A 57,671-nucleotide genomic window follows, 5' to 3' on the forward strand; every position below is an offset into this window, starting at 1 on the left:
TGCCCGGCTCGAGGACCCCGCTGTAGATCGCGGCTTCGATGCCCTGCACCACCTGGTGGTAAAGGGGCACGGGGGATGAACGGTCGATGCTGAGACCCAGGTTGTTCGCCACGTTTCGTTCCTGTTCTTGCTTGACGGCTCCAGCCCCGCCTGATGAGGCGTAAGCGGCCGCTTTGCCACCATATGTTCTCTTGATAGGACATACTTGCGCCTTCGATCGTAGCAGGCAGTGCTGCCGGGTCAAGGCTGATGCCTTCACTAAGCCATGAACCGGCCGGAAATTTATTTGTGCTGACATTAGGACTTTTCCTTGACGCGAATGATTAGAGCGCTCTAAAGTCAGTGTCACGCATCACATCTCAGGCCGGTTCGTCCCGGTCCCCAAGAGAATCTGAGAGGCAACAATGCAGTTGCAGAAACAAGCCCTGAACGCCCCCGGCAGCCAACGCCGCGGGTACCTGGCCCGCTTGACCGTGATCTCCACCCTCGGCGGCCTGCTCTTTGGCTACGACACCGGCGTCATCTCCGGTGCCCTGCTGTACATGAACGACTCCCTGAACATGAGCGCCGTCGAGGAAGCCACCGTCGTCAGCGCGCTGCTCTTTCCCGGCGCCGCAGTGGGCGCCCTGACCGGCGGTCGCATGGCGGACAAGCTGGGCCGCCGCGGATCCCTGCTGGTCTGCGCCCTGCTGTTCCTCTTCGGCGCCATCGGCTGCGCCATCGCCCCGAACGTTCCGTTCATGATCGCGGCCCGCATCCTGCTGGGCCTCGGTGTGGGAGCTGCCGCCGTCACCTGCCCGCTGTACCTCGCGGAAATGGCGCCGGCCCACCTGCGCGGCCGGATGGTCACCATCAACGAGCTCATGATCGTGACCGGCCAGATGCTGGCCTTTGCCATCAATGCCCTGCTGGATGCCCTCATTCACGACACCGAGGTCTGGCGCACCATGCTGGGCATTGCCTCGCTGCCCGCCCTCGCGCTGCTCGCCGGCATGCTGCTGCTGCCTGAGTCCCCGCGCTGGTACGCCGTCCGCGGCCGGCTGGAAGACAGCCGCCGTGTCCTGAACCTCAGCCGCAGCCCGCAGGAGGCAGCCGCCGAATTCGAAGAAATCGCCGAGGCTGCCCGGACGGCAAAGGAGGAGCGCGGCCACGCCTGGCGTGACCTCCGCAACAACCCCTGGATGCGCCGGCTTCTGTGGATCGGCATCGGCCTTGCCACCGTGCAGCAGGCCACCGGCATCAACACGGTGAACTACTACGCCCCCACCATCCTGGAAAAGAGCGGGCTGGGAGTGAGCGCGTCGCTGGTTGCCACCATCGGCGTCGGCGTCACCTCCGTGCTGATGACCATCCTGGGCATCTGGCTGCTGGGCTTCATCGGCCGCCGCAAGATGCTGGTCATCGGCTTCTCCGGCGTGGTGGGCTCGCAGGCGCTGCTGGCGATCGTCTTCCTGCTGCCCCAGTCCGACCTTGCCAGCTACACCATCCTCGCCGCCATGATGCTGTTCGTCGCCTTCGTCCAGTGCTTCATCGGCACCTGCGTCTGGCTGCTCCTCTCCGAAATGTTCCCGCTGGCCATCCGCGGCTTCGCCATGGGAATCGCGGTGTTCGCCCTCTGGACCGTCAACGCCGCCATCTCCTTCCTGTTCCCGATCGTCGTCGAGGCGCTGGGTTCCACCGGCACGTTCGGCCTGTTCGTCCTGGTGAACGTCGCGTCGCTCGCGTTCGTCATCAAGTTCGTTCCCGAAACCAAAGGCCATTCCCTCGAGGACCTGGAAGCGCACTTCCGCGAAGGCGCCGTCCCCGCGAAGCTGCCTGCCTGATCACCTACCTCTGAAAGCAACGCGGGGTCAGACCCAGCCCAATCCGGAGCTTCCGGAGGGCCGGATCTGACCCCGCGTTGCTTTTGCCGGTGGCTTACGCTGGGTGGATGAGCAGCAGAAGGGGGCAACAGCCATGAACCTGTCGGGGAACCTGGGCCCCAGCCCGCGCAGCCTGGAAGTGGAAGACCTGGAAAGCTTCGACCGCATGCTGGCGGCCGGCGCCGTGCACCTGCAGGGCTGGCACGCGCAGTCCCTGGACCTCCGCGGCAGGGCTTCCGCCCTGGCCGGCCTCGACGTGGAGGGCGCCATTTTCCTTGGCTGCACCTTTGACGAGGGAATGGAGGATGCCCTCCGCCGCCGCGGAGCGCTCATCTTTCCACGGCTCACGGGAGTCCCCTTCAACCCGTACCGCTCCACGCTCTACTCGCCCGGCGAACTCTATGACGGGCTCGCCGGCGCCCCCTACGAGGAGCTGCCAGACGCGCGGATCTACCAATGGAGCATCCAGCCGGGCCAGCGGCACCGGGTGGACGCCACCCTCGCCTCGGCCCTGCACGACCATGCAATCGGCGACGCGCTGGACGAGCTGACCCATTCCCACCCCTGGTCAGGGCAGCCCATGGTGGGAGTGATGGGCGGGCACGCCGCCCAGCGTGGCAGCGCGGACTACGCGCAGGCGGCCATGCTTGGCAGGCTGCTGGCAAGAAACGGCTATTCCGTTGCCACCGGCGGAGGGCCCGGCGCCATGGAGGCCGCGAACCTGGGTGCCTACCTGAGCCAGGCGGACGACGACGGCCTGCAGGCTGCGTTGGACATGCTCGCGGCCGTTCCCGGCTTCCGTCCCTCGGTGTCGGCGTGGGCGCGGGCCGCGGCGGCCGTCGTCGAACGCTTTCCCGGCGGGACGCCGTCGCTGGGAATCCCCACCTGGTTCTACGGCCATGAGCCGCCCAACTGCTTCGCCACCCACATCGCCAAATACTTCGCGAACGCCATCCGCGAAGCCATCCTGCTGGAGCTCTGCCAGGGAGGGATCGTGTTCCTGCCCGGAGCCGCCGGAACTGTCCAGGAGATTTTCCAGGACGCCTGCGAAAACTACTACGGAGCCCCGGAAAAGCTCACGCCCATGGTCCTGGTGGGCAGGCACCACTGGGAGCACCAATACCCCGCGTGGCCCATGCTCCGCAGCCTGGCGGCGGGCCGGCCCATGGCGGACCGGATCTTCCTGGTGGACACCGTGGAAGAAGCGGTGACCGTCCTGCTCCGGTAGTCAGCGGTCCTTCAGGCCAAAGGTCTATTCGGCTAGAGGTCTTTCCGGCACTGGGCTTTGCTCAGCTCGAACAACCCGTTGAGGTCGCCCGCGGACAGACCCGCAGGGGTGCCGATCTCCGGGTACATCAGCTGGGTGGGGTCTTCCACATGGTCCAGGCCCACCACATGGCTCAGCTCGTGCAGGATCACCGCGGTGGCGTAGAGATGGCCATCCGGGTTCAGCAGCTCGGTGGCGATCTGCGGCGCGTCCAGGTCCAGGTCGCCGGTCACGAACGTCTTGGGCCCGTCGTCGTAACTGAAATGGGTGCTGCCGCCGGTGCCGATCACTTTCCCCTCCAGCTGCGGTGCCACCTCGGGCGTGGTCCACGCAATGAGCAGCGGTGCCCAGCGCTCGCCGTACGCGTCCGGCTGGTAGGGCTGCCGTTGCGGCGAGGACTGTTCACGGGTGGTGCCGTCATCAATGAACCTGATACCTGTTGCTGCCGAGATGGTGGCAATGGCCGCCGGAACCAGGCGCTCTGCACCGGCCGGGGCGAGGTCGGCGTTCACCACGTAGTGGAGGGGCCGGCAGGGCGAATATCCCACGGGACTGCCGTCACCGTTGACCGCAAGGAACCGATACGAGTCGCTGCCCACGGCAGGCGGGGAAGGGGCGCCGAGGGGAGCGTCTTCCTCCTCGAAGCCCGGGGGAGGGGTGTCCAGGCTGGCCTCTGCCGCAGGCCGGGTGCCGGCTTCACCGGACGGCGCAGCACTGTCCTGTGCCACGCTGTCCTGTGTTGTACGGTCCGGGCCGCCACCCGGCTGCCGTTGCTGCCCGTTGCCCGGGCCAATTCGAAAATCCAGGAGCTGCTTTACCCTGGGATCGTCCAGCACCAGCGCACCGCCCAACACTCCGGCGACGCAGAGGGCGCTGACCAGGACCACCCTGAATCGTGGGCCCGCGCCTTCCCTCCGGGTTCGGTAGCCTCCATGGCGCGGGGGCCGCTCTTCTTCCACTAACCCACCACGGTGCCGAAGACCAGCCCCAGCAGGTAGGTCACCGCGGCGGCTCCGAGCCCGATGGCGAGCTGGCGCAGGCCTCGGGTCAGGGGCGAAGTGCCGGACAGCAGGCCCACGATGCCGCCGGTGGCAAGCAAGGCAATGCCCACCAGGACGCCGGCCACCACCAGGGCAGCCACACCGGTCATGCCAAAGAGGAACGGCAGGATGGGCACGATCGCGCCGGAGGCGAAGAAGCAGAAGCTGGACAGCGCCGCGCCCCATGCGGTGCCGACAGCTTCATGCTGGTCTTCGTCCTCCGGCAGCTCCGGCTGCAGGGACAGGCTGGGATCACAGTCGCAGGACAACAGGCCCATGCGCTCTGCCACCCGGTGCTCGGCCGCCTCATGGGACATGCCCCTGGCCAGGTAGACGAGAAGGAGTTCGTTGTGCTCGATGTCCAGCTTCGGGGCCGCGGCCAAGGTGATCTGCGTGGGGCGGGTGGCCGCCAGGAGTTCCCGTTGGGACCGGACGGAAATGAATTCACCGGCGCCCATGGACATGGCACCCGCCAACAGTCCCGCGATGCCGCTGAGCAGGACCACGGTGCTGGCCACCCCGGACGCGGCCATGCCCATCACCAGGGACAGGTTGCTGACCAGGCCGTCGTTGGCGCCGAAGACGGCGGCGCGGAACGTACCGGCCAGGCGGTTGCGGCCGCGTGTTGCCAGGCCACGGACTACTTCCTCGTGGATCTGTTCGTCGGCGGCCATCGCAGCGGTGGCGTTGGGGTCCTTGGCATAGGGGGAGCGGCCTTCTGCCCGCTGGGCCAGGGCCAGTACGAACACCGAGCCGAAGTGCCGTGCAAGGAAGCCAAGGAACCGGCTGCGGAACGAGGCCTGCCGTGCCTTGCCCGCCTGTTGTCCCAGCAGGGCCAGCCAGTGCGCTTCGTGCCGGCCCTCGGCTTCCGCCAGGGCCAGGAGGATGTCGCGTTCCTCGCCCTGCCGGTTCTGCGCCAGGTCGCGGTAGACGGCGGCTTCGGCACGCTCGTCGGCAAGGTACTGGCGCCACCGCTTGATGTCTGCCGCGGACGGTGCGGGCCTCTGGGGCTGGTTCGGCTGGGCCGGATTCGATGGGCCCGGATTCGATGGGGCATGGTCGGGCTGGGCGTGCTGTGACACGGAAACTCCTGGGCTGGATAGGGCATGTAGCGGCCCCATTGCAGTGCCCAGCTTACTGCGAAATTCCGGGGTTTTTTGGCTGGCAAACCTCGCTGGAAGGTTTCGGTCTGCCTCAATCCGGTGGCCCCGCAGCCCGACCGGCAGGGCTCCGCATCTGCTATTGACCCGCCTGCCGCGCGGTGTTGTGATGAAAGTGTGGCGCAGCCGGCGCCCTCACTGAAAGAGCACGTCAGGCGAACAAACGGAGGTTGAATCATGAGCACCACCGGACAGCACCCGGACATGCCGCACCTGGACGCCGTCGAAGCGGACCCCGCCTACGACTACGCCGAGGATGCACCGGTAAATGAGGACGACTGGGACACCGAGGATGAATTCCTGGACGAGGAGGAACCGGTGGTACAGCCCGCCCCGATAGTCATCGACGCCGAGGACCGCCCGGTCCCGCTGGACCCGGACGAGGTCCGCGACACCGAAACAGAGTAGGCATAGGACAGACGACGACGGCGCCTCCTTCCGCGGTTCAGCGAAAGGAGGCGCCGTCGTCGTGCGCTGGCCGTGGTGCGTTGGCCGTGGTGCGTTGGCCGTGGTGCATGGGCCCTCGTGGCGCTGGAAGCGGCCGTCAGGGAGCGGTGACTGCTTCTGCCGGGGTTTCCTCGGTGTCCTGGCCGGCGACGCGGCGCTGCCAGTTCCGCATGACCCGGGGGTCGGTGGGCGGGGTGATGAGGGAGACGGCTATGTAGACCACGGCCGAGGCGAGGAGGCCGTAGTAGATGGGCTCGTTGGCGTAGATGCCGTCCAGCGGCGCCTTGGCGTTGATTTCCAGGACGATCATGGTGCCCAGGGTGACCACGGAGCCCACCGCCATGGAGGCAGCGGCGGCGATTCCGGTGCCGCGCTTCCACACGAGGCCGCCCAGGATTGCCACCAGGAGGCCGCCCACCAGGATGTCGTAGGCGATGGTCAGGGCGGCCACAACGTCCTTGGTGATAATGGCGATGACGATGGCGATGATGCCCAGGGTGAGGACCCAGATGCGGTTGGCCTTGACGTCGTGCTCGGGGTTGTCCGTGTCCTCGGTGCTGATGTTCTTGCCGAACCAGCTGGCCACGAACGGCAGGACGTCCGCGCGGGCTACGGTGGCGGCGGCGATCAGGGCGCCGGAGGCAGTGGACATCATGGCCGCGACGGCGGCGGCCAGGACCAGTCCGCCGATGCCGATGGGCAGCAGGTTCTGGGCAACTTCGGCGTAGACATCATCCTTGGCGGCGATCTCGATGTTGGACAGCGCTACGCTCGCGGCCATGCCGATCAGGGCGCCGGCAACACCGTAGAGGATGCAGTAGATGCCGGCCGTGGCTCCGCCCCAGCGGGCTACTCCGGGCGTCTTGGCCGTGAAGACGCGCTGCCAGATGTCCTGGCCGATCAGCAGGCCCAGGGTGTAGACGACGAAGTAGGTGATGATCGTCTGGAGGCCGATGCCGTCGATCTGGAAGAAGCTCTCGTCAACGCGGCTGCGGATGCCGTCGATGCCACCGGCGGCGTTGAGGGTGAAGGGGAGCATCAGGAAGAAGATGCCGACGGTCTTGATGACGAACTGCACCTGGTCTGCCAGGGTGATGGACCACATGCCGCCTACCGTGGAGTAGACCAGCACGATGGCGCCGCCAATGGCGATGGCCAGGGCGCGGTCGAGGCCGAACAGCACCACGAAGATGGTGGCGTAGGCGCCCGTGGACGTGGCGCACAGCATCAGCGTGTAGGCGAGCATCACGATGCCGGAGGCTTCGGTTGCCCGGCTGCCGTAGCGCAGGGTCAGCATCTGGGAGACCGTGTAGATCTTCAGTTTCTGGATGGTCCCGGCGAAAAGCAGGCTCAGGAGCAGGACGCCGGCGCCGATGGCCACCACCAGCCACATTCCGGAGATGCCGAACTTGTAACCCAGGCCCACGCCGCCGACGGTTGAAGCCCCGCCCAGGACGACGGCGGCCATGGTGCCGGTGTAGAGGAAGGGGCCGAGCCGCCGGCCGGCGACCAGGAAGTCGCTGTTGTTCTTGGTGCGGGACTTGCCCCACCAGCCGAAGGCCAGCATTGCGAGCAGGTACACCACCACGATGGCGATGTTGATGACTTGTGCGTCCATGTTGGGCTCCTTGGAGCTGTTTGGCAGCCGGGGGTTGCATCCGGAGCGGGGGGACGGCCGGATGCCGCTGCGAAAATTGGGGTGAGAGGGGGCTCTCGATAATTGCCCTATAGGCAACATGTGTTTTCCAAAGGTTAGGCTGTGACGGCAGTAACAGTCAAGGGGGAATTAGGTAGCCCGGACCGCGCGCCATGGAGGCGTCACAGAAGAGGCTGGCCATTAGTATTGCTCCAGAGTGGGGCCGGACTGCCGGCCATGAAAGGTTCGTAGATGAAGGCACTGCCAGTTGAGCCGAGCAACGTTCCGGTTGCCATTGGTTCCCGGATCCGGGCCGCCCGGCAGTCCCAGCGGCTCACCATTGAGCAGGTTGCCGATGCCACCGGGCTCACTAAGGGCTTCCTGAGCCGGGTGGAGCGCGACCTGACGTCCCCGTCAGTGGCCTCGCTGGTGACGCTGTGCCAGGTCCTTTCCATCTCGATCGGCGACCTGTTCGCGGCCCCGGAAACGCACTTGACCAAGCGCAACGACGGGCCGCGGATCTCGCTGGGCGGCCAGGGCATTGTGGAGCGGCTGCTCACGGCCCGCTCAGAACGGCGCATCCAGATCATCCAAGCCTGCATCGAACCGCACGGCCGCGGCGAATCCGAACTCTACGCTGTGGACTGCGACGTGGACGTGCTTCACGTGATCAAAGGCAGCATCCGCCTCATCCTCACCAACGAGCAGTACGACCTTGAGGCGGGCGACACCGTCACCTTCCCCGGCCGGGAGCCCCACACCTGGGTCAATCCCACGGACAAGCCCGTCGAGGTGCTCTGGGTTCTGGTTCCGGCCGCCAGCCGGTAGCGCCCCCCGCGTTGCCGTACGGTCCTGCCCGGTTTGCGGCCGGCACACCCGTGTTCCTTCCCCAAGTTCCCCGGAATGTGGGGCCTCCCAACATGGCGGGCAGGGTCAAGCCGGGAAGGAACGCACCGGTCCGGCGTCCAGCACGGCCCTGATTTCCGTCAAGACTTGCTCCGGGTGGAACCAGATGTGTTCGGGCATATAGCGGAGGACGGCGTAGCCGGTGACCGTGGAGGTGTTGTTGCGTTGCCGGTCCCTGAGCATGTCTGCACGCTTTGAGTGAAAAGCGAAGCCGTCAATTTCCACAATCAGGAAGCCGGCAAGCAGGAAATCCACGCGCCCAATTCCGGGCAGGACCACCTGGGCCTCATATCCGATGCCGTTGGTTCTGAACAGATGGTGGGCATCCACCTCCACGATGGACTCCGCCCGGAGGTCGAGGTCCCGCAGTGCCCGCAGGACCGGGCGGGAGCGGTCCCCGCGCAGTTGGGCTTTGAGCAGCTCAAGGGGAACGCCGTGCAGCCGGATAGCCGACGTCGCCAAAGCCGTGGACGACGGCGGAGCAAGGCACCCCAGGGCGTGCAGGGCCACGTCCTCTACGGCGGCGAGTGGCAGTACGGGATGCCCGTCAAAGCGGAGGGTCCGGTGCCGGACGAAGCCGCTGCCGTGACCGTGGTTGCATGCCAAGGTGCAGTCGCGACGGTGGATTTCGGAGCCACAGCCCGTAGTAGGCTGCAGCGCTGGCGCAAGTCAGCCTGCCGACGCCCCCGTTGCTCTTGAGGTACTCAAAGATGTCCATTCATCAATTGCAGGTTGCCCTGATTGGGCTGCGGAATGGGACAGTGGCGGTATGTGGACAGCGCTTTTGCGTGAGGGCTGTTCATTCCTTCCCGGTTCGTTTGGACGTCAACGGCAGGAGGGTGCGGGAATCTTTGTGTTTTCAGCTGAAGGCCAGGGCTTGAGGGTGGAGAAGCCGGGCAGGAAACGGGCAGGATTGGACCGAACCCACGAAGGTAAACACTTGGTGCGCATTAGAAAACCAGGGTGTATGATGGCAGTCACATCAGTTACTCGACTCCTTGAAGGAGAGGCCTCCATTGGAAGAGCTGCGCATCGAAGCCAACGGCAACCTTGGCCCCATCGATTCATCCCGTATTCCCCGCTATGCCGGTGCTGCCACTTACGCCCGCCTCCCGAGGCTGGACCAGGTGGCCAAGGCCGACATCACGGTGGTGGGCGTTCCCTTCGACTCCGGCGTCTCCTACCGCCCCGGCGCCCGCTTCGGCGCCAACCACGTCCGGGAAGCCAGCCGCCTTCTGCGCCCCTACAACCCGGCCTGGGACGTCAGCCCATTCGAAAACGTCCAGGTGGCAGACGCCGGGGACATGGCGGTCAACCCCTTCAACATCAACGAGGCAATTGAAACCGTCCAGCAGAACGCCCTCGACCTCACCGCCGGCGGCAGCAAGCTGGTAACCCTTGGCGGCGACCACACCATCGCCCTGCCCCTGCTCCGTGCCGCCGCCGAGCGGGCAGGCGCGCCGGTCGCCATGCTGCACTTCGACGCCCACCTGGACACCTGGGACACCTACTTCGGCGCCGAATACACCCACGGCACGCCGTTCCGCCGCGCCGTCGAGGAAGGCATCCTCGATACCGAGGCGATCAGCCACATCGGCACCCGCGGCCCGCTCTACGGCAAGAAGGACCTCGACGACGACCATCGCTTCGGGTTCGGCATCGTCACCTCCGCCGACGTCTACTACCAGGGCGTCCTGGAGACTGTGGCCAAGGTCCGCGACCGGATCGGCAACCGCCCGCTGTATATCTCCGTGGACATCGACGTGCTGGATCCCGCGCACGCGCCCGGCACGGGCACGCCCGAAGCCGGCGGCATCACCAGCCGCGAACTCCTGGAAATCATCCGCGGCTTCCGCGGCATGAACCTGGTGGGCGCAGACATCGTCGAGGTCGCTCCGGCCTACGACCATGCGGAGATTACGGGTGTGGCCGCCAGCCACGTCGCCTACGAACTGGTGACCCTGATGGCGGATAACGCTGTGCCGGGCGACCGTTTCGGGGCTGCCAGTGGATACGCTGCGCAGGCCCTTGGCCAGGAGGTCCGGCGGCCGGCCGGTTTTGCGGCAGCCGGCAAGGAGTAGCGAAATGATCGATTTCGATCCGGGAACGGCCGCCCCCACAAAGGGGACCGGCGCCCGTAACGGCGGGGACCTCGTCGTCGAAACGCTGGAAGCCCTGGGCGCGAAGACCGTCTTTGGCATCCCCGGCCAGCATGCGTTGGGCCTCTTTGATGCGATGGGCCGGGGCAACCTGCAGTTCGTGTCCTCGCGGGTGGAGAACAACAGTGCCTTCGCGGCGGACGGGTACTCCCGCGCCACCGGCGAAGTGGGGGTCCTGTTCCTGTCCACCGGCCCGGGCGCTTTGACCTCCCTGGCAGGCCTGCAGGAGGCCTACGCCACGGGTGTTCCGATGGTGGTGGTGGCCAGCCAGATTCCGCTGGAAGGCCTGGGCGCAAGGCGCAAGGGCATGCTGCACCAGCTCGATGACCAGAAGGCGTCGGCGGCGAATGTCACCAAGAGCCAGCGGCTGATCCAGCACGCCTCAGGCATCCCGTCAGCTATCCAGGATGCCTGGACGGAGGCCATTTCCTCGCCCCAGGGTCCGGTGTGGATCGAGATTCCGCAAAACGTGCTGCTGGATCCCATCATGGTTCCGCCCGTGGAGGACGCCTTGGCCGAAGCCGCGGACAACCCGCCCCGGGTGGAACTGGTGCGCGAGGCCGTGAAGTGGCTGGCAGCTGCCGAACGGCCCGCGATCATCGCCGGCGGCGGCACGCGGCGGGGGAGGGCGGAGAAGTCCCTGCTGTCCATCGCGGAGAAGCTGCGCGCCCCGGTGATCTGCACCCCGGGCGGCAACGGCGCGTTCCCCTGGAACCATGAGTTGTCCCTGCAGTCCTGGATCGAGGACCGCCACATGACCGATCTGCTCGAGGACGCCGATGTCCTGGTGGTCATCGGCTCGTCCCTGGGCGAGGTCACCTCCAACTACTTCACCTTTGCGCCCCGGGGCAAAATCATCCAGATTGACGCCGAACCGCGGGTCCTGGAGTCCAACCGCCCCGGCCTGGGGATCCGCGCTGACGCCGGCCAGGCCCTGGCAGCTTTGGACGAGGCCCTGGAGGTTGACCCTTCAGGAGCCAAAGCCAACTGGCACGGCACTGCTCCGGAAGAGCTGGTCAAGGAGTCGGTGGCGAAGGTCAGGGCACGCCTGGAGTCCCAGGACCTCGGCAAGGAACTGAAGTTCATGGCCGACATCCGCCAGGCCGTCCCGGCGGACATGCAGACGTTCTGGGACATGACTATTGCCGCCTACTGGGGCTGGTCCTGCTGGGACGCCCGGCAAGGCCAGTTCCACTCGGCCCAGGGCGCAGGCGGGCTGGGCTACGGTTTCCCCGCGGCCATCGGCGGTGCCGTCGGCCTGGAAACCGTGGGCAAGCCAGGCCGGGTGCTGGCAGTATCCGGCGACGGCTCCTCGATGTACTCCATCTCCGAACTGGCCACAGCCAAGCAGCACAACGTCCCGGTCACTTGGCTGATCGTGGACGACGGCGGCTACGGGATCCTGCGCGAATACATGGTGGGCGCCTTCGGCAAGGCCACCGCGACCGAACTCGCCAGGCCCGATTTCGTGAAGCTCGCAGAAGCCTTCGGTGTTCCCGCCACCCGGGTATCGCCCGAGGGCGTGGGGGACGCGCTGAAGGCGGGATTCGCCGCTGACGGGCCCAACGTCGTCGTGGTTGAAACGCTCCTGAAGATGTTCGCCCCCACGCATCTGGAAGCCTGACCAGAACTAAACATACGAAAGGACCCCGCCTCCAGCAAGGAGGCGGGGTCCTTTCGTATACCCGGCCCTTCAAGCGTGCCCGCGGGGGATAGTTTCCTAAAGCAACCAATGTGGGATATAGTTGCTTCAGGCAAACAACTGAGGAGTCCTTGGAGCCATGGCAGTAGCCCCTGATACGGCAGCCGATCTCGTGTACCAGATCTTCGACCTCCAGCGCGCGGTGCGGTGTATCGCCACGGCCAGCGTGCGGGGCCAGGACACCGGGGTGGCGCTCCAGGGCGTCCTGCGGTTCGTGGGGGAGGGGGAGTCCCGGGCCACCAAACTTGCGGAGCGGCTGGGCGTCAGCGCTCCAGTCCTCAGCCGCCACATCGCGGACCTGGAGGAGCAGGGTTTCGTGGTCCGGAGGCAGGATCCCGACGACGGCCGGGCGCAGCTGGTGGCCCTCACTCCGTCGGGCGCGGAGAAGCTCCGGCACATCGAGGAGCAGCGTACAGCCGTCCTGCAGGACTACCTGCGCGACTGGAGCGAGGAAGACGTCGGAGCCACGGCGAAAACCCTGCACAAGCTCACCGAATCACTCAAGACATCAGCCCGGGCAACGGCGGCCGGATCCACTAAAACCAGCGTTTAGGAGCATTCTTATGGCAAGCCAGACCGCCGCGCCGAATATCTCAACCCAGGCCGGGCCAACAAACCCCGCCGCGCCACCAGAGATGTCCCACCGGCAGATCATGGAGGCCCTCACCGGTCTCCTGGCCGCATTCTTCACGGCCATCCTCAGCAGCACCATCGTGGCGAACGCGCTGCCCACCATCATGTCCGACCTGCACGGCACCCAAACCGACTTCGCCTGGGTCATCACCGCCGCGCTGCTGGCCAACGCCGCCACCACACCCATCTGGGGCAAGCTCGCCGACCTCTTTAACAAGAAGGTCCTGGTCCAGCTCAGCATCATCATCTTTGTGGCCGGTTCCGTCATGGCCGGCCTCTCCGAAACCATCCCGCTGCTGCTGGTGGCCCGCGTCATCCAGGGCGTGGCGATGGGCGGCCTCACGGCCCTGGCCCAGGCGATCATCGGCACCATGATCCCGCCGCGGAACCGCGGGAAATACTCCGGGTACATGGGCGCCGTCATGGCCGTGGGAACCGCCGGCGGCCCGCTGCTGGGCGGCTTCATCGTGGACAGCCCGCTCGGCTGGCGCTGGACGTTCTTCGTCTGCGTGCCGCTCGCCGTCGTCGCACTGGTCCTGCTGCAGGTCACGCTCAAGATCACCCATGTGCGGCGCCCGGCCAAGATCGACTGGCTCGGTTCCATCCTGCTGACCTCCGGCGTTAGCCTCCTCCTGATCTGGGTCTCCTTCGCCGGCAACCCCGCCTACTACGACTGGATCTCCTGGCAGTCCGCCCTGATGGTGGGCGGCGGCGTCCTCCTGCTGGCCCTGCTGGTGCTGGTGGAGTCCAAGGTGGAACAGCCCATCATCCCGCTCAAGATCATCTCGGAGCGGACCACCGCACTGGCCATCCTCGCCTCAGTGGCGGTGGGCGTCGCGATGTTCGGTTCCTCCACCTTCCTGGGCCAGTACTTCCAGGTTGCCCGCGGGGCCACGCCAACGGAGGCCGGCCTCCTCACGCTTCCCATGATCGCCGGCAACCTGGCCGGCTCGGTGGCCTCGGGACTCCTGATCACCCGGACCGGCAAGTGGAAGGGCTACCTGATTGCCGGTTCCATCCTGCTGATCGGCGGACTTGGGCTCGCAGGAACTATGGACCACACCACCGAACTCTGGCATACCGGCATCTTCACCGCCGTCCTGGGCCTTGGCCTGGGCATGCTGATGCAGAACCTCGTCCTGGCGGTCCAGAACACGGTCCGCGCCTCCGACATCGGCACGGCCAGCGCCTCGGTTGCATTCTTCCGGTCAGTAGGCGGCGCCATCGGCGTTTCCGTCCTCGGCGCCGTCCTGGCCAACCGCGTGAGCGGCCTTGCCACGCAGGGACTGGCCGCCGCCGGGATTCCCGTCCAGGGCGGCAGCGCAGGCAGCAGCATGGACCTGGCCCACATGCCCGAACCCGTGCGCGAGATCATGCGGGCCGCGTACGGCGACGCCACGGCCGAAGTATTCCTGATTTCCGCGGTAGTGGCTGTGGTGGCACTGGTGTCCGTGCTGTTCATCAAGGAAAAGCCGTTGCGCCGCACGGTTGACATCCAGCCTGCGCCGGCAGCAGAAAGTACGACGCCGGAGCTTGCCTCCGCAGGAAAGTGACCCGCCGGGGTACGCCCCTCGGATGATCTTTCCGCAGGCTGTTTGACGGGCGAAGGGAGTTTCGTAGAGTGGGAAGGCTAGGGATGTCAGCCCCGGCTGTTACTACTTAACCTTCCTGCTCCACTCACTCATCCCTAAGGATCCGCGGGCATGCTCCTCACCCTCATCAAGAGGTTTTCCAGGCCGTACATGCCGTATCTGGTGGCCGTCATCGTGTTCCAGCTGGCGTCCACCATTGCCGCGCTGTATCTCCCCAGCCTGAACGCACAGATCATTGACGAAGGGGTTTCCCGGGGAGACACCGACTTCATCTGGCGGACCGGTGCCGTGATGCTGCTCGTGGCGTTCGTCCAGGTGGGAACGGCCATTGCCGGCGTCTACTTCGGTTCAAAAACGGCCATGGCCCTGGGCCGGGACCTGCGGCGCGCGGTGTTCCGCAAGGTCACCAGCTTCTCCGCCAAGGACGTTAACGCCTTTGGTGCCCCAACCCTGATCACCCGCGGCACCAACGACGTCCAACAGGTCCAGATGCTGATGCTGATGGCCCTGAACTTCATGGTGGCCACGCCCATCATGTGCATCGGCGGCATCATCATGGCGCTGCGGGAGGACCTGAACCTCTCGTGGCTGGTGTGGGTTTCGGTCCCCCTCCTGACCGTTGTGGTGGGCTACCTGGTGGTCCGGCTGATGCCCCTGTTCCGGTCCATGCAGAAAAAGATCGACCGCATCAACGCGGTGCTGCGCGAACAGATTATCGGCATCAGGGTGGTCCGGGCCTTTGTCCGTGAACCGTACGAAACGGAGCGGTTTGGGGAAGCCAACGGGGAACTCACCGATGTGTCGCTGAAGATCGGCGCCCTGTTCGTACTGATGTTCCCGGCTATCAGCATGATCCTGCACCTGTCCACGGCAGCGGTGCTGTGGTTCGGCGGGCAGCGGGTGGATTCCGGCGAGATGCAGGTGGGCGCGCTGACGGCCTTCCTGCAATATCTGCTTCAGATCCTGGTGGCGGTCATGATGGGCACCTTTATGGCCATGATGATCCCGCGGGCTTCGGTCTGTGCCGACCGCATCGGCGAGGTGCTCGACGTCGAGCCCTCCATCCACGATCCCGAGGAGCCCCAGGCTCCGGCGTCCCTCACGGGCGTGGTCGAGTACCGCAACGTCACCTTCGCCTACCCGGGCGCCGAGTCACCGGTATTGAGCAACATCAGCTTCACCGCCAAGCCCGGCCAGACCATTGCCATCATCGGCTCCACCGGTGCGGGCAAGACCTCGCTGCTGTCCCTGCTACCCCGGCTGTACGACGCCGCCGAGGGCGAAGTGCTGCTGGACGGAGTGCCCGTGGGCCTGCTGGACCGCGCCGAGATCACCAAACGCGTGGCACTGGTACCGCAGCGGCCCTACCTCTTCTCCGGCACCATCGAGCACAACCTCCGCTTCGGGAAGACCGAGGCAACGGACCAGGAACTCTGGGACGCGCTCCGGGTCGCCCAGGGTGAGTCGTTTGTCCGGGAGAAGAAGAACGGCCTGAACGCCAGGATCGCGCAGGGCGGAACCAACGTCTCCGGCGGCCAGCGCCAGCGCCTGTGCATCGCCCGCGCGTTGGTGACCAAGCCCAGGGTCTACCTGTTCGACGACTCCTTCTCCGCACTGGACGTCGCCACCGACGCCCGGCTGCGCGCCGCGCTCAAGGGCACCACTGCGGACGCCACCGTCATCATCGTGGCCCAGCGGGTCTCCACCATCACCGAGGCGGACCAGATCCTGGTGCTGGACAACGGCCGGATCGTGGACCGCGGAACACACGAGGAACTCCTGGAAACCTCACCCACCTACCAGGAAATTGTTGAATCCCAGCTGAGCGTGGAGGAAATGGCATGAGCCCCCGTAAAAAGGACTCCACGCCCATCGCAGAAACCGGCCCCGGATCCACGGACCCTGCCGAGGCGGGGTTGGCCGACGAGGACGAATTCCTCGAAGAGGAGTACAAACCCTCCGAAGCGGACGGGGACATGTTCGGCGGGATGCCCGCCAAGAAAGCCGAGCACTTCTGGCCCTCCGCGAAGCGGCTGATGGGGCTGCTGAAGCCCGAGGCTCTGGGCATCTACGTGGTGGTGGCCATGGTGGTCGTCGCTGTCGTCCTGAACGTCATTGCGCCGAAGATCCTTGGCCAGGCCATGGACGTCATCTTCGCCGGAGTAGTGGGCAAACAGCTCCCGGCCGGCCTCAGCAAGGACCAGTTTGTCGACGGGCTGCGCCAGCAGGGGCAGGACAACTTCGCGGACATGGTCTCCCGGATGGAACTGGTACCCGGCACCGGCATCGACTTCCAAAAGCTGTCCTTCCTGATCGCCATCGTCCTGTTGATGTACTTCGTGGCCAACATTTTCCTGTGGCTGCAGGGCTACGTCCTGAACCGGATTGTCATGAAGGTGATCCGCCGGCTCCGCGACGACACCGAAAAGAAACTGAACCGCCTGCCCCTGAACTACTTCGACACCCGGCAGCGCGGCGACGTCCTCTCGCGGGTGACCAACGACGTCGACAACATCCAGCAGGCACTACAGCAGGCGTTCGCCCAGCTGATCAACTCCCTCCTGACCGTGGTGGGCATCGTGGTCATGATGTTCATTGTTTCCTGGCAGCTGGCCCTCATCGCACTGGTCGCGCTGCCGTTGTCCGGTGTGGCGGCGGGCATGATCGGCGTGCGGAGCCAGAAGCTCTTCGCAGCCCAGTGGAAGAACACCGGCGGGCTGAACGGCCAGATCGAGGAATCCTTCTCGGGCCACGACCTGGTCAGGGTCTTCGGCCGCGACGCCGACATGCTGGAACGGTTCGAGGAACGCAACGAAGCCCTCTACAAGGCAAGCTTCGGCGCCCAGTTCGTCTCCGGCATCATCTTCCCGGTGATGCAGTTCGTCTCCTACCTCAGTTATGTGGGCATCGCCGTGGTGGGCGGCCTCCGGGTTGCGTCGGGATCCATGTCGCTGGGCGATGCCACGGCGTTCATCCAGTACTCGCGTGAGTTCACCCAGCCGCTGGGCCAGATGGCGGGCATGGCCAACATGCTCCAGTCCGGCGTTGCCTCCGCTGAACGGGTGTTTGAGTTCCTGGATGCCGATGAACAGGACGCCGAGACGGCCACCGAGCACCTGCCACCTAAGACTGACGGTCACGTGGACTTCAAGGAAGTCACCTTCAGCTACACCGAGGACCGGAAACTCATCGAAAACCTGTCCTTCACCGCAGAACCCGGAAACACCGTGGCCATCGTCGGGCCCACCGGCGCCGGAAAGACAACCCTGGTGAACCTGGTGATGCGCTTCTACGAGCTCAACTCCGGCTCCATCACCCTGGACGGAGTGGACATTACCCACCTCAGCCGCTCCGAGCTCCGCTCCAAGGTGGGTATGGTGCTCCAGGACGCCTGGCTGTTTGGCGGATCCATCTACGACAACATCCGCTACGGGAACCTGGACGCCACCGAGGAACAGGTCATGGCCGCGGCCAAAGCCACCTTCGTGGACCGCTTCGTCCGGGCCCTGCCCGAGGGCTACAACACCATCATTGACGAAGAGGGCAACAACGTCAGCGCCGGCGAAAAACAGCTCATCACCATCGCCCGTGCCTTTGTGGCCAACCCGTCACTGCTGATCCTCGACGAAGCCACCAGCTCCGTTGACACCCGCACGGAGCTCTTGGTCCAAAAGGCCATGGCGGCGCTGCGGACGGACCGGACCAGCTTCGTGATCGCGCACCGGCTTTCCACCATCCGCGATGCTGACACCATCCTGGTCATGGAGGACGGCCGGATCGTCGAGCAGGGCAACCACAAGGTCCTCCTCGCCGCCCGCGGCGCCTACTACCGGCTCTACATGTCCCAGTTCGCCGGAGCCGACGCCGGGGACGTGCCGGTGGATGATGCGACGGCGGTACACAGTTGAGCGCGCAGGTGGACAATGTACAGTCCTTGGACAATGTGCGGCGCTGAGACGACGTAGCGAACTGAAACAACGTGGAGCAAGCAGACACAATGGAGCAAGTGGACACCGTGGATCAGGTAGACACAGCGGAGCAGGTAGACACAGTGGAGCAGGACAGGCACGCGCGGCAGGACCACGGGAAGCACGGACACCGGCGCATTGAGGTCCTGGTACCCATGCGCTGGGGCGACATGGATGCCTACGGCCACATCAACAACGTGCAGATCGTGCGGATGCTGGAGGAAGCCCGGATCGGGGCCTTCGGGCCTCCACGGGGAGCGGGACTTCCCGGCGTCGAGCCGCAGGTGTCACTCTTCAACGCCGTCCCGGACGGGACCATGGCGCTGGTGGTGGACCACAAGATCCGCTATGTCAGGACCCTTGAGTACCGCAACGTCCCGGCCGTGGTCCAGGTGTGGATCGGCGCCGTCAAGGGCGCCAGCTTTGACATCCACTACCTCGTCAAGGACCCCGTGACCGGGGAGGACTGCGTCAAGGCCAGCACCCACCTGGCCTTCGTGGACGAAGCCACCGGCCGCGTGCAGCGGCTGACTGCCGAACAGAAGGAACGGCTGGCTCCGTACACGCACTAAGCCACTGGACAAGACTCCAGCGGACAGACTGGACTGGAAGCACCCGAACGAAAGGAATCCCAGATGGCCAAGAACAAGACCAGCGCTGCCAGGAAGAAGAAGACCTGGAAGGAGATGTCGCCGTCGGCAAAGGCCGGCACCATTGTGGTGGGCATCGCCCAGATGTCGCTGCTGGTGGCTGCGCAACGGGACATCTCCCGGCGGCCCGAGGCTCAGATCAACGGGCCGAAAGCGGCGTGGCGGGCCGCCTCCTTCATCAACTTCATCGGCCCCATGGGCTACTTCATCTTTGGGCGGAAGCGGGGTACCCCCGGCGTCTAGCAACAGGAAACGGGCGGGCGGCCGGAGGTCAAAAGGTCCCCGCGGGACTGCCCGTCCAGCGACCGTTGAGCCGCCGCCCAGCTTGACCCTGTAAATTTGAATCCATGACCCCCGCCTCCACTGCTGCCATGACCCGCGCCCTCGGCATCTCACGAGAGATCGAAGATGCGGCGTGGTTCGTTCTGGGGCCAGGGCTGCAGGGCAAACCGTCGGCCCTGGACGGCAGGACGCTGACCTGGACGTCGGAGGCCGCCGCCGAACTCCTGGACCGGCTGGAACGCGGGACGCCGGACCCCAAAGCGCCCATGATGACCAACCTCCGGCAGAACCTGGACGGCGCGTCCCGCGAGGCGAAGCAACTGGCCGTCGAGCTGCTCTTCCTGCAGTCCCTGCCCCTGGCACACGAGGTGAAGTCCCTCAAGGTCAAGCGTGCCCGGGTAGCTGAGGCCGCTTCATGGCTTGAACCTCCGCTCGAGCTGCCTGACGAGCTTTACCAGGGCATGACGGACCACGGAGTGATCCGGGACCGCACTGCAGAGTTCAACTGGACCATCTGGGACCACCTGAAGTGGCTGTGCCGTTTTGTGCAGCACGTGGACCAGCAGCCGCCGGCACAGATCACCGGCGCCCTGCAGGACCCGCTGAAGTTCCACCGGCTTGCCTCGGCCACGCCGGGTGACCAGCCGGCCATCCGCCGCAGCATCGAGTTCCTGGCCTGGCCCAGCTACTTTGAGCCCGTCGTCGCGGATATTGAGCGGCAGGAAATCCGGGACGCTTTCGCCTCCCTGGTGGGCGGGGCCAAGGGGGACAGCGAAGACGACATCACCGCGGACATCCACCGCATCCGGCTGCACCTGGATGAACAGGCGGGCCAGCGCATCGACTGGTACGCCCGGCAGCTGGTCAGCCAGTGGCGCAAGGTGGGAGACCCCGGACACCGGGCCTGGCTGCTGCGGACGCACGGCGACAACACCGAACTGCTCACTGCCTGGCAGGGCGAGGAAAAGGTGACCCTCGACGTCGAGCACCTCCGGCTGCTCAACCCGGGCGTCACCGCGGGAGTGGTGCAGCACGCCGTGGACGAGGACTACAAACACCTCGGCTACGTGGAACGCGAGGACACCAAAACCGCCGTCTTCGCCTTCCTCACCGTCATGAAGCCCGGGGACCTGGTCCTGTACCAGCACGCCGGCACGGTGCGGCTGGGCGGTGTGCTCGGGGAACCCGACTACAACGATGACAACCGGCGCCTCCGCCGCAAGGTCCGCTGGTTCGATGAAGGACATCCCACCACAAGCCTGCCCCGGCACGTGCAGCGGCAGCTGGCCACCGCCGGCATCGTGGTGGACGTCACTCGGGTGGCGCAGGCGCTGCAGGCCCTCCTGCCGCCCGAAGCGGAAGCCGAGCCGGACAGTGATGCCGAAGCCGCCGTCGTCGTGCCTCCCGTCCAGGAGGGATTCCGCCCGCTGACCCCGGAATTCGCAGACTCACTGCACATGGAGCTGGAACCGCTGCAGGAGATCGCGGACCTGCTGGAGGAGAACCGGCAGTTGGTCCTCTACGGCCCTCCCGGTACCGGCAAGACCTACCTGGCGAAGCACCTGGCAGCCGAGCTGGCTGACGACACCACCGACGAGCGCGTCAAGCTGGTCCAGTTCCACCCGTCCTACGCCTACGAGGACTTCTTCGAGGGCTACCGGCCGGACAAAACGGACGAGGGCCAGGTGTCCTTCAAACTGGTGGCCGGGCCGCTGCGGCGCCTCGCAGAAGAGGCCGCCAAGCCCGGGAACGAGAAAAAGCCGTACTTCCTCATCATCGACGAGATGAACCGCGCCAACCTGGCCAAGGTGTTCGGCGAGCTGTACTTCCTGCTGGAATACCGCGACGACCGGATCTATCTGCAGTACAGCCCGAACGAGCCGTTCACCCTGCCGGACAACCTGTACATCATCGGCACCATGAACACCGCGGACCGGTCCATCGCCATGATGGACGCCGCCATCCGCCGCCGTTTTTCCTTCATCGAACTGCACCCGCAGACCGAACCGGTGAAGGGCTCATTGCTTCGGTTCCTGCAGGCCCGGGAGCTGGACACCACCCCGGCGCTGCTGCTGGATGCTTTGAACAGCGCCATCGACGAGTGGGACCGCGACCTGATGATCGGCCCGTCCTACTTCATGAAGCCGGCCGCCCAGACTCCGGCGGGGCTGCGCCGGATCTGGAGGTACGAGCTCATGCCGCTCCTGGAAGAGCACTACCACGGCCAGCTCACCCGGGCGCAGCTGGAGGAACGCTTCGGGCTGGACCAGTTGCTGGGACGCCTTGCAGCCGGGTAGCTCCGGCCCGTCCCTGCGGCACCTGGTCCTTGATGAGCTCTCCCGCGGAATGGTGGAACGGCTCGACCCCGCCAGCGCCTCCTTCCTGAACTCCAGCGGCCTGGCCAAAGCCTCGCCGATGGGCATGGGGCTGTACCGAATCGAGCCGGTGGGCAAGGTGGGTTCCGTCCGAACGCCCACCGTGCAGCTGGACGTCCGTCCCAAGGACCGGCTGGGCCTGAGCCGGCTCCTGTTCCTGCTCAGCTACGCCGGCGAGCAGGGCTTCAGGCCGGATACCGTGGCGGCCGTCGAGGACCGGGATTTGTGGAGCGCGCTGGCCGAATCCTTGGCGCAGCTTGCCGAACGCGCCCTGGGCCGCGGCGTGCTGCAGGGTTACCTCACCGTTGATGAGTCGCTGCGGACCGTCAAGGGGCGGATCCGGATTTCGGACCAGATCTCCCGGCGGCCGGGGATGCTGGTGCCGCTGGAAGTCTCGTATGACGAGTTCACCGAAGACATCGCCGAGAACAGGATCCTCCGCGCGGCACTGGAACGGATGGGCCAGATCCCGCGCGTGCGCCCCGAGGTGCTGAGTCGGCTTCGCCTGCTCAAGGGAAAGCTCGACGCCGTCACCCGCCTTCCAGCAGGCGCTCCGCTGCCGCCGTGGAAGCCCACCAGGATGAACCTCCGCTACCACGCGGTGCTCCGCCTGGCCGAGCTGATCCTGCGCAATGCGTCGGCGGAAGCGGGGGAGGGCAGGCAGCAGACAGCCTCGTTCGTGGTGGACATGAACCAGGTGTTCGAGGACTTCGTCGGCACCGCCCTGCGCGAGGCGATGGCGGCTTACCCTGGGGAGCTGCGGCTGCGGTACAACGCGCTGCTCAGTGAAGCGGTACGGGACACCGACAGGCTGTTGGTCCGCCCGGACGCGGTTCACCTGCTGGGCGGCCGTCCGGTGGTGGTGTACAACGCTAAGTACAAGGCAGCCACCGATGCCGGGGCTTCCATGACGGCTGACCACTACCAGATGCTGGCCCACAGCACCGCACTGGCAGTGCCCACCGCCTGGCTGGTCTACGCCGGAACGGGCGAGATGAAGCTCCGCCGCATCCTCAACACGGACATCGACATCGTGGAGTTTCCGCTGGACCTGTCCATGGCACCGGCCGACATCCTCGCCTCGGTCCGCGATCTTGCCCGGCAGTCCTGGGGCGAGGTGGTCCGGCAGGCCCGGTGATTGGGCGCACCGGTGATTGAGCCTGTCGAAATCCAGGTTCCAGCAGATGCGACACTGGAGATGGCTAGACCGGAACCCTGAAGGTGAACGTGGTGCCCTGGCCCAGTGCGCTGTCCACCTCGATGGTCCCGCCGTGCGCTTCGACGATCGCCTTGCTGATGGGCAGGCCCAGCCCCACTCCGGGGATGGCGGTGCGCCGGACGCTGCTGGTGCGGAAGAACTTGGCGAACACTTCAGAAGCGTCTTCGGGGCTCATCCCCATGCCGGTGTCCGTGACGCGGCATGCCAGGTGCCCGTTCTCCTGAGCCAGGGACACCACGACGTTTCCGCCGTCGGGGGAGTACTTGATCGCGTTGGACACAAGGTTGTCCAGGACCTGTGAAATCCGGGCGCCGTCAACATGGGCTTCCAGCCGCTCCGGCGTCTCTGCAGCCAGCACCACCCCGGACGCAACGGCTTTCGGCGTGGCCGACGAAACGCTTGCCCGCACAAGTTCCGCCACGTCCACCGCGTGGGGAGTGACGATCAGCTGGCCGTTGCGGCTGGCGAGCAGGTCGGAAACCAGGGTGAGGAGCCGTTCCGAATTCCGGCGGATGATCTCGAGCATCTGCCGCTGGGACTCCTCCGGCTCGTCGCCGAGCAGGATCTCCACGTAGCCCAGGATGGACGTCAGCGGGGTCCGGAATTCATGGGAGACGCTGGAGACGAAGTCGTCCTTGGCGGTCAATGCGTTCACCAGGTCCGTCACGTCGCTGAAGGCGATCACGGAACCGGCGAACTTCCCGTCGGCGTCCTTCATGGCCCGAGCGGTGGTCACAAAAGCCCGCTGCTCCTTTTCCGCGCCAAGCCACACCAGGTAGTCGGTGAAGGTTTCGCCCAGGACGGCACGGCGGACCGGGCGCTCCTGGACGGGAACCAGCGTCTTGCGGTCAGGCCCGAACACGAGCAGCTGGGACTCGTTGGGGTCCGCGATGTCCTTGGGCCGTGCCAGCTCGTGGTTGGCGCGCTGTTTCCGGTTCATCAGGATGTCATGGCCGTCGGCGTCCACGGCGAGCACGCCCAGGTGGACCGTGTCCAAAACTGTGTTGAGCAACGACTCCTGGCGCTGGCTGGTGAGCAGGTTGGCCTGCAGCTGGGCGTCCTTCTCCTCCAGTTCACGCTGCTGCCGCATCATGCTGAGCGTCAGGACACTGACGGACACACCGATGCCCAGCATCATCACCGGCAAGAGCAGGGAGCGGGCAAAGTCCTGCGCGGTGAAACTGCCTTTCAGGAGCAGCGGAACCCAGATGATGGCAAGCGGTGCAAGGAAGGAAAGCCACAGGGCCAGGCGGGGGTAGTAGCCGGAGGCGCACCACCAGATAACGGGAAACACTGCCAGGAGGCTGATGCCCGTGAGGCTCTCCTGCCCGCCTTCCCGGCCGAAGGCGATGGAGACGAAGTCGAGCAGGGGGATGACCAGGAAGCTTGTGTAGGGCAGGCGGTCCCAGGGGACCAGGTAGCACAGGGCCATGAGGACCGGCTGCGACACCAGGAACGTGAGAAAGAACGGGTTGTTCATGGTGGCCGGGAAGAACGCCCACATCAGGAAGGCTGTCAGCAGCGTGGTCACGAAGAGCGGCATCTGGCTCATCGCCACCCGGTCCTTCAGCCGGTATTCATGGAAGGGCCGGCGGAAAAACCGCAACTTGCCCGAGGACCATGCTGTGGGACTAGTCATGGCGTGACGACTTCGGGGACAGGGTGTGCAGGGCCATACCAGCAGGATATCCGCAGGCCGCTATACTTCTGACGTTGGCTGCTGAGGGGACGCTATGAGTGATGCACGTGTGGGACTGGTCATCGAGGATGACCATGACATCCGGGAACTGGTTCGCACGGTACTGACCCAGGCCGGCTTCGACGTGACGGTGGCCAGTACCGGCGCCGAAGGCGTACTGATCGCCAAGCACCTCAATCCGGACGTCATCACCCTTGATCTGGGGCTGCCGGACATCGACGGTTTTGAAGTGTCGCGGCAAATCCGCGAATTCTCCGACGCCTACATCGTGATGCTTACGGCCCGCACCGAGGAGCTGGACACCCTGATTGGGCTTGAGTCCGGCGCCGACGACTACCTCACCAAGCCGTTCCGCCCCAGGGAACTTCGCGCCCGCGTTGCCGCGATGATGCGCCGCCCCCGCTCCGTCCCGGATGCAACAGACACCTTCTCCGTGGAGGCAGCAGCCGAGGGCCACGGACATCCCGAGCGTGGGAACTTCAGCCACAACGGCCTGGAACTGAGCTACGCCTCCCGCACGGTGGTGGTTGACGGCAAAGAGATGAACCTGACCCGCACCGAGTTCGAACTTCTCCACGCCCTGCTCGAGGCGGGCCGGACCGTCCGTACCAAGGCAGACCTGGTGCGCCGGCTGCGGGACGAGGATTACGACGTCGGCAGTTACATCAGCGAGGCCGACGAACGGTCCGTCGAGGTCCACATGGGGAACCTCCGCAAGAAACTTGGGGATTCGCCGCAGCAGCCGCGCTGGCTGCAGACGGTCCGCGGCGTAGGCTACCGCCTGGCACCCGGAGAGCACTGAACCTGCAGCCGGTGCATGGTCAACCGGCTGCATTGGTTGATGGGCCGCAGGAACGTCGCCGCCAGCCTGGGCAGGACGACGGCGGCTTCCGCCTCACGTGCCTCGGTGCGGATTTCGCCTTCCAGGTCCGTGGCCAGGCCGGCAAGCCGCTCGGCGCCCACCATCTGGCTGGATGTCTTCAGGCTAAGCACCGCGTCCACCGCGCCCTCCAGGTCTCCGGTGGTCAGGGCAAGCCGCAGGCGGCCGATCCGTTGCGGCAGGCACTCGATGAAGTTCCCCACAAACACCATGGAGTACCCTTCGTCCTCCTCCAACTCTTCACGGAGACGGTTCAGGACGGACTGGTCCACCAACGGCCGGGAAGCATCATCTGAAGCGCTCATGAGGCTCCTTTCAGCCGGGGAATGCCACTCCGGGAACAGTGCGGGTGGGTGGGGCATGTGCTCTTTCAGGTTAGGTCTGCTGCCTCGCGGTGGCTGGTTTTCCGGCGAGAATTGTGGGTTTCTTGATAAGGCTGTGGGTTTCAGCGCCACCACGTAAGACAGGGTTTTTTGCACCCGGAAATTGGTTGCAGGCACCGGCCGTCAACACGGAGCGGGACACCTTGTGGCACGGTCCGGGGCGGTCTTGGCCCGGGAGCTGGCTGGCAGGAAGGGATCGCACTGCTCCGGACTGTCGGTGGGGAGGTCCGCCCTTTGGGACGACGGGTTCATCCTTCCGCTCCACTATCAAGAAGCCCGGCGGCAAAAGCCAAAGATTGCCTCAAGATGGCTGGCGGCCCTCCAGGAACTCCACCAAGTGGGCTTCCAGCGCCGAGCCGTCCTTGAGCTCGCACTCCCAAACGGTGAGGACTTCCCATCCGGCGTCTTCGAGCTGGCGGCGCTGGCCGGCGTCACGGTCCCTGGTCCGGGAGCGCTTGGCTTCCCAGAATTCCGCGTTGGCTTTGGGGGCGTGCTGGCCCACGTGGCAGTCGTGGAAGTGCCAAAAGCAGCCATTTACGAAGATCACCTTGCGCCGACCTGCGAACACCAGGTCCGGGTTGCCCGGCAGCCTGCTAGCCCCGGAACCGCCGTGCAGGCGATAGCGGTAACCCTTGGCATGAAGCAGCCGGCGCACCAGCAATTCCGGCTTCGTGTTCTTGCCCCGGATCCGGGACATGTTCCAGCTGCGCTGCTCCGGAGTGAGCTTGTCCGCCATGCCTTAAGTCTAGGAGCGGGAAAGTCCAGGAGCGTGAAGTCCAGGAGCGGCCAGTCCAGGAGGCAGGCGGCTCGCCGGAGTCAGCGCTCCGGCTCCTCGCCAAGCTGGAAGTGCCGGCCGCTCACGGACAGCGGCTCGATTTCCACATAGAAATCCTTCAGGGTCGGAACCCAGGACTTCAGCCCCAGCCCTTCCACCGCCGCAAGCTCCGCCGAATTGCTGAGCACCCGGGCCTTGCCGCGGAGCACCACGGACCAGGCTTCGTCAGAGGTGATGCCGTCCGTTTCGAAAAGCACTGTGGCGTTGATGGTCAGCTGGGCCAGCTTGTTGCCCGGTGCCGTCCGCAGGTACACCTTCCGGCCCGACGTCACGTAGTTCACCGGGAAGATGTCCGGCTCGCCGGCGACGGAAACCACCAGCCTGCCGTGCTGCGTGCCCTCAAGGAGGCGCCAGGAATGCTCATCATCGAGTTCCAGGACGGGATTGCCGTCTGCATGTTCAAACATCATGCCGCCATTCTTCTACGTAAGGTAGAAATATGCCAGAGGGTGTTGGACGCCGCGCGCTGGATGGACTGATGCTTCTTCCGAACGTGCCTTCCCCGGTGCCGGGTGGGCCCGTCAGGAGGTGGTGGCTCCATGCCGGGAGCACTGCGCCCACCAGTCCAACGGGGAGACCTGCACCTTGAGCCGCCTTCCGCAGCACACGCAGAAGCGTGGAGGTTCCAAGTGCAGCCGCGCCGCGCACTCCAGGTGGAGGTCCGACGGCGGTGCGCCCACGCCGTCGTACGCTTGCCTATTGAGGATCCCGCCGCAGAGGCCGCAATGCTGTGCTTCGGGGTCCGACGCTTGAGGGGCGGTGCTCATAAGGTCTTCTGGAGTTCCTTGATGGGCATGTTGAGGTCCACCAGGAGGTTGAGGTCGGCGGTGGCAGGGCGGCCGAGGGTGGTGAGGTAGTTGCCCACGATGACGGCGTTGATGCCGCCCAGGAGCCCTTCGCGCGTGCCCAAATCGCCGAGGGTCAGCTCGCGGCCACCGGCGTAGCGCAGGACCGTGCGGGGCATGGCCAGCCGGAAGGCGGCGATGGCGCGGAGGGCGTCCTTGCCGTCCATGATTTCCTGGTTTTCGAGCGGGGTTCCGGGGCGGGGGTTGAGGAAGTTCAGTGGAACCTCGTGCGGTTCCAGGGCCGCGAGCTGGGCGGCCAGCTCGGCCCGCTGCTCGAGGGTCTCGCCCATGCCGATCAGGGCTCCGCAGCACAGCTCCATGCCGGCGTCCTTGACCATGGCGCAGGTTTCCAGCCGTTCCTCGTAGGTGTGGGTGGTGACCACCTTGGGAAAGTAGCTGCGCGCGGTTTCGAGGTTGTGGTTGTAGCGGTGGACGCCCCAGCTGGCCAGCTGGTCCACCTGCCGCTGCGTGAGCATGCCCAGGGAGCACGCGATGTTGATGTCCACCTCCTCGTTGATGCGGTCGATGGCGAACTTGATCTGGTTCATGAGTTTGATATCGGGACCGCGGACGGCGGCAACGATGCAGAACTCGGTGGCTCCGGTGGCGGCAGTTTCCTTGGCCGCCTTCACCAGTTCGGGAATGTCCAGCCAGACGCCGCGGACAGGGCTGTCGAAGACGCCGGACTGGCTGCAGAAGTGGCAGTCCTCGGGGCAGCCCCCGGTTTTGATGGAGATGATGCCTTCCACCTCGACGTCCTCGCCGCAGTGGCGGAGGCGGACCTGGTGGGCCAGCTCCAGCGCAGCCGGGAGTGCCTCGTCCGGGAGGCGGAGGATGTCCACCAGTTGGGACTCGGAGAGCCCGATGCCCCCTTCGAGTACCTGCCGGCGGGCTGTCTCGAGGATCGGGTGGTCCACAAGTTCCGGGTGGGTCGTCATTGCTGGTCCTTTTCGCTGAAGTTCTCTTCCTGACGGTAGTTCCGTGGTCCGTGGCCGTTTTTGTGGAATGGCCACAACGCGCGGCTGATGGTTTTGTTGACAGGATCAGTCAACACTTAACGCCGTGGAAACAGTTCCGTGACCGGGCTGTCTTTCCGGCTGGATAGCGTCGCAGCAGACCAATCAAAGACGAAAGCGACGCACACAATGACCAATGACACAGAAACGACGCAACTGCTGGAGCCCACTTCACCGCCTGGTGCCGCCGTCGTCGGAAGCGCTTCGGCGACAACGACGGCGGGCAACGCCGCGGCACTCAACGCCACCAAGGAGAGCCTGGAGGACTATACGCTCCGGTTCGCTCCCCGCTCCTACCGGAAGTGGAGCGCGGGCGTGGTGGCAACCAGCGCTTTGGGCGGGATCGCATACCTGGCCGACTTCTCCATCGGGGCGAACATCGGGATTGCGTACGGGACGGTCAACGCGATCTTCGGGATCCTGGTGGCAGCGGTGATCATCTTTGCCACCGGATTTCCGCTCTCGTACTACGCAGCGCGCTACAACATCGACCTCGACCTGATCACGCGCGGCTCCGGCTTTGGCTACTACGGCTCGGTGGTCACCAACGTCATCTTCGCCACCTTCACGTTCATCTTCTTCGCGCTGGAGGGCTCCATCATGGCCCAGGGGCTGGAAGTTGGACTCGGGATCCCGCAGTGGCTGGGGTACGCCGCCTCCACCGTGATCATCATCCCGCTCGTCATTTACGGCATGAACACGCTGGCCAAGCTGCAGGTGTGGACTACTCCGTTATGGCTGCTCCTGATGGTGGTGCCTGTGGGCTATCTGCTGCTGTCCCATCCCGAGAGCATTAACACGTTCTTTGCCTACACCGGGGAATCGGGCGACGGCGGTCCCAACCTTGCCTCCGTGATGCTTGCCGCTGGCGTGTGCCTGTCCCTCATGGCGCAGATCGCCGAGCAGATTGACTACCTTCGCTTCATGCCGCCGCGCACGGACGCCAACCGCGGGGCCTGGTGGCGCGCGGTAATCCTGGCCGGGCCGGGCTGGGTGATCTTCGGTGCCATCAAACAGATCGTCGGCCTGTTCATTGCCATCTACCTGATCGCGACGCTGGATCCTGCTGCGTCTGCCACCGCAAACGAGCCGGTGCACCAGTTCCTTGGCGTCTACCGGGAGATGATGCCGGCGTGGCTGGCCATGACGCTCGCGGTGGTGCTGGTGGTCATTTCGCAGATCAAGATCAACGTCACCAATGCCTACTCCGGCTCGCTGGCGTGGACGAACAGCTTCACCCGCATCACCAAGACGTATCCGGGCCGCATGGTGTTCGTGGTGGTGAACCTGGCGATTGCGCTGGTGCTGATGGAAGCCAACATGTTCGACTTCCTCAACACCATCCTTGGCTTCTACGCGAACTGCGCCATGGCCTGGGTTGTCACTGTGGCGTCCGATATCGCCATCAACAAGTACCTCCTGAAGATCTCGCCCAAGGTGCCCGAATTCCGGCGGGGAATGCTCTACGCCGTGAACCCGGTGGGCTTCGTGTCCATGCTGGTGTCCGCGGGCATCTCGATCGCGGTGTTCTTCGGCGCGTTCGGTTCCGCAATCCAGCCGTATTCGCCGATCTTCGCGGTGGGGCTGGCTGTGGTTCTTCCGCCTCTGCTGGCTGTTGTGACTCAGGGGCGCTACTACCTGCGGCGTACCGACGACGGCATCGACCTGCCCATGTTCGACGCCGACGGGAACCCCAGCGACGCCAAGCTCCTGTGCCACGTCACGGGCATTGAGTTTGAGCGTCCGGACATGGTGCGCTCTGCCCAGGACGGGCCCGACGGCGGCCGGCAGTATGTTTCGTCTCTCGCCTTGTCGACGGACAAGACGGGGGAGTTGGTGCTGCCGCCGCAGAAGTAGCTTCTTCTGAGGGAGCCCTTTTTTCGGGATAGGGAAAGCCGGTGCCTGTTTGCCGCCGGCTTTTCCTGTGACTTTTCCTTGGCTTTGTCCGGGTGGTAGAACCGGAAGCGGGTGCCTGTGGATAAGTTTGATCGGTGGATTGTGACGTGGGCTACCCTTAAGGCACTGTCCGGAGTAAGCCGTCTTGAAACTACTGGGGGAATAGCGGCCCATGACATCACTCAACGTCTTTATGTCCCGTGGCTTTATGTCCCGCGGCTTGCGGTCCGGAGCAGTTGTGTTTGCTGCTGCTACTTGCCTCGCGTTGGCGGGTTGCGCGGGCGGAGCACCTGCAGATCCCGGTACCTCGTCCCCAGCGCCTACAACTACTGCCACCTCCGACCCAACTCCGTCCCCAACGCCCACACCCAGCGCGGTGTACAAACCCGCCGACGCGTCCGGCCCCGCCCAAAACGTCCCCGTTCCAGTCCTGCCCGAGGTCGCAAAGACGGAGACGAAGGAAGGGTTGGAGGCGTTCGCTAAGTATTGGTTTGAGCTCCTGAGCTACGGATATGAAACCGGTAAAACTGAGCAACTGTCAGCGGTTACGAGTCCGAGTTGCATCATGTGCGAGCGTGCCAAAGAGGTCCAAAAGGGTTGGAACGAGGGTGGCCGCTGGTTGAGCGGGGGCAAGGTGACGACACCCGCTATCAGCACGAATTTCCGAATAGCTCCAGATGGAAACTACCAAGTTGCCGTGCAGGTTTCTCAAGAACCTCTTTCCTATTACAACCCCGATGGCAGCTTGGACAGTGCTGATTCAAAAACTGCAAATTCCGGCAGCCTTATGCTCGCTGTGTTCAAGGATGGGGCTTGGTTTGTGAACACGATTGAGCCCATCGCCGGTTAACTATGTGCATTCCGCTGATTCGAGTTGGTGGACGTGTTCTGTTGGCTGCTGTGCTCGCAGTGACTATGGCTTTCTTTGCGCTAGGAGTATCTCCGAATGCAGTGGCCGAAGGAAATACGCCTCCAGTGAAAGGGCAATGGGGAACAGATACTGCAGATATTGATGCATGGGTTCTAGATCCCTCGAACGGGGGCTTTTCCCGGCCGGCGCCTGGTGCAGTTAGCACCGACCCCAATGAGTACAAATACGAACTTCAATGCCACCTTGGCGGGGGAGACTTCGACACTGAATGCCTTGGGCGCCAGGTGGAGTGCACTAACGGGCCGGACGGTGAAGAAGGCATACCCGTCATCTGGTACTCGAAGCCACGTAGTGTTCCTGGTGCAGTCTGGGTGATCCACTCCGGCCCAACGTGTCTCTATGACGCGCGGCCGGAGGACCTGCTGCCCCGAATTGCGGCCGACATCCAGCGGGAGTTCCAGAACCTTCCAATCAGTGCCGGGACGGTCGTGGCGCAACCCAGCCCGCACACGCTGCGAGGTGCTGAAACAAACTTCTACGCGGAAGCCATCGAGCAGCAGTTCGACATCACGATGTTCGGCCAGGCCGTGCATGTGGTGGCAACCCCGGTCCAGTACACCTGGAACTACGGCGACGGCACCGTGTTCGGCCCCCAACCCTCCATGGGTGGCCCGCTCCCGCAGGACCGGTGGGGTGAAAAGACGCGGACAAGCCACGCCTACGGCGAGACCGGTGACTTCCAAGTAGTACTGACTACGTCCTTCCAGGGAACGTACTCCGTCAATGCCGGCCCGCCCCTGCCCATTCCCGGCCAGGGACAGCTCAATGCTCCGCCGCAGACGGTCAGCGTCTGGCGTTCCCTGACCCGCAACTACGCTGACGACTGCAACGCCAACCCGCAAGGCCAGGGCTGCCCGGGAGTGGCAACACCGCCCTAGTAAGCGGATGGCCCGGTGTGATTCCGGTCGCACCCGGAATAGTTGCACGCGCGCCCCAGTTGGCATGAACAGTACGAACTTCAGCCTTCGAAAGGAACTGCGCATGCTGTTTTCCCCTCTCACCCTCGGCGAACTTGAGCTTCCCAACCGCTTGGTCATGGCGCCCTTGACCCGGCTCCGCGCGGGTGAGGAAGGTGTCCCCGGCCCCCTCCTCGTCGAGCATTACCGCCAGCGCGCCTCCTTGGGGCTTATCGTCAGCGAGGGCACCTACCCCAGCCCGGCAGGGCGCTCCTACCCGGGCCAGCCCGGCATTGTCACGGAGGAACAGGTAGCGGGGTGGAAGAAGGTCACCGACGCCGTCCATGCAGAGGGCGGCCGGATGTTCGCGCAAATCATGCACGGCGGCCGGGTCTCGCACCCGGACATCACCGGCGGCCACCCGCTTGTGGCGCCGAGCGCCGTCGCCATCGACGGTGAAGTCCGGACGCCTTCCGGGAAGCAGTCCTACCCCGTGCCCCACGCCCTCACCACCGACGAACTGCCCCTGCTGATCCAGGAAATCGTCAACGCCTCACTGAACGCCGTGGAAGCCGGCTTCGACGGCGTCGAGCTGCACTCGGCCAACGGCTATCTCCTGCATGAATTCCTGGCCCCCAACTCCAACGTCCGGACCGACAGCTACGGCGGCTCCCCGGAAAACCGGGCGCGCTTTGTCATCGAGACGGTCAACGCGGTGGTGGCCGCGCTGGGTGCAAACCGGGTGGGCATCCGGATCTCCCCGGAGCACAACGTCCAGGGCATCTCCGAGACCGACGCCGCCGACGTCCGCGCCACCTATGAAGTCCTGGTGGACAGCATCGCCCCGCTCAACCTTGCCTACCTGAGCATCCTGCACCATGAACCCACGGGTGAACTGGTCCAGGACCTCCGCGCCCGTTTCGGCGGCACGTTCCTGGTCAACACCGGATTCGGTGTCATCACCACGCGTGAGGAAGCAGTCAACCTTGTCGCTGACGGCCACGCCGATGCTGTGGTGGTGGGCCGTCCCGCCATCGCCAACCCGGACCTCGCCCGCCGCTGGAAGGAAAGCCTGCCGTTGAACCAGCCGGACCCGTCCACGTTCTACGCTGAGGGCGCCGAAGGCTACACGGACTACCCCGTCTACCAGGGCTAAGCAGCCCGAATTCGCGACAACGGCGGCACCCGGCTTTGGGTGCCGCCGTTGTTGGCTGCCGGTGTGCTGGGACCGGCAACGAGAGCCCAAGGCCATCCGACGACCTCCGGCTTTTATTCAATTTGGCCCGCCGGGCCCCTCTGGAAGCCGGCGGTGATCAGATGCTACTCCATCGAATGGACTTTTACTAGGCCTTAAGTGGGACAAGATGCAAGGGCGGAAATACTGGCTACAAAACCGCCTCCCGGCCCGTCCCTTCTGTCATGACCAGCCTGCCGTCCTCGATCGACACGAGCACGCTTTTGGGCTTGCCGCTGACCTTCGTGATCGCCTTCAGGCCACGGTTGGTCACCTCAACCCCCACGTGGGCGCCCTTCGCCGGCAGCTCCACGGAAACCTCGGACGCAATGCCGAGGATGGGGTTGGTGGAAACGCCGAGCTCCCGCCACGCCTGTTTACCGTTGACCGTCACGGTGACATTGGCTTCCTCGAACCCCTCCTGAAACACAACAAGCAGTTCGCGCATGGCGGCCTCTTCCCTGAGCAGTGGGTGCCTGTGACGGCACCTCCACTACAGCACTCTGCGGGCGGGAACGGAATACCCTTGCCCGGCACTATTCGGACTCCCTGCAACGGCTGCTAACGCGCCCCGCGGCGGAACCGGCAGTGGAGCCGGGCAGGCGGGTAGGGCAAGATGTTCTGGTGACTCAACTGCCGCAAGCTCCCTCTTCCGTTGCATCTGCTGCCTCAAAGCCGGACGACGCCATCTACGCCCAGATCGCTGAAGAGCTGGGCGTGAAGACCTGGCAGGTGAAGGCGGCTGTCGAGCTGCTCGACGGCGGGTCGACAGTCCCGTTCATCGCCCGGTACCGCAAGGAAGCCACCGGGACGCTCGATGACACCCAGCTCCGTGAACTCGACGACCGCCTGCGCTACCTCCGCGAACTGGCGGACCGCCGTCGTGCCGTCCTCGAAGCGATCGAAGCGCAAGGCCAGCTGACCCCCGAGCTAAAGCAGGCGGTCTTCGCTGCGGACACGAAGTCGCGGCTCGAGGACATCTACCTGCCCTTCAAATCCAAGCGGCGGACCAAAGCGCAGATTGCGCGGGAAGCAGGCCTGGAACCCCTCGCCGATGCCCTGCTGAAGCGGCCGGACCTCGACCCCGATCGTGAAGCCGCGAAGTACCTGAACACCGAACACGCCATTGGGGATGCCGCCGCAGCGCTCGCCGGTGCCCGCGCCATTTTGGTGGAGCGAGTGGCGCAGGACCCGGACCTCGCCGCCAACCTCCGCGAACGGCTGTGGACGCAGGGCCGGATGGTGTCCCGCGTGAAGAAGGGCAAGGAAACCGAGGGCCAGAAGTTCGCCGACTACTTCGACTTCGCCCAGGCACCCGCCGGCATGCCGTCCCACCGGGTCCTCGCACTGCTGCGCGGGGAAAAGGATGGCGTTCTTGAGCTCGACCTCGCTGAGGCAGATCCGGCGGACGACGACGCCCTGGCCGCCGCCCGCTCACGGTACGAGTCCGCGGTGGCAAGGTGCCTCGGGGTCGCCGACCGCGGCCGTCCCGCCGATGCGTGGCTGATGCAGACCGCGCAGCTGGCCTGGCGGTCCCGGGTTCTGGCCAGGCTCACGGCCGACCTCCGCGGCAGGATGTTCACCGCGGCCGAGGACGAAGCCGTCCGGGTGTTCGCAGCCAACCTGCGCGACGTCCTGCTGGCCGCCCCTGCGGGTAACCGCGCCACGCTTGGTTTGGATCCGGGCCTGCGCACGGGCGTAAAGGTCGCTGTGGTGGACGGCACCGGCAAGGTTGTGGCCACCGATACGGTGTACCCGCACGCCCCGGCCCGGAAGTGGGACGAAGCATTGGCGACGCTGGAGCGGTTGGCGCGGCAGTACGCCGTCGAACTCGTGGCGATCGGCAACGGCACGGCGTCGCGGGAGACGGACAAGCTCGCAGTCGAGCTGATCAAGCGGCTGCCCAACGTGGACCGGAAGCCACAGAAGCTTGTGGTGTCCGAAGCCGGGGCGTCCGTCTATTCCGCATCCGCGCTCGCAGCCGCCGAATTGCCGGGCATGGACGTTTCCCTGCGCGGCGCGGTGTCCATCGCCCGACGCCTGCAGGATCCGCTCGCTGAACTGGTGAAGATCGACCCGAAGTCCATCGGCGTGGGCCAGTACCAGCATGACGTAACGGCATCGAAACTCGACCGGAGCCTGGACGCCGTGGTGGAGGACTGCGTGAACGCGGTGGGGGTGGACGTCAACACCGCCTCACCCGCGCTCCTGAGCCGGGTGGCCGGCGTCGGGCCCTTGCTGAGCGAAAACATCGTGGCCTACCGGAACCAGAACGGCCCATTCGCGAAGCGTGCCGACCTCAAGAAGGTGCCGCGGCTGGGTGCCAAGGCGTTCGAGCAGTGTGCCGGCTTCCTACGGATCACCGGGGGAGCGGAGCCGCTGGACGCTTCCAGCGTTCACCCGGAGGCTTACGCTGTGGCGCGCAAGATCCTCGTTGCGGCCGGCTCAGCGCCGGCTTCTTCACTGGATCCGCGGGACTTCGTGGATGACACGTTCGGCCTGCCTACGGTCACCGACATCCTCACCGAACTGGACAAGCCGGGACGCGACCCGCGCCCTGCCTTTGCCGCGGCGACGTTCTCTGAGGGCATCGAGAAGATTTCCGACCTGAAGCCGGGGATGGTGCTGGAGGGAACGGTCACCAACGTTGCGGCTTTCGGCGCGTTTGTGGACGTGGGCGTGCACCAGGATGGGCTGGTCCACGTCTCGGCCCTGGCCAACCGATTCGTATCCGATCCCCGCGAGGTGGTGAAGTCCGGGCAGGTGGTCCGGGTGAAGGTTCTGGAGGCGGACCCCGAGCGTAAGAGGATTTCCCTGACGTTGAGGCTCGACGACGAACCTTCCGCGGGCGGGCAGGGCTCCAGGGGAGGCGGTGCTGGAAGGGCCGGGTCCGGGCGGGCGGGTTCGGGACAACCTGGATCGGGAAGAGCAGGTTCCGGACAGCCAGGTGCTGGAAGGTCTAAGGGACGGCAGGCCGCGGAGCGTGGTGGAGCACAGAAGTCCGGTGGTTCCGGCCGGCAGGATCCGCAGCGGTCCGGCGGCCAGAAGCCGCCTAATGCAGCAGGGGGACGTGGCCAGTCGCCCAAGCCCGCACCCGTGAATACGGCAATGGCTGAGGCCCTCCGCAAGGCAGGCCTCGGTAAGTAGCGGCTTCTCGCCCGCGAGGTTATCCCTCCTGGGTGGCGGCATGCTGGTGGGCGGTGTTTCGGCGTAGCGGGGCCGGTCAGGCCAGCGACAACACGAATGCCAGGACGAACCCGGCCGCGGTGCTGAGCGCGACGGCCGGGCCGCCGTGTTCGTAGGCCTCGGGCATCAGCGTGTCTGCCAGGGAAGCGATGACGGCGCCGGCAGCGAATGCCAACGGTATCGAGATGGCCTCCGGGTCCGTTCCTGACAGCGGCCCGGCGCCGACAACAACGGCGACGACCAGCAAGGCCGCACAGCCCAGCCAGAGAGCCAGGATACTGCCGGTTGAACGCCCTTGGCTTCGCATGGAAGCTGAGCCGACAAGGGCTTCCGGGAAGTTGGAGACAAAGATGGCCGCGAGTAGGGCCAACCCACCGGTGCCCTCCCCCAGGGCGATTCCCAGGGCAACGTTCTCCGGCACTCCGTCCAGGGTCACCGCGGCCAACAAAGCCAGCCCTGCCGCTCCCCGTGTTGAAGCAGAAGTGGGAGCTCTATCGGACGCGGCGGCATCCGTATCCAGTTTGGCGCTGCCTTGGAACTCGTCCGCAGGCGTGGCCTGCTCCTGCTTTCCGGGTTGCGCCCAACGGTCCAGCAAAGCGCTGAGGACCGTGAACACCACCGCGCCACCTATCAGCCCGATGGCTGCGCGGATGATCCCGCCACGTTCATAGGCGTCTTCGAACAGTTCGAAGGCCAGTGCTGTGATCAGCGCCCCGGCGGCGAACGCTAGAAGCATGGCAAGGAGTCGCTTCGGAAGTTCAAACCGGACACCAATGAAGGCACCCAGAACCAATGCACTGGATGCTATGACGCCGAACCACAGCGACATCAACATGCGGTCAGTATAGGAGTGCTGCGCTGACGTGGGAATACGCAATCGGTACCGGCTGGGAGAGGTGACTTTCGATGATGGTGCGTTTCTGCAAAGGTGGGTTCATGACTTACTTCCTGGAGTACACCATTCCTGCCGCGTCCCCCGATGCCGAGTTTGAGTTTCCCCATGATGAGATCAACTCCGGCACCACGATCCCTTTGACCCAGACGGACGCCGAGGTGGTGCACACCCCCGAGCTTCCCGCGCGGACGGGCATCATCGGAGCCACCGCCCCTGAGGCAAAGCTTGAAGCGGAACAGCTGGTCACCCACAGCCGCGCTTCCGAGGCGTCGCTGTACTTCGACCCTTCCAACTCGTTGCAGCCCGGGGTAGGCACGCTCGTGGCGACCTTCAGCGAAGGACAAGGCTGGCGGGACGCCTAAGCCCCAGACAGCTTGCCACGGTGTCTTACCACCCGGGGCCGGCCGAACCGGGTCCGCACTCCGGGTGAGTAGACGACAGAATCCGGCGGACCGCTCACACTGATGCCTGCCGACTGCACCAGGTCGTCCTGAAGGTCATGGAGTTGCGCCGTGTAAAGCGGCCACGGTTCATGGGTGTTCGGGATGTAGATTGTCCGGCCTCGGAATCTGCCGTGCATGCCGAACCTTGCAGTGAGGTGGATGGACAGCGGGTCATCGACCGGAGTCCCGAGGTCAGGAATGACGCTGAACGTGCTGTTTGCTCCGTGTCTGAATCGTCTGACGGAGTAGCCGGTGATTCCCTCCGGCGCGCGCCCGGACGTTTGCTTCCGGTAGCTTATCCGCGACCAGACGTAGGGTATTTCGGCTGCCCGTGCTGCGAGGACTACGGGCAGCCGGTTCGCGTCCAGACTCAGGAAAACGACGCCGCGGGTTCCGTCCGGTTCCCTTGAGTAGAGGCGCACGTTGACCTCATTGAAGCTCCCAAGATAAGGAACTCCGGGGCCGCGGCCGATGCCCGCCTCCTTCATGCGAAAGCCGATAAGGCCCACCCATGACGATCCATCAAAGAGATCCGGCCGTACTCCTGCCGGCATAAAGCGGGCAGCCACCGGTTCGGGTATCCGCCAGTGCAGGAAAATGGCGTCAGTCCAGCGCTGGTCCATGACGGCGGGCGGGGACAATTCAGGAGGGGCAGGCCACAAGGCTGCTGCGTCCACACGATCCGTCATGTGCAGGTTCCCTTCTTTGCGGCTCTTCACGGCTCTTTGCAGACCACCGCTCCGAACCCATTTGCTCATGATCCCTTGGAACCGCTCGTCCAGCATGAAACACCCGCTTTATTCCCTCGGGTGGGGTGGTGGTGGGGGTTTGAAGTAGTGGTTTTGTTGGGGTTTTTGGGTGGGGTCGATGTGGGGTGGGGGGATGAATGTTGGGGTGCCGTGGGTGGTGGTGATGGTCCATTGTTCTTTGTGGATGAGGTGGTGGTGGTGTGTGCAGAGGAGCGCGCCGTTGGTGGTGGTGGTTGGTCCGCCGTGCGACCAGTAGGTGATGTGGTGGGCTTCGCACCAGGGTGCGGGGATGGTGCAGTTGGGGAAGGTGCAGCCTTGGTCGCGGGCGGTGAGGGCGAGGCGTTGGGCGGGGGTGAAGAGGCGTGTTTTGCGGCCGAGGTCGAGGATTTCGCCGTTGGTGCCCAGGAGGGCGGGGATGATGTCCGCGTCGCAGGCGATTTTGCGCAGGGTGGCGGCGGCGACGGGTCCGGTGAACACGAACGCCCCGGTCCCGGCCCGGGCGCTGGTGTAAGCGCCCGTTTCACTTCCGGCCCCGGTTGCGTTGCTGGTGTTTGTCGTCGTGCTGGTGGCCCTTGCGCCGGTGTCTGTGGGTGTTCCGGGGCGTGGGGTGGTGCGGGGTCCGGTGGCTGTGTCTGTGGTTGGCCAGGGGTTGTTGGTGGGGTTGGGGAGGTGGGGGAGGAGGTCTTGGTAGTTGATGGTCGCGATGATTTGGGGGCGGTTGCCGCCGGTGATGGGCAGCAGGTTGGTGGTGAGGGCTGCTTTGACGGCGGAGACGAGCCCGTCGAGTTGTTGCTGGGCCCGGGTGCGCCGTTCCAGGTCCACGCCGGCCTCCCGCCCCGGGTCCACGCTGGCCTCCCGCCCGGGGTTGGCGCGTCCGTCCGGGTCCGGGGCGGGGTCGGGGTTTGTGGTGCTGGTGTTGGGGGTGGCGGTGCGGGGGTTGGTGGCGGTGTTCATCACGGTGAGGAGGTGTTCGTATTGGTCGGTGGTGGCGAAGATCTCGAGGCGGTGCAGGCCGTGACGGGGTTTGCGGATGAACGCGCCTTGGGTGTGGCGGAGGGCTTCTTCGGTGGGTTCGGTGCCGTCGGCGTCGATGGTGTCGTTCCAGCGTTGGGCCAGGCGGGTGAGGAAGTCCGGGTCGGCGGTGATGGCGGTGGTGGTGAGGTGCTGTTCGATCCGGTCGAGGGTGTCGGCGGTGGTGTGGTGCTGGAGCCGGTCCAGGGTGGCGGTGATGATGGTCGCGGCGTGTGAGGAGAGCACCGGCCCCGCGATCAGGCCCGGATCAGTGGTGGTCTGGGCGGGTTCGCCGGTGGTGGTGTTGGTGGGGGTGAGGGCTGTGGTGAGGTGTTCGCGTGCCGGCGGGAGGGGTTCGCCGGTGAGGCTGGTGCCGGGCAGGGCCTGGTGGGCGAGGGTGAGGCGGCGGCGGGCTTCGCGGAGGGGGATCCGGAGCCGGAGCCTGAGGAACTCGGCGGTGTTCCTGCACCCGTCATCAGCCGGCGACGTCACCACCGGCGACGTCACCACAGGCGCTGTCACCACCGACGAGGTCAGCACGGGGCGATCGATCCCGGCTGCGGGCCAGTTCGCGTCGGTCTCGTTCAGGGTCTCGACGCCGTTGGCATCCCAGCCGGTTACCCAGCCCCGGCCCGCTCGCCCAAGTCGACCCGCCCTGGCCTGGCTGGTGCGGGCGGCGTCCGCGGCGGTAATGGCCTGAGTCCGGGTGCGGTCCACGGCAGAGGCGGCGAGCAGTTGCAGATACTCCACTGTCCGGGAAAGGTCCTCGACCTGCCCGGCGAAATTGGCCGCTGAAACATAGTCCGCCCTGGCCAGCTCATCTTGGGCGGCAACAGCAGCCGCCACCAGCAGGGCTCCGATCCCACCCAGGCCAACCCGATCCTCAACGAGGGGTGCAGGGGTGGGATCGGGGGCAATCGGTGAACTGTCTGTCCCAGTGCCAGCGGATACCCAACAAGGGGCGGTTTTGGATTCAGTCGCAGCGTTACCGCGATCAGTTTCGGATGCAGTGGGGCCGGCGCCGAGGCAGGGTGGTGGGTCAGGAACGGGAATGTCAGGGGCCGTCTTGGCCGGGACGGCGTGAAGGCGCCCGGACAGCCTCAGCGGGGCGTCGCCGTCGTACCCGTCATGCCGGGAACCACCGGCAGGCCGGAGAACCCGCGGGAGCGCGGCGGCGGGACTGCCGAACTCCGCAAGCTGCTCCCCAATGGCCTCCATGGGACAACTCTGCCAGTTACCACTGACAAAACATCCCACCCGAAGCCGCTATGTGGAAAACGGGGAGGAGTGAAAAGTTGGAAGCGGAAAAGACCCTGCTTACCCCGGTTATCCCGCCGTCGCTTCGGCAGAATCGCGGGAATCGCGTGAGTCGCGGGGCTCCTTCTGCCATGGCCACTTTCCGGTGATTTCAAGCTCAAGCGAAAAGCTGAGGAATGTCCGGATCAGCACAATAATCGCCAGAACTCCAACGCTTTCGAAGGTGGGCGTGACAGCGACGGTTCGGATGATGTCGGCGGCCACCAGCAGTTCAAGCCCCAACAGGATGGACCTGCCCAACAGCTGCCGGTACAGCCGGTAAAAGGTCAGCTTCTCCCCGCCGGCGCGCACCTTCCGCGGCTGATATCCCCGGAAAGCAAGCGGAATGGACACCAGGGCACCGATCACCATGACAGCGACTCCGGCGAAATCAACAAACTCCCCGACCGTCTCGATGATGTGCCGAAAATCCATGGTTTTCTTGCCTCACATTTCGCTAAACCCTGACCGAACCACTGAGCAGTCAGCTTAAACGGTGGAACCGTCCCGGCGATGTTGGCTACGGGTGGCGGACGCCGTTTCCCGCAAGGATGTCCCGGTAGCCTTCCCTGAACGACGGGAAGGTGAGGCTGAGACCGGTGCTCCGAAGGAGGTCGTTTCGGCAGCGCTTGTTGCCGCCGCGCGCGGGTCCCGCATCACCCACGGGCGGGGCGGCGAGGCCCATCTCAGCGGCCAGGAAGCGCAGCACCGTGCCAAGGTCAGCCGGATCGTTGTCCACTCCCACGTAAACCGGCGAGGGTTCAGCGGCCATGGTGGCCAGGTGGACGATAGCGGCCGCGGCGTCGTCACGGTGGATGCGGTTGGTGTAGCGCACGTCCTCCGGAACAACGGCTGAACCGCTGCGAACCTGGTCGATCAGGCGGGTCCGGCCGGGACCATAGATGCCGCCCAGCCGGAGGGACACGGCCGTGGTGCCAGTTCCCGCCAGCCGGGACCGGAGAAGCTCCTCCGCCTCCACCAGGACACGGCCTGAAAACCCGGCCGGCGCAGGTGGAGTACTTTCATCCACCCAGCTGCCGCCGGCGTCCCCGTACACGGCCGTCGAGGAGACAAAAAGCACCCGCTGAGGCTTGACGCCGTCGCGCTCCAAAGCGTCCAGGACGTGCGTTACGCCGTCAAGGTACGCTGCGCGGTAGTCCGCCTCAGACGGCGAGTCCGCGGCAACGGCAATAACGACGGCGGTGGTGTCCGCCGGGACAGGCGGCAGCTCCGGAGCGCTCAAGTCAGCCGCCACACCTTTAATGGCGGGCGGCAGCTTGGCAGGTGAGCGGCGCCAGCCCACCACGTGATGGCCCAGGGCGGCGAACCGCAGACCTGCTTCGGTTCCGAGGTCGCCGCAGCCTGCCAGGAGGATGGTCATGCGGCTACGGGGCTTCCACCGGGAAGAACACGCGGGGATCCTGCAGAAGAGCCGGGTAGGCAAAAGCGGACCGGTCGATGATCTCCGTAACGGTGAAGTTGCGGCCGAACCTGCCGTCCTCCAGGGTGATGGGACGGCCCACCACCTGGCCTACGGCAAACTTCGCTCCATGCTCGAACGGGACCGCCACCGGCGTCTTTCCCGGCAGTGTGGAGAAAGCCTCTTCCTGCGCCAGGCGCTTGCGCGTAGGTTTCTTCACCTGTTGCTTGGGCGGCGCCTTCCGGGGCTGGCGTGAGGGGCGGCGGGACCCGTCGTCGATATACACGGGGGAGTAATCGTCACCCATGCCCGCCGCGGCAGCGATGCTGCCGCTCACGGGCGGAAGGGCCACTGTGGTCAACGTCTGTGGATCGACGTCGTCATGGGGATCGCGCAGGATCCACAGGATGTCACCCTCTGGCTCCTGCGGCAGGAACTCGTGCTTCGGCTCCGGCCAGACGTAGTCCATGTCCGGGTTCGCATCAGCAAAAAGGGAGCGGTAGAACTTGGGCTCCTTGCGCACCAGCTTGGAGCGGTGGCTGAGGTGGAAGTCCGGGTCGCCGAGCCACGGCGGCATGGGAATCTTCGCCGCGTAATCCGGGTGTGCCGCCTGCGGGGCGAACTCCATGATGTTGGCCCGGGTGTTGTCCGGGTGGCCGCGCTTGGTCCATTCGTCAACCATGGCCAGCCCATACATGGTCAGCGCCGGCACATAGCCCATCCACATGCGGATTGCCGGGTGGGTCTGCCAGCCGTATCCGGGAATGACCAGGGCGCGGAGCGTCTGGAGTGCCTCGACCCGTTGCTTGCCAAGCCGGGCGGTGTCCAATGCTTCGGCGCTCTGCCGGAATTCAGGGTACGGGAGGAAGGTTTGCATCCATTCAGTCTGACGGCACCCGGCGGATGTTCCAATTGCAGTGCCGGGGACCACAGGCCAGGCGCTCCGGATGTCCAGATAGTGGACCTATGCATACACAAAGGAGTTAAAACCACTAAGGTGTCCGCAACCCACCCCGCGTTCTGGAAGCCCTCTCATGACATTAACACCCGAAGTAACCACCGGAATCACCTCCCCCAGCGTGCCCCGTTACGGGCAGATGCTGAGTCCGGAAGCAAAGGGCATCCTGGTCCTTGACGAATTCACCATTGATCCTGCCGCCGCGCGCAAGGAGCAGCACCGCTTCCGTGATGGCGTGGCCGCCGTCGCCAAGACTGTGCGCCGCATCGCTGCCCTCCGTGTGGTGATCGCGCTCGTGGCCATCGGCAACCTGCCGCTGTTCCTGCTGTCCAGCGGATGGTGGATCTACGTGGTTTCGCTTGCACTCGTGGTTGGCGTGCACACCGCCGTCACCCTGTTGAACCGCCACGAACCCCGGCTCCGCCAGCAGTCCGCCCTTGAACTGCACATGCACCGCGAACGCAGCGCCAACTACCGCAAGGTGCGCGACGCCGTGAAGTACATGATCGACACCCCCGCCAGGATGAACGAGCACCTCTACCTCGAGCTGCTTGCCGCCAAGCGCGTCGCCTTGAACCTGGCCCACGGCACCGTCGCACTGCTGGACACCAGCGACGAACACGCCTGGAAGGTTCGGATCGTCCGTGAGATTCCCGCCAGCTAACAGCTGGCTTGCCCGCCGCGCGTTGACGTACGGCAGGCTGGATTGAAGAACGACGCCGGCACTCCCCTTGTGGGGGCGTGCCGGCGTCGTTTTTTGGTCAACGGAATTTGTCTATCGCCGACCTGTTCATAGGGCCCGTGAGGGCTTTTGCAGCTGGCGGGCAGCTGCGGCGCAGTTTTTATAACGGAAGCTGGATGACCTGGCCCTCGAAGACGAGGTTGGGATCGGAGATGGTGTCCAGGTTGGCATCAGCAAGTTGCTGCCAGCCGCCTTGGATGCCCAGCTTTTCGGCAACAATGCTCAGGGTGTCGCCGGCCTCCAGCGTGTAGGTTTCCCCGCTCAGGGCAACTGCTTTGGCATGCTTGGCGGCGGGTGCCTGGGTAACAGGAGCTGCTTGGACCGGCGCGCCCTGGACCTGCTGGACCGGTGCCTGCTGGACCGGAATCTGCTGGACGGGGGCCTGCTGAACGGGTGCAGTCCCGGTGGCGCCGCCGCTCAGGCCCAGCTGGGCAGAGCAGGAGGGCCATGCTCCCCAGCCCTGCGAAGCCTGGACCTGCTCGGCGACGGCAATCTGCTGCTCGCGGCTCGCGTCCGCCGGTGAACCGGTGCCGCCGTATGCGGACCAGGTGCTGGCACTGAACTGCAGGCCGCCGGAGTAGCCGTTTCCGGTGTTGGTTGCCCAGTTACCGCCGCTTTCACACTGTGCCAGGGCGTCCCACGTGGAGGTGCTGGTGGTCGCATTTGCGGCGGTGCCGGAAAGTGCGAGGCCTGCTGCTGAGATCACGGCCACGGTGGCTCCACGGCGTGCGGCAGTACGGAAGGTTGTGTTTTTCATTATGGTGATGCTCCTGAAGGCCACCGGCGCTGGTTCCGTCCCCGGAGATCGTCGCGCCACTGCCCGCCCCTGACAAATAGAGGTCAACTTCGGTGGCTGCCGCTGGGCAGTTCTGGTGGAGGCAGCACCGGGCATTCATGCGCCCGCTTTGGCGGGCATGCATTTCACGCTAGGACATCACAGCGGCGTTATCAAATCGAGATTTTCCTGAGTATTCGCTGGTGGAACCCTGATTGAGGGCTGCCGCGAGGTAGGGCGCAGTCCGGCTGCCGCCCGACCGCGCCACCGTTTCGGGGGTCCCGGTTGCCACGATGAGCCCGCCCTTGTCGCCGCCGGACGGGCCCAGATCGATCACCCAATCAGCCCCTGCCACTACTGACATGTCGTGCTCAACAACCACCACGGAATTGCCGGCGTCCACCAGGCCGTGCAGCTGTGCCATCAGCAGCTGTACATCGGCGGGATGCAGGCCGGTGGTGGGTTCATCCAACAGGTACAGGGTGTGCCCGCGCTGCGCCCGCTGCAGTTCGGTGGCGAGTTTGATGCGCTGGGCTTCACCACCTGAGAGTTCGGTGGCAGGCTGCCCCAGCCGCAAGTACCCAAGTCCCACGTCCTGGAGGCTTTTCAGGCTCCGCGCCGCAGCCGGCACGTCGGCCAGGAACTCCGCAGCGACGTCCACGGTCATGGCCAGCACGTCGGCCACGTTCCTGCCGCGGTACTGCACCTCCAGCGTCTCAGGGTTGTAGCGGGATCCGCCGCACTCCGGGCACGGGCCGTAGCTGCCGGGCAGGAAGAGCAGTTCGACGGCGACAAACCCTTCGCCCTGGCAGGTTTCGCAGCGCCCGCCTGCCACGTTGAAGGAGAACCTGCCGGCGCCGAAGCCACGTTCCCTGGCCTGGCCGGTCGCGGCAAATTCCTTGCGGACAGCGTCGAAAAGCCCGGTGTACGTTGCCAGGTTGGAGCGCGGGGTACGCCCGATCGGCTTCTGGTCCACAGTGACCAGGCGGTCGATGCGTTCACCCCCGGTAATACTTCCCGTGGCGGAGGGCTCCGCTGCATCCTGTTCCAGCGGGGTTTTGAGGCCGGAGCCCACCAGCCCGGCAAGCGCCCGTCCAACAAGAGTGGACTTCCCGGACCCTGAGACACCGGTGACCGCCGTGAGGACCCCCAGGGGAAAACGTGCGTCCAGCCCCCGCAGGTTGTGCCGGCGGACGTCCTTCAACTCCAGCCATTCCGTAGGCTCCCGCACCATTCCCAAACTACTGCGGGAAACACGGCCGGAACCGCCGTCGGCACTTCCGGTGGCCCTTCCGCTGCCCGCCGTGACGAATCCGTCGTCGTCGAACAGGAACGGCCTGGTGACGGACGCCTCGATGCCGGCGAGCCCATCCACGGGTCCGCTGTAGAGCACTTCGCCGCCGCCTTCTCCGGCACGCGGGCCCACGTCCACCAGCCAGTCGGCCCGCCGGACCACGTCCATGTTGTGCTCCACTACGAAGACGGAGTTGCCGGACTTTTTCAGCTGCTCCAACACGTCCAAAAGGGGTTCGGCGTCGGCCGGATGAAGCCCTGCGGATGGCTCGTCCAATACGTAGATCACCCCGAACAGACCGGACCTAAGCTGCGTGGCAATCCGGAGCCGCTGCATCTCGCCGGGCGAGAGGGTGGGCGTGGCACGGCCCAGCGCGAGGTATCCGAGGCCGAGGTCCACGAGGACCGTGAGGCGATGCAGGAGGTCCCGGGTGATGGCTACGGCTACCTCGTTGGACTCCCCGGAAAGCTGCGTGCGGGAGGCTGTGCCGGCGTCGTTCAGTCCAGCGGTGGGCCGCACGATGTCCGCAAGCTCCGCCATCGGGAGCCGGTTGAGCTCCGCAATGGTCCTGCCCGCGAACGTGACGGCAAGCGCCTCCGGCGTCAGTCCCGTGCCTGAACAGAGCGGGCACGGGCCTGACTCCATGTACGCCAAAACGCGTTCCCGCATGGACGCGCTCTGGGAATCCGCCAGGGTATGCAGGACGTAGCTGCGGGCACTCCAGAACCGCCCCTTGTACGGTTTGGCCACCCTGTCGCGCTGCGGAGTCACCTCCACCACGGGCTGTTCCTCGGTGAAGAGGATCCAGTCCCGTTGCTTCTTGGGAAGCTTGCGCCACGGGACGTCGACGTCGTAGCCCAGGTGGGTGAGGATGTCCCGCAGGTTTTTCCCCTGCCACGCACCGGGCCAGGCCGCGATGGCGCCGTCACGGATGCTCAGCGACGGGTCCGGAACCAGTGACGATTCCGTAACGGTATGTGCGACGCCCAGGCCGTGGCATTCCCGGCATGCACCGGCTGCGGTGTTGGGAGAGAAGGCGTCCGAGTCCAGCTGGGTGCTGCCGGACGGGTAGGTCCCGGCGCGCGAGAAGAGCATGCGCAGGGAGTTTGAGAGCGTGGTGACGGTGCCGACGGTGGACCTGCTGCTGGGGGCGCCGCGGCGCTGCTGAAGTGCGACGGCGGGAGGCAGCCCCGTGATCAGCTCCACCTTGGGGTTGTGGCCCTGCTGTATCAGGCGCCGGGCATACGGGGCCACGGACTCGAAGTAGCGGCGTTGCGCCTCGGCATAGATGGTGCCGAAGGCCAACGATGATTTGCCGGACCCGGAAACTCCCGTGAACGCCACGATCGCGTCGCGTGGGACGTCCACGTCCACGTTGCGGAGGTTGTTTTCGCGGGCGCCGCGGACCCGGACGAAGCCGTCGGCCGCGGAGGCGGGAGCCGGGTACTGCAGGTCATCAGCGTGCGTGGCGTTCTGCATTCGCTCGACTCTAGTGGCGAATCAGCCGCAGGGCATTATCCTGACCCGATGGAAAACTTTGCGGCCGGCAGCGCCGTGCCTGACATTGAAGCGGATGAAACCGAGCCTGCCGTCCCGGCCCGCGTCCTTCCCGTGGCCGAACTGCACCTGCACATTGAAGGGACCCTGCAGCCGGAGCTGATCTTCGCCCTGGCGGAGCGCAACGGCATCGAGCTGCCGTATTCCGGGCTGGACGAACTCCGGGAACGGTACGAGTTCACTGACCTGCAGTCCTTCCTGGACCTGTACTACGCCAATATGGCGGTGCTGCAGACGGAAGAGGACTTCGCGGCGATGACGCACTCCTATCTGGAGCGGGCCGCTGCTGCCGGGGTGCGCCACGCAGAAATCATGATGGACCCCCAGGCGCACCTTTCACGCGGAATTTCACTGGAAACCTGCGTTAACGGTGTGGCATCGGTGCTGGCCACTTCGCAGGAGGATTTTGGCATGTCCACCATGCTGATTGCGGCTTTCCTGCGTGACCTTCCGGAGGACTCCGCCCTGGAAGTCCTGGACGGCCTGCTGGCCATGGATGCGCCAATCGGAGCCATCGGCCTTGACTCGGCCGAGGTCGGAAACCCGCCGGCCAAATTCGAACGGCTCTATGCAAAGGCTCGCGAAGCAGGCCTGCGGCTGACGGCCCATGCAGGCGAGGAGGGCCCGGCGTCGTACATCACCGAGGCGCTGGACGTCCTCGGCGTGGAGCGCATCGACCACGGCATCCGCTGCATGGAGGATCCGGAACTGGTGGAGCGACTGGTGGATGCGCGGATCCCGCTCACCGTGTGCCCGCTGTCCAACGTGAGGCTCCGCGCCGTCGATACGCTGGCGGACCACCCGCTTCCCGCCATGCTCGCCGCCGGGCTCAATGTGTCCGTCAACTCCGACGACCCCGCCTACTTCGGAGGTTACGTGGACGACAACTTTGCCCAGCTCTCGGCGGTGTTCGAGTTGTCGGAATTCGACAAGGCGCGCCTGGCCGCGAACTCCATCCATTCGTCTTTTGCGTCGGAAGAGCGGAAGGCCGAGCTGCTGGCGGAACTGAACGGTCAGGACGTCACGCCCTGACCGTGCTGTGTCCGAGGCAACAAGTGCGCCATTGTGCCGCTAAACTGGGTGCCGCAGGCGTGTCTGGGGAGTGCAGGGCGGCACCCGTACCAGCGCTGAGAGGGTTGTGCAGTCAGCCCTTACCCGAGACCTCCGCCTCACTTGTGGCGATATCCGCTTCATAGTCGGTCACGACACGCAGAGTTAACCAATTAAAGTCGCGCGATTTAATCGGCAGTTGGCAAGATGCCTAAGACCGATCGCTTTCATAAAAGGGGAATCATGGCCAAGTCCACCGCAGAAAACACCTTCCTTCGACTCAAGACCGTTCTGGATGTCCTGACCGAAGGCGTGTGGTCAGGCGATGCACTGAACGCGGGCCAGGTCCTCGCGGAAGCGACGGCCCGCGTGCCGTTCAACGAGCACGAGGCGGAACTGCTCAGCGGCGGCATTCCCCGCGGACACAAGACGCTCACCTCGGCAACCGCCAAGCTGGTCAAGGCCGGCTGGCTGGTGAAGGGCCGCTCCGGCTGGACCATCACTGAGGACGGCATGCGCGCCACCGTCGCCTACCCCGACCCGGTGTCCTTCGCCACCGCGCTCGACGCCGGCACTCCCGTTCCTGCCGACACCCCGGTCCCCGCCGCTCCCGCAGGGTTCGTCCGGCCGGTCTCCGCTGCCGCGGCCACGCTGGAGGTTCCGGCCAAGGAAGAAACCGCCAAGAAGACGACCCGCAAGACTCCCGCCAAGAAGGCAGCCGCCGCCGTGGGCAAGGCAGCGAAGGTACTCGAGGACGCCGTCGAGCCGGTGGTCAAGGCCGTCCGCAAGACCAAGGCTCCCGCCAAGGATACGGCCGCCGATGCCGCCGCCGAGCCGTTCGAGGGCCCGGACGTCGAGACCCACCCGCAGCCCGAAGCCGTGGCTGTGGCCGGCGACTTCAACACCATCCTGGGTGCGCCGGAGAACTGGGCCCCGCAGTACGACGAAGCCCAGATGGAGTTCGACTTCCTCGACCAGCTTTGGAAGAAGAGCGCCGAACTGCCCGCCGGCTTCTACACCTTCAAGATTGCGCTGAACCGCTCCTGGGACGAGAACTACGGTGCCTACGGCGCGTTCGATGGCCCCAACCACGAGCTGCACCACAACGGCGGCACGGTCACCATCCGCTACAACCACGCCACCCGCGACATCACCATCAACTAAGACGCCTGTCCCCGCCCAACCAGGTAGCGTCAACTGTCGTTCTGATGCCTCATAACGACAGTTACCGCTACTTGGTTGGGCTGGGCGGGCTGTTTACCTGAGGAGGGCACCATGGCCGGGCACGACGGGTCGGCATCGGATTCGGTCCGGCTGGACGCGCGCGTGTTCGGCGTGGTGCAGGGAGTGGGCTTCCGCTTCTGGACCATGGGCAAAGCCGAGGAACTGGGCCTGACCGGTGAAGTGAAAAACCTCGACGACGGTTCGGTGGCCGTGGTTGCCGAAGGTCCCGAGCCGCAGGTCCGGGACCTCCTGGACTGGTTGAACTCCGGCCGCACCCCGGGCAGGGTGGAGCGGGTGGACAACGAGATGTCCGCAGCGGAGGGACGCTTCCGCGGATTCAACGCCCGCTGATGCGCTACTCCCGCGGGCTCAGGCCGATGAACGCACCCAGCTCCTCCAAAGCCGCAGGTTTGTGCGGCATGTAGCTGGTGAGTTCGGGGGAGCGGATGATGACCGCCCGCCACTGCCCCCGCGATACCGCCACATTGATCCGGTTCCGGTTCAACAGGAACTCGGCCCCGCGGGGAGCCTCAGCCACGGCCGAACACGCCATGGAGACGAGCACCACCGGCGCCTCCTGGCCCTGGAACTTGTCCACCGTCCCCACGCGGATATCGGGAAGGCCGGCTTCTTCCAGCGCTTTCCGGATCAGGTGCACCTGGGCGTTGTACGCGGCCACCACCAGCAGGTCCTGCGGCTCCAGCGGACGTGCGTCGCTGCCTGCACCCGGAACCCACTTCAGGCCAAGATGCCGCCTGGCCTGCCGGACCACCTCGGCCGCTTCCTCCTTGGAACCCGTGGTGTTGCCAGTGTGGTCCACGAAGACGGTTTCGACCCCGGGCGGCAGCCCCTCCAGCTCGCGGAGTGACGCAGCCGGTGCCGACTGGAGCTTCCCTTCGTAACTGAGCCGGGACACGGCAGCGCACAGCTCCGGGTGCATCCGCCAGCTGTCGGCCAGGAAGTAGCCCAGGCGTGCGGGGAGGGTAGCGTGCCCGGCCGCCAGCCACCCCAGCGCAGACTCGTCCACAGGTTCGGGGTGGGCGCCCTGCGTCACTTGCGGGAGTTGCTGGGGGTCCCCGAGCAGGAGCAGCCTCTTGGCGGCGCGGGACACTGCCAGCGTGTTGGCCAGCGAAAACTGTCCGGCTTCGTCGATCACCAGCAGGTCCAGCGAGCCGGCCGGGACTTCCTTGCCGGTCATGGTCCACGCCGTCCCGCCCACCAGGCACCCGCCGGGGGATGACAGCAGGCGGGCCACGTCGCCGTCGGCCGTCAAACTCCACGGCACGTCGTGGGGTGCAGCCAGTTTCTTGCCCACGATGGCAGGATCCACGCCGCCAGTATCGATCGCCCGGCACAGCAGGTTCTCCACCACGTTGTGGGACTGGGCCACGACGCCGATCTTCCAGCCCTCGGCCACGAGCTGGCCGATGACGTGGGCGCCGACGAACGTCTTGCCGGTTCCCGGAGGTCCCTGGACGGCGAGGTAGGAGCGGTCAAGGTCCCGCAGGGATCCGGCGATTGCGGCGGCGTAATCAGCAGAGCCGTCGTCACGGTGACGGACCTCCACCGGGCCCGGCAGGGCACGGAACCGCGGCGGCTGCTTGCGCAGGATGTCCAGGCCGGAATGTGCGGGCAGCGCAGGCACCGACGCGCCCACGGCGCCCGCGACCTCCGCGATGGCGGCTTCGATGCTGGCGGTGGCCAAAGGCTGGTCCTCCGTCAGGGCCACGGGGAGGTGCGGGTACGCAGAAACCTTGCCCGATTCACGTTCCGCAATGATGATTTCGGTGTGCTCGGGATTGTCCGGCGCCGGTGACAGCGCGCTGATCCTGGTGCCGAAGGTGTAGGCCCTGGCGCCGGGTGCGGCGTCGGGGGCAGCCATGCCGTCCGGTGCCGGTGCGTCGTACAGCCGGCACCAGCTTGAGTCAGCCCGGAAATCCGAGCCCTCCGTCATGGTGCCGCGGAGCCGCAGGACCCGGGTGCGCATCCGTTCCCGGGGCTTGGCCAGCGCCCAGTCCGAGGCGACCTCGGCGGACTGCACAACGAAGACGTTCCGCTGGTCGGACCAGCTTTCGAGGGGAGCCTCAACGCGGTCAAAGTGCTGCCACCAGAACTGCTTCCGTTCGCGGCGGTGGTAACCGGTGGCTGCTGCCACCATGGCGATGGCCCGTTCGTCGTCCGTCCAGGGCCGGGTGTCCGGCAGTCCGGCCAGGTACTCGCGAAGCCTGGCTTCCTCCGGTGTCTCATCAGGCGCCGCGGTACGATCCCGCCCGGCAGGGCGTTCCCGCCCGCCCAGCAGGCCAGCCGTTTCGGCTGGCACGACGCTCCCGGCCGAATCGTCAGCGTTCGCTGCCGGCCCGCCCCCGATGTCAAGGAGCCAGTCCCGGAGCCGGAGGGTGGACAGGCAGTCGTAGCGGTTGTAGTCCGAGATGGAGGTGAGGATCCTGTCAGCCTCGGCCTGGTTGCCGGAGTCCCTGGCTGCACAGTACGCCGCGTAGGCCACCACGGATGCGCCGGCGTCCTTGACGTCCCCGGAACGCAGGTTGTCACCCATGTACAGCGGTTCCAGCTTCTTGATGGAGTAGGAGGCCTCCGAGATCCGCAGCGAATGCCGCACCGTGGCGTACAGGTCCACCAGCAAGCCCTGCCGCAGCCACTCATCCACCGTGTCCTCACCTGCCTGGTGTGCCAGCGAAAGGTTCCGCAGCGCCGTTTTCTCGTACGGCGCGTAGTGGTAGACGTGCATGTCCGGGTACCGGGCCCGGCGTTCCTCCACGTACTCCAGGAAGTCCAGAAAGGCGCGGCGTTCCCCCTGCCGTGAGTGCGCCCAGAACGGGCGGAAGACAGGATCACCGCCGGCGCCGGGCACCGGCGCCTCGATCACACCGAACAGGTACTCGATGCCCCACACGCCCGTGGCGGGGTCCTGCCACAGCGGATCGCCCTCGAAGTCGAAAAAGATGTCGCCCTGACTGGGTGGAGGAAGGGACCCGATGGTGTTATCGGGCAGGACCGTATAGGAAACAGTGTGCGGCTCGCCGTCCTTGCTGAACGTCCGGGACCCTGCGGGTGTATCCAGGCCCAGCTGCATGCGGGCCTGGGCGCGGAGCCGGACCACCGAGTTCTGCGCTTCCCCGGCAGGCATCCCAGCGAGCTGCTCGATGGTGGTGATGCCGGCGGCGCGGAGCTTCCTGCGCTGCACCACGGACATGCCGGCAACCATCAGCAGGTCGCGGTGGACCTGCACTTGCTCCCCGCAGTAATCGCAGCGGCCGCAGTGGACAATGCCTGGCTGCTGCCACTCCACGGGGGCCTCGGCCTGGCGGTGTTGTGAAGTGAGGTGGCGGAAGCGCCGGCGTCGTTCCCGGAAAACGGGCAGCAGGTCCGGAAGGGAATGGCTGCTGCGGAGCCAGTCTTCACCGACCCTGGTGCCCAGCACCAGGGTGGCGACGGGGGAGGGCTCCAGGCCCATTCCCAGGAGTTGGTCGCCGTAGGCGGCGAGCTGCAGCAGGGCGCCCACCTTGGCGTGCCGGGCCAGCTTGGTGTCCCACACCTCGTAGCGGCCCGGGTTCTTGGTGCCCGCGGCCTCGTTCACCAGGAAGTCGGCGTAGCCCAGGAATTCGCCATCGAAGAAGGTGGCTTGGAACACGACGTCCGCCCCGGACCGCAGCGCCAGTTCGGTTTCCGCGTGCTTGGCCTGGAGTTCGCCGCGGAGGTTCGGGCCGCGTTCCAGCGAATAGACGCCCGCACCACGGCTGGCATCCCACTCGCCATACTTGGCGATCAGGCTGGCCAGTACGGTGGCCTCATGCTTATCGCCCAGGACGCCGGCGCGGGTTTGCATCTCGTCCGCCGGAAATTCTGCTTTAGGGGCCCGGCCCAGCTTTTCGTCCAGGATCCGGAGCGTGCGGTACTCGCACTCGCTGGCGGCCACCAGGTCACTGGCGGAAAACACCAGGTCCGGCGGCGCACCGGCATCAACACCGGCAGCTTCGAGCAGAAACACTGGGCCTCCCCATTGACATCCGGACCGTCATCAGCGGCCTGGGGACGGTTCCCCTGGTCTTGATCCAAACCTAGCAAGAGGGTCTGACAAAGGCCGTCCTAGCCCTTGGCGTCCGCGCGCACCTGGGCTTTGTCGTGCTCCGTGTGGGCGTTCCGCAGCAGCTCCAGGAACTCGGTTTCGTTCCGGATGAGCCGCTTGTACTTCTCGGGCAGCTTGCGGATCTGGTCCTCTTCGCGGCACATCTTGGCGAAGATCTTGTCCCGCTCCACCATGTCGGTCTCGTAGTTGAGGTCCAGGTATTCGATGGCGTGGCGCCGCGCTCCGGACACTGCATTCTTGGCCTTGCCCTTGGGGCTGAAGATGGACGCCAGGACCGTGACCAGCAGGACGCCCAGGATGACGCTCAGCGAAACCTGGGTGCTCACTTCCACCACGTTGACGTGCTGGCCGTCGTTGATGAACGGGAGGGTGTTTTCGTGCAGGGCATGCAGGATCAGCTTCACGCCGATGAAGCCCAGGATCGCCGCGAGGCCGTACGAGAGGAAGATCAGCCGGTCCAGCAGCCCGTCGATCAGGAAGAACAGCTGCCGCAGGCCCATCAGGGAGAACGCCGTTGCGGTGAACACGATAAACACGTTCTGGGTCAGGCCGAAGATGGCCGGAATGGAGTCCAGGGCGAACAGGATGTCCGTGCCGCCGATGGCCACCATCACCAGGAGCATCGGGGTGAGGACGCGTTTGCCGTTCTCCATCGTGAAGAGCTTGTCGCCGTCGTAATGGGCCGACGCCGGGAGGTACTTTTTAGCCAGCCGCACCACCAGGCCCTCGGACTCGTCGTCGTGGCTGTTGGGCCGGAGCAGGTTGCCGGCGGTGATGAGCAGGATCAGCCCGAAGATGTAGAACACCCACGCGAAGCTGTTGATCAGCGCGGCGCCCAGGAAGATGAACGCCGTGCGGGCGATCAGCGAGAACACGATGCCGAACAGCAGCACCTTCTGCTGGTCGGCCCGGGGCACCTTGAAGCTGGCCATGATGATCAGGAACACGAAAAGGTTGTCCACGGACAGCGCCTTCTCGGTGATGTAGCCGGCAAAGTACTCCGTGCCCATGGTTGACCCGCCGAACAGGAACACGCCGAGCCCGAAGAGCACCGCGACGCCCACATAAATCGCGGACCAGATGGCCGATTCCTTCAGCGACGGCGTGTGTGCCTTCCGCACGTGGAAGAAGAAGTCGAAAGCCAGCAGGGCAACAATTCCGGCGACGGTCAGGGTCCAGACAATTGAGGGTACTTCCACGAGGCGGGCCTTTCGTTGGAGTCTCCTCCCAGCCTACCTAAGCCGGCTTGAGGAGTTCATGCTCCACGACGGCGGTCCGGGACAGCGTCTTATACCCCTCCTGCTCGAACAGGACAGTGATCACGTCGTCCTCATGCCGCATCACCAGCCCCGGGCCCCACTCCTTGTGGACCACGGCTGATTGGAGGGGAAACGGCTCGTCCGCAGCGGCGGAAGCCGCCCCGCCGCCGTCGTGCGCCTTGTCACCCGGCTGCACATCCCGCGCGGCGGCGTCGGCACAGCCATCGCAGTTGCCGCACGGTTCCGGAAGGTCCTCGCCAAAGTAGCCCAGCAGGAACTGCCGCCGGCAGCCGTCCGTTTCAGCGTAGGCGCGCATCATGGTGAGGCGGGACTGCTCCACGCGCTGCCGGGCCTCGGCGAGTTCGACGGCGCGCTCCACCAGGGCGGGCAGCTTGGCTTTGGAGGCGAGGCGGATGCCGCGCTTGCCTGTGATGACGGCGCCCGCCTCCTCCAGCTGGTTGACCAGTCCCGTGACGCGGCGGACCGGGAACCCGGCCAGCTCGGCCAGGGAGGACTTCGGCGTGGGCGCACCCGCGGCCTTGAGGACCTTCAGCACCGCCAGCAGCCGATCCGGATCCGGGGAACTCGTGCTGAAGAACTTCCGCAGCCCCAGGTCCTCGGCGCGGTAGTGCAGCACCGCCGCCGCCGGCTGGCCGTCACGCCCGGCGCGGCCAATCTCCTGATAGTAGGCGTCAAGCGACTCTGGAATATCCGCATGGACCACAAAACGGACGTTGGGCTTGTCGATCCCCATACCGAAAGCGGTGGTGGCCACCACAACGTCCAGGGCGTCGTCGAGGAACTGCTCGTGGATCCGCTCCCTGTCCCCGGCGGACCGGCCCGCGTGGTATGCCTCCGTCCGCAGCCCTTCCGCGGCGAGCTTCGCGGCGTACTTCTCGGTGTCCTTCCGCGTGGCCGCGTAGAGCAGCCCGTGGCCGTCGCCGGCCAGCCCGGCCACCTGCGCCAGCACGGCCTTCCGCTTGCCCCGGTCTTCCTGGTGGCGGACCACGTCCAGGCTGATGTTGGGCCGGTCGAAGCCCCGGACCAGCACCAGCGGGTCCTCCATGCCCAGCCGCTCCACGATCTCGTCCCGGACGGGCGGGGAGGCGGTGGCGGTGAGGGCGGCCACGGGCGGGTTGCCCAGCCGCTCGCGCACGTTGCCCAGGCTGAGGTAGTCGGGCCGGAAGTCGTGGCCCCAGGAGGAGACGCAGTGCGCCTCGTCCACCACGAACAGCGTGATGTCCAGGGCGGCGATGCGGTCCACGGTGTCCTGTTTGGCCAGCTGCTCCGGGGCAAGGAACACGAAGGTGGCCTCCCCGGATTCGACGGCCTGCCACGCGGCCTCCACCTCGGAATCGCTGTGCGAGGAGTTGATGGTGACGGCCGCCTGGTCGCCAAGGTCGCCGGCCAGCCCGTCCTGCTGGTCCTCCTGCAGGGCAATAAGCGGTGAAACCACGACGGCGGGGCGTCCCGTTTCGTTGTGCAGGTGCTGCGCCGCGACCTGGTAGATGGCGGATTTGCCGTAGCCGGTGGGCATCACTGCCAGGACGTCGCGGCCGCCGGCCAAGGCGCTGATGCCGGCCAGCTGGCCGTCCCGCAGGTCCGGCAGGGAGAAGGAAGACGCCGCCAGGGCGGCGAGGGCACGATCGTCGGGCATTAATGGGCTCCGCACAGAAGTTCCTGCGGCCGCTTGCTTCAGCCTTGGGAACCAGCCTAACGCGGGCGGGTGCCGCCGTCGTCATTCCCTTGACTTCCATGACCTGCTGAACAACTGTGGAAGAAATTGGTCCGCCGGCGTGTGCCGTGGCTTGTGGGGACCAGGAACAGCCGAGGAGTGTGCAGCGTGACGCGCAAGAACCCGAAGGTCGAAGAGGCGGACGAGTCCGAACTGGAAGTGACCGGCCATCCCAAAACCTGGGCCGCCGGTGTGCCCGGGGTCTACCACTCGATGCAGCCGGCGCTCAAACACATGGGCGTGGAGCGCTCGCGGAAGACCCTGCTGGCCCTGAACCAGAAGGACGGATTCGACTGCATGAGCTGCGCGTGGCCTGATCCGGGCCATCGCAAGACGTTCGAGTTCTGTGAAAACGGGGCGAAGGCGGTCACTTGGGAAGCCACTCCCGTGGTCATCGGCCGGGAGTTCTGGGACGAGCACCCCGTCAGCGAGCTGCGGCACCGGTCCGAGTACTGGCTG

The 57,671-nt window shown here is 65.6% G+C and carries 48 protein-coding genes (2 of these 48 running past the window's edge); 26 read left to right on the forward strand and 22 right to left on the reverse strand.

Features of this window, described 5'->3' with window-relative positions:
• A protein-coding gene (locus DXK94_RS05985; RefSeq protein ID WP_079597794.1) for a GntR family transcriptional regulator crosses the window boundary here: on the reverse strand, positions 1–112 show its start. Its footprint begins 629 nt before the window's first position; 112 of the gene's 741 nt are visible here — the first part of the coding sequence; its start codon is at positions 110–112; its stop codon lies off the left edge, out of view.
• Between the two features lie 292 nt (positions 113–404).
• Between DXK94_RS05985 and DXK94_RS05990 the strand changes: the two genes are divergently transcribed.
• Both DXK94_RS05990 and DXK94_RS05995 read left to right on the forward strand, forming a co-directional pair.
• A complete protein-coding gene (locus DXK94_RS05990) occupies positions 405–1,823 on the forward strand; it encodes a sugar porter family MFS transporter (protein WP_115524241.1) in 1,419 nt (472 codons plus the stop codon).
• Positions 1,824–1,956: 133 nt separating this feature from the next.
• Entirely contained in the window at positions 1,957–3,090 is a 1,134-nt protein-coding gene (locus DXK94_RS05995) for an LOG family protein (protein WP_115524242.1), read from the forward strand.
• A 32-nt stretch (positions 3,091–3,122) separates the two neighbouring features.
• Here DXK94_RS05995 and DXK94_RS06000 read toward each other — a convergent pair whose 3' ends face one another.
• Positions 3,123–4,088 (reverse strand): matrixin family metalloprotease, encoded by a 966-nt coding sequence (locus DXK94_RS06000; protein WP_395928359.1) that lies wholly within the window; start codon positions 4,086–4,088, stop codon positions 3,123–3,125.
• The gene (locus tag DXK94_RS06005) at positions 4,088–5,290 is read right to left on the reverse strand and encodes a VIT1/CCC1 transporter family protein (protein ID WP_395928362.1); all 1,203 of its coding nucleotides are present in this window, start codon (positions 5,288–5,290) and stop codon (positions 4,088–4,090) included. Before DXK94_RS06005 ends, DXK94_RS06000 begins: the two co-directional genes overlap by 1 nt.
• Before the next feature lie 216 nt (positions 5,291–5,506).
• Between DXK94_RS06005 and DXK94_RS06010 the strand changes: the two genes are divergently transcribed.
• Positions 5,507–5,737, forward strand: coding sequence for a hypothetical protein (locus DXK94_RS06010; protein ID WP_079597789.1), 231 nt, complete (start codon positions 5,507–5,509; stop codon positions 5,735–5,737).
• Between the two features lie 136 nt (positions 5,738–5,873).
• On the opposite strand, the gene DXK94_RS06015 is transcribed toward DXK94_RS06010, so the two are convergent.
• The gene (locus DXK94_RS06015; protein ID WP_115524244.1) at positions 5,874–7,394 is read right to left on the reverse strand and encodes a sodium:solute symporter; all 1,521 of its coding nucleotides are present in this window, start codon (positions 7,392–7,394) and stop codon (positions 5,874–5,876) included.
• Between the two features lie 270 nt (positions 7,395–7,664).
• On the opposite strand from DXK94_RS06015, the gene DXK94_RS06020 reads away from it, so the two are divergent.
• Positions 7,665–8,240: a cupin domain-containing protein gene (locus DXK94_RS06020; RefSeq protein WP_115524245.1), complete on the forward strand. Its 576-nt coding sequence runs from the start codon at positions 7,665–7,667 to the stop codon at positions 8,238–8,240.
• 105 nt (positions 8,241–8,345) lie between these two features.
• Here the strand turns inward: DXK94_RS06020 and DXK94_RS06025 are convergent, their stop codons facing one another.
• Positions 8,346–8,924 (reverse strand): endonuclease domain-containing protein, encoded by a 579-nt coding sequence (locus tag DXK94_RS06025; RefSeq protein ID WP_258868452.1) that lies wholly within the window; start codon positions 8,922–8,924, stop codon positions 8,346–8,348.
• A gap of 410 nt (positions 8,925–9,334) precedes the next feature.
• Between DXK94_RS06025 and speB the strand changes: the two genes are divergently transcribed.
• From speB to DXK94_RS06075, 10 genes are all read left to right on the forward strand, one after another.
• Positions 9,335–10,399 carry an agmatinase gene (gene speB, locus DXK94_RS06030; RefSeq protein ID WP_115524246.1) on the forward strand — a complete coding sequence of 355 codons (1,065 nt, stop codon included), beginning with the start codon at positions 9,335–9,337 and terminating at the stop codon, positions 10,397–10,399.
• A 4-nt stretch (positions 10,400–10,403) separates the two neighbouring features.
• Positions 10,404–12,101: a thiamine pyrophosphate-binding protein gene (locus DXK94_RS06035; RefSeq protein WP_115524247.1), complete on the forward strand. Its 1,698-nt coding sequence runs from the start codon at positions 10,404–10,406 to the stop codon at positions 12,099–12,101.
• A gap of 157 nt (positions 12,102–12,258) precedes the next feature.
• Complete coding sequence (locus DXK94_RS06040) at positions 12,259–12,732, forward strand: MarR family winged helix-turn-helix transcriptional regulator (protein WP_115524248.1); 474 nt, start codon at positions 12,259–12,261, stop codon at positions 12,730–12,732.
• 10 nt (positions 12,733–12,742) lie between these two features.
• Positions 12,743–14,365, forward strand: coding sequence for an MFS transporter (locus DXK94_RS06045; RefSeq protein WP_395928369.1), 1,623 nt, complete (start codon positions 12,743–12,745; stop codon positions 14,363–14,365).
• A 150-nt stretch (positions 14,366–14,515) separates the two neighbouring features.
• Positions 14,516–16,249 carry an ABC transporter ATP-binding protein gene (locus DXK94_RS06050; protein WP_115524250.1) on the forward strand — a complete coding sequence of 578 codons (1,734 nt, stop codon included), beginning with the start codon at positions 14,516–14,518 and terminating at the stop codon, positions 16,247–16,249.
• Positions 16,246–18,312, forward strand: a complete 2,067-nt coding sequence (locus tag DXK94_RS06055) for an ABC transporter ATP-binding protein (RefSeq protein ID WP_115524251.1) — start codon at positions 16,246–16,248, stop codon at positions 18,310–18,312. The genes DXK94_RS06050 and DXK94_RS06055 overlap by 4 nt, the downstream gene beginning before the upstream one ends.
• 215 nt (positions 18,313–18,527) lie before the next feature.
• Positions 18,528–18,944, forward strand: a complete 417-nt coding sequence (locus DXK94_RS06060; RefSeq protein ID WP_115524301.1) for a thioesterase family protein — start codon at positions 18,528–18,530, stop codon at positions 18,942–18,944.
• Positions 18,945–19,007: 63 nt separating this feature from the next.
• Positions 19,008–19,265, forward strand: coding sequence for a PLDc N-terminal domain-containing protein (locus DXK94_RS06065; protein ID WP_115524252.1), 258 nt, complete (start codon positions 19,008–19,010; stop codon positions 19,263–19,265).
• Between the two features lie 104 nt (positions 19,266–19,369).
• Positions 19,370–21,601 carry an McrB family protein gene (locus DXK94_RS06070; protein ID WP_115524253.1) on the forward strand — a complete coding sequence of 744 codons (2,232 nt, stop codon included), beginning with the start codon at positions 19,370–19,372 and terminating at the stop codon, positions 21,599–21,601.
• Positions 21,588–22,817, forward strand: a complete 1,230-nt coding sequence (locus DXK94_RS06075) for a 5-methylcytosine restriction system specificity protein McrC (RefSeq protein WP_115524254.1) — start codon at positions 21,588–21,590, stop codon at positions 22,815–22,817. The genes DXK94_RS06070 and DXK94_RS06075 overlap by 14 nt, the downstream gene beginning before the upstream one ends.
• 64 nt (positions 22,818–22,881) lie before the next feature.
• On the opposite strand, the gene DXK94_RS06080 is transcribed toward DXK94_RS06075, so the two are convergent.
• Positions 22,882–24,537, reverse strand: coding sequence for a cell wall metabolism sensor histidine kinase WalK (locus DXK94_RS06080; RefSeq protein WP_115524255.1), 1,656 nt, complete (start codon positions 24,535–24,537; stop codon positions 22,882–22,884).
• Positions 24,538–24,631: 94 nt separating this feature from the next.
• Here DXK94_RS06080 and DXK94_RS06085 point away from each other — a divergent pair, with 94 nt between their 5' ends.
• Positions 24,632–25,399, forward strand: coding sequence for a response regulator transcription factor (locus DXK94_RS06085; protein WP_176156876.1), 768 nt, complete (start codon positions 24,632–24,634; stop codon positions 25,397–25,399).
• Here the strand turns inward: DXK94_RS06085 and DXK94_RS06090 are convergent.
• The 4 genes from DXK94_RS06090 to bioB all read right to left on the reverse strand — a co-directional run bounded on the left by DXK94_RS06090 (position 25,372) and on the right by bioB (position 28,478).
• Positions 25,372–25,782 (reverse strand): Hpt domain-containing protein, encoded by a 411-nt coding sequence (locus DXK94_RS06090; RefSeq protein WP_115524256.1) that lies wholly within the window; start codon positions 25,780–25,782, stop codon positions 25,372–25,374. The genes DXK94_RS06085 and DXK94_RS06090 overlap by 28 nt on opposite strands.
• Before the next feature lie 379 nt (positions 25,783–26,161).
• A complete protein-coding gene (locus DXK94_RS06095) occupies positions 26,162–26,596 on the reverse strand; it encodes a very short patch repair endonuclease (protein ID WP_115524257.1) in 435 nt (144 codons plus the stop codon).
• A gap of 80 nt (positions 26,597–26,676) precedes the next feature.
• Positions 26,677–27,105 (reverse strand): pyridoxamine 5'-phosphate oxidase family protein, encoded by a 429-nt coding sequence (locus DXK94_RS06100; RefSeq protein ID WP_115524258.1) that lies wholly within the window; start codon positions 27,103–27,105, stop codon positions 26,677–26,679.
• Positions 27,106–27,458: 353 nt separating this feature from the next.
• Positions 27,459–28,478: a biotin synthase BioB gene (gene bioB / locus DXK94_RS06110; protein WP_115524260.1), complete on the reverse strand. Its 1,020-nt coding sequence runs from the start codon at positions 28,476–28,478 to the stop codon at positions 27,459–27,461.
• A 207-nt stretch (positions 28,479–28,685) separates the two neighbouring features.
• Between bioB and DXK94_RS06115 the strand changes: the two genes are divergently transcribed.
• From DXK94_RS06115 to DXK94_RS06130, 4 genes are all read left to right on the forward strand, one after another.
• On the forward strand, positions 28,686–30,413 hold the full coding sequence (locus DXK94_RS06115) for a cytosine permease (RefSeq protein ID WP_115524261.1): 1,728 nt from the start codon (positions 28,686–28,688) through the stop codon (positions 30,411–30,413).
• 247 nt (positions 30,414–30,660) lie between these two features.
• Complete coding sequence (locus tag DXK94_RS06120) at positions 30,661–31,302, forward strand: DUF6318 family protein (RefSeq protein ID WP_258868455.1); 642 nt, start codon at positions 30,661–30,663, stop codon at positions 31,300–31,302.
• Positions 31,303–31,811: 509 nt separating this feature from the next.
• The gene (locus tag DXK94_RS06125) at positions 31,812–32,261 is read left to right on the forward strand and encodes a hypothetical protein (RefSeq protein WP_258868453.1); all 450 of its coding nucleotides are present in this window, start codon (positions 31,812–31,814) and stop codon (positions 32,259–32,261) included.
• 103 nt (positions 32,262–32,364) lie between these two features.
• On the forward strand, positions 32,365–33,435 hold the full coding sequence (locus DXK94_RS06130; protein ID WP_115524263.1) for an alkene reductase: 1,071 nt from the start codon (positions 32,365–32,367) through the stop codon (positions 33,433–33,435).
• Between the two features lie 229 nt (positions 33,436–33,664).
• On the opposite strand, the gene DXK94_RS06135 is transcribed toward DXK94_RS06130, so the two are convergent.
• Positions 33,665–33,961, reverse strand: coding sequence for a hypothetical protein (locus DXK94_RS06135; RefSeq protein WP_254865580.1), 297 nt, complete (start codon positions 33,959–33,961; stop codon positions 33,665–33,667).
• A 176-nt stretch (positions 33,962–34,137) separates the two neighbouring features.
• On the opposite strand from DXK94_RS06135, the gene DXK94_RS06140 reads away from it, so the two are divergent.
• Positions 34,138–36,660, forward strand: coding sequence for a Tex family protein (locus DXK94_RS06140; RefSeq protein ID WP_115524264.1), 2,523 nt, complete (start codon positions 34,138–34,140; stop codon positions 36,658–36,660).
• A gap of 76 nt (positions 36,661–36,736) precedes the next feature.
• Here the strand turns inward: DXK94_RS06140 and DXK94_RS06145 are convergent, their stop codons facing one another.
• The gene (locus tag DXK94_RS06145; RefSeq protein WP_079597768.1) at positions 36,737–37,534 is read right to left on the reverse strand and encodes a ZIP family metal transporter; all 798 of its coding nucleotides are present in this window, start codon (positions 37,532–37,534) and stop codon (positions 36,737–36,739) included.
• 101 nt (positions 37,535–37,635) lie between these two features.
• Between DXK94_RS06145 and DXK94_RS06150 the strand changes: the two genes are divergently transcribed.
• Positions 37,636–37,956: a hypothetical protein gene (locus DXK94_RS06150; protein WP_115524265.1), complete on the forward strand. Its 321-nt coding sequence runs from the start codon at positions 37,636–37,638 to the stop codon at positions 37,954–37,956.
• On the opposite strand, the gene DXK94_RS06155 is transcribed toward DXK94_RS06150, so the two are convergent.
• From DXK94_RS06155 to DXK94_RS06175, 5 genes are all read right to left on the reverse strand, one after another.
• On the reverse strand, positions 37,953–38,726 hold the full coding sequence (locus DXK94_RS06155) for a YqjF family protein (protein WP_115524266.1): 774 nt from the start codon (positions 38,724–38,726) through the stop codon (positions 37,953–37,955). The two genes, DXK94_RS06150 and DXK94_RS06155, sit on opposite strands and share 4 nt — an antisense overlap.
• A 108-nt stretch (positions 38,727–38,834) precedes the next feature.
• Entirely contained in the window at positions 38,835–41,015 is a 2,181-nt protein-coding gene (locus DXK94_RS06160; protein ID WP_115524267.1) for an HNH endonuclease signature motif containing protein, read from the reverse strand.
• A 108-nt stretch (positions 41,016–41,123) separates the two neighbouring features.
• Positions 41,124–41,528, reverse strand: a complete 405-nt coding sequence (locus tag DXK94_RS06165) for a DUF1622 domain-containing protein (RefSeq protein ID WP_115524268.1) — start codon at positions 41,526–41,528, stop codon at positions 41,124–41,126.
• Positions 41,529–41,613: 85 nt separating this feature from the next.
• On the reverse strand, positions 41,614–42,474 hold the full coding sequence (locus DXK94_RS06170) for an SDR family oxidoreductase (protein WP_115524269.1): 861 nt from the start codon (positions 42,472–42,474) through the stop codon (positions 41,614–41,616).
• 4 nt (positions 42,475–42,478) lie between these two features.
• Positions 42,479–43,390 (reverse strand): MSMEG_6728 family protein, encoded by a 912-nt coding sequence (locus DXK94_RS06175; protein WP_115524270.1) that lies wholly within the window; start codon positions 43,388–43,390, stop codon positions 42,479–42,481.
• A gap of 157 nt (positions 43,391–43,547) precedes the next feature.
• Here DXK94_RS06175 and DXK94_RS06180 point away from each other — a divergent pair, with 157 nt between their 5' ends.
• Positions 43,548–44,135: a hypothetical protein gene (locus DXK94_RS06180; protein WP_079599087.1), complete on the forward strand. Its 588-nt coding sequence runs from the start codon at positions 43,548–43,550 to the stop codon at positions 44,133–44,135.
• A gap of 178 nt (positions 44,136–44,313) precedes the next feature.
• Here DXK94_RS06180 and DXK94_RS06185 read toward each other — a convergent pair whose 3' ends face one another.
• Both DXK94_RS06185 and uvrA read right to left on the reverse strand, forming a co-directional pair.
• Positions 44,314–44,970 carry a transglycosylase family protein gene (locus DXK94_RS06185; RefSeq protein ID WP_115524271.1) on the reverse strand — a complete coding sequence of 219 codons (657 nt, stop codon included), beginning with the start codon at positions 44,968–44,970 and terminating at the stop codon, positions 44,314–44,316.
• A 169-nt stretch (positions 44,971–45,139) separates the two neighbouring features.
• A complete protein-coding gene (gene uvrA, locus DXK94_RS06190) occupies positions 45,140–47,761 on the reverse strand; it encodes an excinuclease ABC subunit UvrA (protein ID WP_115524272.1) in 2,622 nt (873 codons plus the stop codon).
• A 48-nt stretch (positions 47,762–47,809) separates the two neighbouring features.
• Here uvrA and DXK94_RS06195 point away from each other — a divergent pair, with 48 nt between their 5' ends.
• The 3 genes from DXK94_RS06195 (at position 47,810) to DXK94_RS06205 (ending at position 50,464) form a co-directional block, all read left to right on the forward strand.
• Positions 47,810–48,871, forward strand: coding sequence for an adenosine deaminase (locus tag DXK94_RS06195; RefSeq protein WP_181884747.1), 1,062 nt, complete (start codon positions 47,810–47,812; stop codon positions 48,869–48,871).
• A gap of 261 nt (positions 48,872–49,132) precedes the next feature.
• On the forward strand, positions 49,133–50,053 hold the full coding sequence (locus DXK94_RS06200; protein ID WP_115524273.1) for a glycosidase: 921 nt from the start codon (positions 49,133–49,135) through the stop codon (positions 50,051–50,053).
• A gap of 111 nt (positions 50,054–50,164) precedes the next feature.
• A complete protein-coding gene (locus tag DXK94_RS06205) occupies positions 50,165–50,464 on the forward strand; it encodes an acylphosphatase (RefSeq protein ID WP_115524274.1) in 300 nt (99 codons plus the stop codon).
• Between the two features lie 4 nt (positions 50,465–50,468).
• On the opposite strand, the gene DXK94_RS06210 is transcribed toward DXK94_RS06205, so the two are convergent.
• The 3 genes from DXK94_RS06210 to DXK94_RS06220 form a co-directional block, all read right to left on the reverse strand.
• On the reverse strand, positions 50,469–54,119 hold the full coding sequence (locus DXK94_RS06210) for a TM0106 family RecB-like putative nuclease (RefSeq protein ID WP_115524275.1): 3,651 nt from the start codon (positions 54,117–54,119) through the stop codon (positions 50,469–50,471).
• Positions 54,120–54,217: 98 nt separating this feature from the next.
• Positions 54,218–55,417: a TerC family protein gene (locus tag DXK94_RS06215; RefSeq protein ID WP_115524276.1), complete on the reverse strand. Its 1,200-nt coding sequence runs from the start codon at positions 55,415–55,417 to the stop codon at positions 54,218–54,220.
• A gap of 37 nt (positions 55,418–55,454) precedes the next feature.
• The gene (locus tag DXK94_RS06220; protein WP_115524277.1) at positions 55,455–57,134 is read right to left on the reverse strand and encodes an ATP-dependent DNA helicase RecQ; all 1,680 of its coding nucleotides are present in this window, start codon (positions 57,132–57,134) and stop codon (positions 55,455–55,457) included.
• Positions 57,135–57,320: 186 nt separating this feature from the next.
• On the opposite strand from DXK94_RS06220, the gene DXK94_RS06225 reads away from it, so the two are divergent.
• Positions 57,321–57,671, forward strand: the beginning of a protein-coding gene (locus DXK94_RS06225) for an FdhF/YdeP family oxidoreductase (RefSeq protein ID WP_115524304.1). The gene runs 1,977 nt beyond the window's last position; the window shows 351 of its 2,328 coding nt (coding positions 1–351); its start codon is at positions 57,321–57,323; the stop codon falls past the right edge of the window.

The sequence above is a fragment of the Arthrobacter sp. RT-1 genome (assembly GCF_003367205.1).
Lineage (GTDB): Bacteria > Actinomycetota > Actinomycetes > Actinomycetales > Micrococcaceae > Arthrobacter.

Excerpts from the sequence above, each read along its gene's own strand:
- DXK94_RS06095 (WP_115524257.1), bottom strand. The coding sequence starts at position 26,596 with ATGGCGGACAAGCTCACTCCGGAGCAGCGCAGCTGGAACATGTCCCGG.
- DXK94_RS06035 (WP_115524247.1), top strand. The coding sequence starts at position 10,404 with ATGATCGATTTCGATCCGGGAACGGCCGCCCCCACAAAGGGGACCGGC.
- DXK94_RS06100 (WP_115524258.1), bottom strand. The coding sequence starts at position 27,105 with ATGATGTTTGAACATGCAGACGGCAATCCCGTCCTGGAACTCGATGAT.
- DXK94_RS06130 (WP_115524263.1), top strand. The coding sequence starts at position 32,365 with ATGCTGTTTTCCCCTCTCACCCTCGGCGAACTTGAGCTTCCCAACCGC.
- DXK94_RS06170 (WP_115524269.1), bottom strand. The coding sequence starts at position 42,474 with ATGACCATCCTCCTGGCAGGCTGCGGCGACCTCGGAACCGAAGCAGGT.
- DXK94_RS06175 (WP_115524270.1), bottom strand. The coding sequence starts at position 43,390 with ATGCAAACCTTCCTCCCGTACCCTGAATTCCGGCAGAGCGCCGAAGCA.
- DXK94_RS06055 (WP_115524251.1), top strand. The coding sequence starts at position 16,246 with ATGAGCCCCCGTAAAAAGGACTCCACGCCCATCGCAGAAACCGGCCCC.
- DXK94_RS06150 (WP_115524265.1), top strand. The coding sequence starts at position 37,636 with ATGACTTACTTCCTGGAGTACACCATTCCTGCCGCGTCCCCCGATGCC.
- DXK94_RS06070 (WP_115524253.1), top strand. The coding sequence starts at position 19,370 with ATGACCCCCGCCTCCACTGCTGCCATGACCCGCGCCCTCGGCATCTCA.
- DXK94_RS06090 (WP_115524256.1), bottom strand. The coding sequence starts at position 25,782 with ATGAGCGCTTCAGATGATGCTTCCCGGCCGTTGGTGGACCAGTCCGTC.
- DXK94_RS06115 (WP_115524261.1), top strand. The coding sequence starts at position 28,686 with ATGACCAATGACACAGAAACGACGCAACTGCTGGAGCCCACTTCACCG.
- bioB (WP_115524260.1), bottom strand. The coding sequence starts at position 28,478 with ATGACGACCCACCCGGAACTTGTGGACCACCCGATCCTCGAGACAGCC.
- DXK94_RS06205 (WP_115524274.1), top strand. The coding sequence starts at position 50,165 with ATGGCCGGGCACGACGGGTCGGCATCGGATTCGGTCCGGCTGGACGCG.
- DXK94_RS06010 (WP_079597789.1), top strand. The coding sequence starts at position 5,507 with ATGAGCACCACCGGACAGCACCCGGACATGCCGCACCTGGACGCCGTC.
- DXK94_RS05995 (WP_115524242.1), top strand. The coding sequence starts at position 1,957 with ATGAACCTGTCGGGGAACCTGGGCCCCAGCCCGCGCAGCCTGGAAGTG.
- DXK94_RS06050 (WP_115524250.1), top strand. The coding sequence starts at position 14,516 with ATGCTCCTCACCCTCATCAAGAGGTTTTCCAGGCCGTACATGCCGTAT.
- DXK94_RS06220 (WP_115524277.1), bottom strand. The coding sequence starts at position 57,134 with ATGCCCGACGATCGTGCCCTCGCCGCCCTGGCGGCGTCTTCCTTCTCC.
- DXK94_RS06080 (WP_115524255.1), bottom strand. The coding sequence starts at position 24,537 with ATGACTAGTCCCACAGCATGGTCCTCGGGCAAGTTGCGGTTTTTCCGC.
- DXK94_RS06145 (WP_079597768.1), bottom strand. The coding sequence starts at position 37,534 with ATGTTGATGTCGCTGTGGTTCGGCGTCATAGCATCCAGTGCATTGGTT.
- DXK94_RS05990 (WP_115524241.1), top strand. The coding sequence starts at position 405 with ATGCAGTTGCAGAAACAAGCCCTGAACGCCCCCGGCAGCCAACGCCGC.
- DXK94_RS06015 (WP_115524244.1), bottom strand. The coding sequence starts at position 7,394 with ATGGACGCACAAGTCATCAACATCGCCATCGTGGTGGTGTACCTGCTC.
- DXK94_RS06120 (WP_258868455.1), top strand. The coding sequence starts at position 30,661 with ATGTCCCGCGGCTTGCGGTCCGGAGCAGTTGTGTTTGCTGCTGCTACT.
- DXK94_RS06060 (WP_115524301.1), top strand. The coding sequence starts at position 18,528 with ATGCGCTGGGGCGACATGGATGCCTACGGCCACATCAACAACGTGCAG.
- DXK94_RS06155 (WP_115524266.1), bottom strand. The coding sequence starts at position 38,726 with ATGACGGATCGTGTGGACGCAGCAGCCTTGTGGCCTGCCCCTCCTGAA.
- DXK94_RS06045 (WP_395928369.1), top strand. The coding sequence starts at position 12,743 with ATGGCAAGCCAGACCGCCGCGCCGAATATCTCAACCCAGGCCGGGCCA.
- DXK94_RS06065 (WP_115524252.1), top strand. The coding sequence starts at position 19,008 with ATGGCCAAGAACAAGACCAGCGCTGCCAGGAAGAAGAAGACCTGGAAG.
- DXK94_RS06020 (WP_115524245.1), top strand. The coding sequence starts at position 7,665 with ATGAAGGCACTGCCAGTTGAGCCGAGCAACGTTCCGGTTGCCATTGGT.
- uvrA (WP_115524272.1), bottom strand. The coding sequence starts at position 47,761 with ATGCAGAACGCCACGCACGCTGATGACCTGCAGTACCCGGCTCCCGCC.
- DXK94_RS06085 (WP_176156876.1), top strand. The coding sequence starts at position 24,632 with ATGAGTGATGCACGTGTGGGACTGGTCATCGAGGATGACCATGACATC.
- DXK94_RS06185 (WP_115524271.1), bottom strand. The coding sequence starts at position 44,970 with ATGAAAAACACAACCTTCCGTACTGCCGCACGCCGTGGAGCCACCGTG.
- DXK94_RS06165 (WP_115524268.1), bottom strand. The coding sequence starts at position 41,528 with ATGGATTTTCGGCACATCATCGAGACGGTCGGGGAGTTTGTTGATTTC.
- DXK94_RS06040 (WP_115524248.1), top strand. The coding sequence starts at position 12,259 with ATGGCAGTAGCCCCTGATACGGCAGCCGATCTCGTGTACCAGATCTTC.
- DXK94_RS06160 (WP_115524267.1), bottom strand. The coding sequence starts at position 41,015 with ATGGAGGCCATTGGGGAGCAGCTTGCGGAGTTCGGCAGTCCCGCCGCC.
- DXK94_RS06200 (WP_115524273.1), top strand. The coding sequence starts at position 49,133 with ATGGCCAAGTCCACCGCAGAAAACACCTTCCTTCGACTCAAGACCGTT.
- DXK94_RS06005 (WP_395928362.1), bottom strand. The coding sequence starts at position 5,290 with ATGGGGCCGCTACATGCCCTATCCAGCCCAGGAGTTTCCGTGTCACAG.
- DXK94_RS06195 (WP_181884747.1), top strand. The coding sequence starts at position 47,810 with ATGGAAAACTTTGCGGCCGGCAGCGCCGTGCCTGACATTGAAGCGGAT.
- DXK94_RS06180 (WP_079599087.1), top strand. The coding sequence starts at position 43,548 with ATGACATTAACACCCGAAGTAACCACCGGAATCACCTCCCCCAGCGTG.
- DXK94_RS06135 (WP_254865580.1), bottom strand. The coding sequence starts at position 33,961 with ATGCGCGAACTGCTTGTTGTGTTTCAGGAGGGGTTCGAGGAAGCCAAT.